Genomic DNA, 57,671 nt, shown 5'->3' on the forward strand with positions numbered 1-57,671 from the left:
CTCGTTGGCGGCGCGGCCGTTGGCGCGGTTGACCTGCATGTACTCCATAGAAATATCCTTTCGGCAAAAGATGTGGCGAAGGCTTTGGCGGCTGCCTTACATCTATTTCAGCTCATCGATATCGATATGTTCGATGCTCTTGAGCGGCTGACCAAAGATAAAGCTGCCCGCCACCGCAAACTCGGCAATATTATCGGCCGTCGTTGCAAAACGATGTTGCGGCTCGGCTGCGTCGCCCGCCAGCTGCTCGCGGCGCGTGAGGATATCGGTCAGCTCGCGCGTGGTCTCCTCGGCGGAACTCACGACGCGCACCCCAGGCCCCAGCGCATGGCGGATAGGTCCCACCAACAGCGGGAAATGCGTACAGCCAAGCACCACGGTATCGATACCGTGGTCGCGCAGCGGCTCAACCGTGGCACCCACCAGCGCACGCACGGCAGGCGTATCGAAGATGTCCTCGTTCTCAAGCCACTGTTCCTGCAGGTGTGCACCCGAGGCGAGCTCGTGTTCGACAACCTCGACAAAGCTCGAGGCAGGACAGCCGTATACATCGACGCCGGCATCTAGATCCTGAATGGCGCGCGTGTAGGCGCCCGAGCGAATAGTGAGGTTGGTGGCGAGCACGCCCACGCGACGCGTACGCGTGCTGTTGATTGCCGCACGGGCACCCGGCGCGATCACACCGATCACGGGAACGTCGAGCACCTGCTGGGCCAAACGCAAGGCCGCAGCGGTCGCCGTGTTGCAGGCGATGACCATAATCTTGACGTCGTGCTTCGAAAGCCAACGACCCGCCTGCAGCGCAAACGAGCGCACTTCATCCTCGGTGCGCGTGCCGTAGGGGCAGCGCTTGGTGTCGCCAAAGTAGTAGACGGACTCGTGCGGCAGCGCCGTCGCGATCGCGCGCGCAACCGTCAGACCGCCCAAACCAGAATCGAACACGCCAATCGGGCGCGTGTCGCCTGCCGGATTCTCGATATCGGACATTACCTCACCAGTCTCTCTCGAAAAGACATGTCCAAGTGCGGCGACGCCGCGCTACGAACGCGCCGCGACCAGCAGCTCTGCCGTCGCCGCCCAACCGTCGACAATTTTGCCTCGCGTAACGAAAGCGTTCTCGCAAGCAGCCAGGAACTCGGGCGCGCCGGCGCTCGTCAGGCCATTCTCGACCAGGCAGAACGTGCCCACGTGATCGGCCATGTAGAAGTCGGACTCGGAGTCGCCGAGCGCGAGCGTCTCCTCGCGCTCGATCCCCAGGTGCTCGCAGAAGCGCGCAATGGCGACGCCCTTGTTGAGACCCGCGGGGTTGATGTTGAATGCGCGACCGTCCTCGACGCGATCGAGCTCGAGCGTCGTCGGCTTGGACAGGTGAGTCAGATGGCCGTTGCAAGCCCAGATCAGACCGCAGCCGGCCTCGTCCAGGATGGCCTGAACCTCATCGTCGGGCACATCGCCGCGCATGCCGACGGTGACCTCACGGTATTTGTAGCCGGTCGACATGTCGTTGTGATACTCGATCTTGTGCGGCCAGCGGGCGAGGATCTTCTCGCACACGCCGGTCTGCTCGATCACCTGGTGCGGCGTGAGGCCGCAAGAGGAGTCGTAGGGCATGTCGCCGGTCAGATACTCCCAATCGTTGGCTTTGAGGTCGTACATGACCAGGCCGCCCATCTCGCCGATGTAGGAGTTGAGACCGAGCACGCGCGCGTCCTCGTGGATCATGGTACGGTTGCGGCCCGAGGTGGGAACCACCTGAATACCAGCGCGAGCGAGCGCCACGACGGCCTCGACGAGTTTGGTCGAGGGGTTGCCGTCGTTGTCGCGCAGCACGCACGAGCCGGGTGCGAGCATCGTGGCATCCAGGTCGGTAAAGACGTACTTGACCTTGGCCAAGCGCTCGCGCATCTCGCCCGAAAGCTCAGCGACGGTCGGCAGGGTATTGTGGGACATGGTTACTCCGTTTACGTAGAAGGGTTTGGACTTGGACGGCATATTTTGATTGAGAGAACACGCTTATGGCGACAGCGCACTCAGGGCACCGCCGCCATCATGGTTCATTAGTCAAACTGGGTAACATCGATCAGGCGATTGGCCAGCGAAAGGTCGCTCTCGATGGGCACGAACTCGTCGCCCACGTGCATGAGCTCCTCGTCACCCTTTGCCAGCAGCAAGACAATGGTGGGAGCATCGGGGTTGACGTACTCCTCGCGCGCCGCCTTGAACGCCGCATGCACGGCAGCTTCGCGATCGAGGATGATCTTGTTCGGCGTATCGTCGGGAACATGTTCGGCAAGCTCGCGACAGACCTTCATCGGGTCCTCGTGAGCCGGGTCCTCATTGGCAAAGATCATCAGGTCGGAATACGGTGCGGCCTCGCGCGGAAGCTGCTCGCGGCGCTCCTGCGCCTTGCCGCCGGCAGCGCCAAACACCGCGATGACCGGGCTGGCGGGAAACGCGCGCTTGACCGACGAGAAAAGCGAACGGAACGAAAGCTGGTTGTGCGCATAGTCAACGACGCAGATCACGCGGCCGTCCTTCGACTCCACGACCTCCATACGGCCCGGCACACGCAGTTTGGAGAGGCCCTTCTTGATGGCATCGATACCGATGCCGATCTCGCGCGCAGCGGCAATAGCGACCAGCGCGTTCTCCACGTTAAAGTCTCCCGCGATACCCAGCAGGATCTTCTCCCCCGCCTCGGACTCGTCGGCACACAGGCCATGCAAGTTGAACTCGATGCTAAAGCCGACCATGCGTACGTCGCTCGCCCACAGGCTTGCCTCGGGATGCTCGACGCCAACGGTCACCAAGCGCTCGGCCGTCGACGCTGCCTCCAGCACACGGTCGGCCTCTTCGGTGCCCAGATTCACCACGGCGGTCTTTGCCTGGTCAAAGATCCTGAGTTTGCTCTCAAAATAATCCTCAAACGTGGGGTGTTCAATCGGCGAGATGTGGTCGCGGCCGATGTTGAGGAAGCACGCCACGTCAAACGGCAGATTCTCGACGCGTTGGTACTTGAGCGCCTGACTCGAGACCTCCATGACCATGGACTGGCGACCGGACGTGCGGCAGTTGGCGATATGGCGCCAAACCTCGGGGGCCTCGGGCGTAGTATTGGTGCTCTCGTAGCACTCGATACCATCGTCGGTACTCACCGAGCCGATCATGCCGCAGGACTCGCCCGCCGCTTTGATAATCGACTGGAGCATAAAAGCGGCCGTGGTCTTTCCCTTGGTGCCGGTGATGCCCACGATCTTGACGTCGTGGTCGGGACGGTCGTAGACCTCCGGCGGCAACAGGGCCATGGCCGTGCGAACACTATCAACAACCAGCATCGCAGCACCGCTCTCCTTCGCCAGCGGCTCCAGAGACTCGACCAGCGACTCCTCGCACACAAATGCGACGGCGCCCGCATCGAGCGCCATGCTCAAAAACGCGGGCTTAAAGGCAGCACCTTTACAGAAGAACACGTCACCTGCCGAGACCGCGCGCGAATCAAACGAGCAACCGGTCACGGCACGCTCGTCAACCTGCTCTGATGCGCGCAGCTCGCCGCACACATCGAGCAGCTTGGCAAGCGTATCGACCGTGGTCACGGTCGCGGAATCCGAATGGTGCATCTTTCACCTTTCTCAGCCATTTGGCAGGGACGGTTTTCATAGTAACTGAAACGTGCTCGCGCAAAAACGGCTCCCGGAGGAGCCGTTACGCGCAGGCATTCGTAGGCCGAGACTAGGCAGCCTGAACAGAAGGCTGGCCCTCGTCGATAAAGAAGCGCTTGTACCACACTAGGAACACGAGCGGCGTATAGATCTTGCGCTGGAAATCGCCCTTGCCCGCAAAGTGCAGATCGAGCAGGTGCATGAGCTCGTCGGTATTGAAGAACTCACTTGCCCACGGCGCGGTGAAGTACTCCTTGACATAGTCGTACCACTTTTGCTCGCGCAGCCAGTAGACAATCGGCACCGGGAAGCCCACCTTGGGACGGGTGGCCCACTCATCGGGCAGCGACTTGTTGGCAGCGTGGCGGAGTACCTGTTTGTTGCCGTTCTCGTTGATGCGGTAGCGGTCGGGAATGTGCTCGGCGAACTCCATGACTTTGCGGTCCAGGAAGGGCACGCGCAGCTCCAGCGAGTGTGCCATGCACATCTTGTCGGCCTTGAGCAGAATGTCGCCCGGGAGCCACATGTTCATGTCCAGGTACTGCTTCTTGACCAGTTCGGGCTGACCCTTCACGCGTGCGTAGATGGGTGCAGCGAGCTCGAAGGCGCCGTCGCCGGTGTTGTACTCGGGCTTGAGCACGCCGTCGACCTCGCGCTCCGGCCATACCAGAGCCTGTCCCAGGAACGACTTCTCGGGGATCTCGGCACCCTTGACCAGGAAGTTATGTCCCTTGAAGTACGGCATATGCAGCGCCAGGTTACCGAGCGCGCGACGGACGGGCAGCGGCACCATCTTTTTGTACTTGCGCACCGGGACCGTATCCTCGTAGTAGGCGTAGCCGCCAAAGAGTTCGTCGGCGCCTTCGCCCGAAAGCACGACGGTAACGTCCTTGCGGGCCATCTCGGCCAAGAACCACAGCGGCACGGAAGACAGGTTGGACTGCGGTTCGTCCATGTGATACTGGATGTCCTCGAGCGCACCGAAGAACTCGTCGGCGGTAATCATCTTGCGAACGTTCTCGACGCCGAGCTTATCGGAAAGCTCCTTGGCGTAGTTGGTCTCGTTAAAGTTCTTGTAGTCAAAGCCCACCGAGAAGGTCTTGTCGGGCATGAGGCAAGCGGCGATGTAGCTAGAGTCGACGCCACCGGAGAGGAACGACGCGACCTTGACGTCGGCGATACGATGGGCCTCGACGCTCTCGTGTACGACCTCGTCCAGCTCATCGACATACTCTTCGAACGGCTTCTCGACGGCAGAGTAATCGCAATCCCAGTAGCGCTCGATGTTCATCTTGCCGGTCGGGATATCGACGGTAAAGTAGTGCGCCGGCGGCAGCTTGTAGACACCCTCGAAGAAGGTCTCCTCGGTTGCCGAATACTGCAGCGTCATGTACGGACGCAGGGCCTTTTTGTTGACCGCCTTGTGGAAGTGCGGGTAGTCCAGGAAGCTCTTGATCTCGGAACCAAAGAGCACGCCCGGAGCGCCGTCGCCCGCATCGGCCATGGGATAGTAGTAGAGCGGCTTGATGCCAAAGATGTCGCGGGCGCCAAAAAGCTTGTTCTTCTTTTTGTCCCAGATGACGAAGGCGTACATACCGCGCAGGCGATCGAGGACGGCCTCGCCCCACTCCTCGTAGCCGTGTAGGAGGCTCTCGGTGTCGGCGCCGCAGTGGAACTTGTAGCCCTTGGCCTCGAGCTCGGAACGGAGTTCTTGGAAGTTGTAGATCTCGCCGTTGAAGACAATGACGACGCTACCGTCCTCGTTGGCCATGGGTTGGGCGCCAGCCTCGGTCAGGTCGAGGATCGACAGGCGGCGGAAGCCCAGGGCAACGCGGCCGTCGATAAACTGACCGCCCATGTCGGGACCGCGATGGACGATGCGGTCCATCATCTTGGTGAGCACCTCGGATTGGTTATCCGTCCCACCGACAAAACCGACAAAACCGCACATATACTATCCCCTCTGCTGTTGCTGGGCGTCAAATCAAATCAGTAGCTTTTGAGTATACCCGAGGGCGTAAAGAGGGGCGGAATGTTCAGGCAATCTCAACTGAATCAGCTCCGCTGTGACACGCGCCAGTTACCTTTAATGGATATGAGGTGAATGGGGCGATTGTTTTGCTATACTCTCTTCTCACGGGCGATTGGCGCAACGGTTAGCGCAGGTGCTTTACACGCACAAGGCTGGGGGTTCGAATCCCTCATCGCCCACCACTGATTTGATAGGCTCCCAGCAATGGGAGCCTTTCTTTTTTGTGCCCGGTGCGTGGGATTCGAACCCGCAAGGGTGCGGAGCTGAGGAAACGCGAAGCGTTTTCCAGCGCAGCACGCGAGGAGCGGAGCGACGAAGCGGGGCGCGGGCGGCGCCAGCCGCACGCGGACATCCCTCATCGCCCACCACTGAATTGTTAGGCCTCCAGCGATGGAGGCCTTTCCTTTTTCAGGCCCATCGCAGAGGGATTCGAACCCGCCAGCACATCTGTCGCAAAGGCCGTGGCCAAAAAATGGCAAAAATGAGTACTGCTACTTTGTTTGCAACATATAAAAAGACAATATTTGCTTAAGTTACGCAACATATGTCCATTATAAGGACTAACAGTTGGATCAAAATCATGCTTTCATCGCCATTTCGACTTGCTATCTGGCCTTATTAGTCCAAAATTGCTGCTACCAAATCGGTAACAGTACTCATATTTGATGTTTTTTGACCAGCAGGTCTCCCTGCCTTAGCAAATCTAAGGCAAAACGGGCTCCAGACCGCTGAATCATGCCGCATAGGGCACGTCCGCAGTCCGGAACCCGGTCCAAATTGAGTTATTGCACCGCGTTAGCCCAAGACACCCGACAGTATCTCGATCAGGCTGTCCACGTCGGCTTCCTCGCAGACAAGTGGCGGCAGGAAACGCAGCGTATGCGCACCCGTAGCGTTGATCACGGCACCGGCGGCCAGCGCGCGGGCAACAACATCATGCGCGTCGCCCGCGGCATCATCCAAATCACAGCCGAGCATCAAGCCGCGGCCACGTACCTCGGTCACGTGCGGCAGCTTGGCGAGCTTTGCCTCCATATAGGCGCCCACCTTGGCAGCATGGTCGGCATAATCGCCGCGCACGAGCGCGGAGAGCGTCGCGGCGCACGCCGCGACGGCCAAGCAGCTACCGCCAAAGGTCGAGCCGTGGTCCCCCGGCTTAAACACGTCGGCAATCTCCTTCTTTGCCACTACGGCACCCATGGGCACGCCATCGGCAATGCCCTTGGCAAGGCTCATAATGTCGGGCTCCACGCCATAGGTTTGGAATGCAAATGGCTTGCCAGAGCGGAAGATGCCGCACTGGACCTCGTCGGCGATAAGCACGGCACCCACCTCGTGCGCCAAGTCGCGCGCCGTAGCCATAAACTCCTCGGTCATGGGGTGCACGCCACTCTCACCCTGGATCGGCTCGAGCATCACGGCACAAATCTCGCTCCCCAGCTGCTTAAAGATCGCACGCAGCTCGTCCACATCGTTGGGCGTGCAGGCCACAAAGCCACCCGGCAGCGGGCGGAAGCTGTCCTGCAGCCAATCCTGCATGGTGGCGGCAATGGTCTCGAGCGTACGGCCGTGGAAGCCGCCGCGCATGCACACGATGGTGTTGCCGCCATTACCGGCACGCTTGGCGTACAGGCGCGCGAGCTTCATCGAGCCCTCGTTGGCCTCGGCGCCAGAGTTGGCAAAGAAGGTCTCCCAAACCTGCTCATCCGCAGCCGGGGCACCAAGAGCAGCTGCCGTGGTCTCATCGCCGGCGACAATGGCATCGGCAAGCACGCGCGCACCATCTACGTCGTCGTTAGCAAGCTTGGACAGCAGCGCCGCGACCTGTCCGCGCTGCTCGATGTAGAAGTAATTGGAGACATGCATGAGCTTTTTGGTCTGTGCCTCGAGCGCCGAGAGCACGGCCGGGTCGCCATGACCTAGGCTGCACACGCCGATGCCGGCAAGAAAGTCGAGGTACTCACGGCCATCGTCGCCGGTGAGCTTCATGCCGTGACCCTCGACAAACTCGACCGGAGAGCGGCCAAAGGTATGCATAACGTAATGGGATTCAAGCGATTGCTGAGCTGCAAGTGACATGGGATGCCTTTCGTTGGGCGCCAGACGGCGCGGGGCTATGGGTGCAGGAATGGGGCGGCTACGGGTCAGCTAGACCGTCTGAAGCCTCTCGATCTCGTCAAGGTTTTCGGTCAGACGCGCAGCAAACGTCGAAAGCGGATGCGGATGCGTATCGAACTCGTAAGCCGTCTCGGTGGAATGGATCACGGTGCCGACGCCGGCATCGGTCAGCAGCTCCAGGAGCAGCGAATGCGGCGTTGTACCGTTAATGATGTGGGCACGAAATACGCCGCCGGCAAGCGCATCGACGGCCGCACGCAGCTTGGGAATCATGCCCTTATCGACCTCGCCGCCGTAGAGCATTTCGTTAACCTCGTCGAGCGTTAGGTTGGAGATAAGCGAGTCCCTGTCGCTAAAGTCCTTGTACAGACCATCGACATCGGTCAAAAAGATCGCCTTATGCGCGTGGAGCGCCGCGGCAACGGCACCGGCGGCGGTGTCGGCGTTGATGTTGAAGAAACCGCCGTCCTCCCCCGCCGCGACGGTAGCGATGACGGGGATGTACTCGCTATCGAGTAAGCGCTCAATATAGTCGGTGTTGACGCGCGTCACTTTGCCCACGCGACCGAGCTCGGGGTCGAGCGGCTCGGCGATGAGCGTGCCGGCATCACTGCCCGACACGCCCACGGCCAGGTTGCCGTGGTGGTTGATGGCAGCAACCAGCTCTTGGTTGACCTTGCCGCCCAGCACCTCGCGCACGATATCCATAGTCGCCGGCGTGGTCACACGCTGGCCGTTCTTAAACTCGACGGGAATATCGTAATGGCTCAGCGCCTCGTTGATAGCCTTGCCGCCGCCGTGCACGATGACGGGGCGCATACCGATGATCTTGAGCAAAACGATGTCGCTCATCACGTCGCGGCGCAGCTGCTCATCAACCATGGCGGCTCCGCCATATTTGATAACAACCGTCTTGCCGGTCAGGTTCTTAATCCACGGCAGCGCTTCGAACAGCAGCTGCGCGGTTGCTTCGTTGGATTCGCTCGAACGACAATCGCGTGCGAATTTCATAATCTGCCTCGTCTTTCGTATCGTTATCGCGCCGTGCTCCGCTGTCCGCAATCGCGGCAAGATGCGCAGCGTGCCTGGAATCTAGGAACGGTAGTCGCCGTTGATGGAGATGTATTCATGCGTGAGGTCGCAGGTCCACACGGTCGTTGCCGCGTCGCCTGCGCCCAGGTCGGCCGAGATCACGATCTCGGGCGCCTCGAAACGTCGTAGAGCCTCGTCCTCGTCAAAGCGAACAGTCAGACCGTCGCGACAGACGGGCATGCCCATCATGTCGATGGAAACGTCTTCCTGATTAAACTTCACGCCGCACTTGCCAAGCGCCATGGCAACGCGGCCCCAGTTGCAGTCGTGGCCGGCGATGCAGGTCTTAACGAGCGGCGAGTTGGCAACGGCACGAGCGGCGATATCAGCTTCCTCGTCGTTGGCGGCTCCGGTAACGTTGACCGTAACAAGCTTGGATGCGCCCTCACCATCGGCGGCGATATTGCGCGCCAGGCTCTCGCACACCTCGTGCACGGCAAATGCCAACTCGTCGAAGGCATCGGAGCCCTCGACGATAGGCTCGGCATCTGCGGCAGCGGCGCCGGAGGCAAGCATGATGCAGGTGTCGTTGGTCGAGGTGTCGGAATCGACCGTTACCTTGTTAAAGGTCTGCTTGACGGTCGAGAGCAGCAGGGCATGAAGTGCCGCAGGCTCGACGGGGGCATCGGTGGTGATAACTGCGATCATGGTGGCCATATTGGGCATGATCATGCCCGAGCCCTTGCACATGCCGCCTACCGTATAGACATTGCCCGCATGACCCGCAGCCTCACTGACGTAGGACACGGCGTACTCCTTGGAGTGCGTGTCGGTCGTCATGATGGCGCGAGCGGCATCGGCGCCACCGTGGGCGGAGAGCGCCTCGTAGGCAGCAGGAATGGCTGTCTCAAACGTGTCGATCGGCAGAATCTGGCCAATCACACCCGTGGAGGCAACCAGGATCTGCTGGGGTTCGCAGCCGATAACCTGCGATGCGATGTTGCAGGTCTCGCGCGCGCAGGCAAGGCCGGTCTCGCCCGTGGCGGCGTTCGCGTTGCCGGAGTTGATTGAAACACCGGCGATGATACCGTAGCCCTTGTCCGCACCGCCCAGGTTGGCACGGCTCACCTGCACGGGCGCCGCGCAAAAGCGGTTGGTCGTAAACATGCCGGCGCCGGGACAGGGTTTATCGGGCATGACGAGCGCATAGTCTAAGCGCTCGGGATTCTTCCGGAATCCCGCATGGATGCCTGCGGCCTTAAAGCCGGCCGCTGCCGTAACGCCACCCTCGACGGCGCGAATCTTGATATCAATCAGGTCGGTATTCATCGTCTTTATGACTCCTTATGTCAAACAAAAAACGGACATCGGTTGGTGCGCCACGCCAGTCGCAATCATGAGACCAGCTTAAAAGTGGCGCCCCACTCGATGCCCGACTACCAAATCGTTAACAATCGAATGTGCTACACCGGGCACGCCACTGTGGGCAAGCCTCGTCGCTCGTCAAAGCCAAAGACGATATTGGCGCACTGGACTGCTTGGCCCGCAGCGCCCTTGCACAAATTGTCGATGGCGCCCGTCGCCACCAGCACGCCCGCGCGCTTGTTGAACGCAAGGCCAATCTGGGCGGCGTTGGTGCCGACGACCGAAGCCGTCTTGGGCTGCTGGCCGGCATCGAGCACGCGCACAAAGGTGCGTCCAGCGTAGAACTGCTTGTAATAGTCGACAACGTCCTCAAGGATAAAGGTATCGATAGCCTGCGGCGCAAGCGGCATCGTTACCGTAGAGAGTAGACCGCGCTTGAGGGGTGCCAGGTGCGGGGTAAAGACGACGCGATCTGTTAGACCAAGGATTTGCTCGATTTCGGGCGTGTGACGATGCTTGCCCACGCCGTAGGCCTCCAAATTCTCGTCGGCGCTGCAAAAATGCGTACGAGCGTTGCAGGACTTGCCGGCACCCGTCACACCGCTGATGGCATCGACAATCACGGGACCGTTCTCGGCCACCCAGCCCGCACGCACGGCAGGAGCGGCAGCAAGGCTCGTTGCGGTGGGATAGCAGCCGGCGCAGGCGACCAACACGGGCCTGCCAGCAGCATGGCTGGAAGCAGCGGTCTCCAAGTCCTGGCAGAACAGCTCGGGCAGGCCGAAGGCACGTGTCTTGAGTAGCTCGGGGCTCGTGTGCTCGGCGGCATACCATGCCTCAAACACGGCCGGATCGCTCAGGCGGTAATCGGCCGAAAGATCAAAGCAGGAAACGTCTGCGGCAAGCAGGGCGGGCACCTGCGCCATGGCGGCGGTGTGCGGCACGGCCAAAAATACCGCGTCGCAGTTCTTGAGCTCGGGGGCATCATGCGTCGTGAAGACAAGATCGCTTACGCCGGTGAAGCTCGGGTACACCGCAGACAACGGCTGGCCGGCATCGGCGTTGGACGTAATGGCGACAAGTTCAAACTCGGGATGACCGAGCACGAGGCGAATGAGCTCGGCTCCGGCATATCCAGCCGCGCCGACGATTCCAACCTTCAAAGACATATCAGACTCCTTGTCTGCGATTTATGCACCGATGCGCATTTCGCAGCGGTCGTTATGAAGTGGGTTGAAACTTTAGCACCAAAAGATGCATGAACACGTAAATGGCTTGCATATTCATGCATTGAAACATTCCCGACACATTCGCTTGAAGGAATTGACAAATGGAGCGGGCCCCGTATTGACCGGCGCTCCTAACGGCGCCGGTCAATACGGGGCCCGCCCATGCGAAAACCAAGTTGTTAGGATGAGCCAGCTGGCTAGAGCTCGACCGGCACCCATTCGTCGTGATTGCAGATAAAAGCCTCGGGATCCTCGACGCTAAAGAAGACGAGCGTGGGGTCGTTAGGCCCCTCATAGTGCTCGCCCAGGTGCTCTAGATGCTTCCACCCGGCTTCGCGCATTTCGTCTAAAGCCCGGTCATCCAAGCCGGCACGCCCGCGCAAGATGAGCCAGCCATGGCCCGGCCACCAACTCGTGGCCTCAAAGCGCTGGTTTTGCAGCAGCTCTTGCCACACATCTTTGGTGCGCGCTGTTACAAACCACAGCTTGCCATCCTGGATCTGCACAAACGAAAACGGACGCACATGAGGCTGTCCGTCAACGCTCGTCGCCAAATACCATGCCGGCACCGACGTCAGATACTCCAACACCGTATTCAATCCGTCCACGTTTCCTCCTGTACTAGTTAGTTTGGGAACCTGGTTTGTGCGAGCTAGAGCTCCAGGCGCTCCTCGCTGCCGTCGATATCACAGAAGCGCGCGGCAATATTGCGGACCGAAAAGAAAGCAAGGCGGCCGTCGTTGGCACTCTCGTGTTCCTCGCCAATGCCCACCATGTGCTTAAAACCCGCTTGACGCACCTTGTCGCTCGCAACTGCGTCGTCCTCAAGTGCGGCTTCGCCGGTCAATACGATCCAACATTCCCCCGGCTTCCAGCCCGATACCTCAAACTTGGGATTCGCACTCAGCTCCGCCCACACGTCCTTGTCGCGCGACGTGCAAAACCACAACTTACCGTCATCGACCATGGCAAACGAAAACGGCCTCACGCGAGGCTGATGCCCGTCACTTGCATCGGTCGTGGCCAGATACCACGCCGGAATGCGCCTGAGATACGAACAGGCGCGCTCAAGCTGAGCCGTGCGGTCGTTGTCGGTCATAGGGACCCCTTTCTTGCGCCCGAATCGCGCCTAAACAAGTTGAAGATTGATGACGATGACGCAGATGAGCAGCAACGCCGTCACCACCGCCGCCAACGTATCGCCGCGGCCAAATGCAAGCGCATGCAGGCGCGTGCGGCCCTGCTCGCCGTGATAGCAGCGTGCATCCATGGCAGCAGACAGCGTCTCGGCATGGCGGAACACACCCGCAAACAGCGGAATCGCCACACTGCCGAGCATACGCACGCCGCCGAGCGGGCCTCCCGTCACGCGTGCACCGCGGCTTGCCTGCGCGTCCGCCGTCTGCTTCATCTCGGTAGCGAACTGCGGCATAAAGCGCAACGCGATACCCATGATCATGCCGAGCTCGTGCGCAGGAAGTCCCACACGCGCAAACGGTGCGAGCAGGCGCTCAAAGCCCGCGGTGAGGTCGAGCGTCGGCGTGGTGAGCGTGATAGCGCTCATACCGGCCATCATCAAGGTCAGGCGGCACGCCATAAAGGCGGCGGAATGCAGCGAGCCCTCGCTTATCTGCAAAAAGCCGAGCTGCCACAGAATGCGCCCGCTCTGGTCGGTAAACAAGTTGAGCACCGCGACCACGACGACGATTGCCAGCAGCGGCGCCATCGATGATAGGACCCGGCGCAACGGCACCCGGGACACGGTATAGATCAGGACAACGAAGATTGCGACCGGGACCAGTCCGCGGAAGCTGCTGACTGTGAGCGTCGTGATCAGAAACACAAAGCCCAAGAGCAACTTAGTTCGCGGGTCCAGGCGGCGGATCGCACTATCGCCGGGATAGTAGCTGCCAAACGAAAACGCCTCCATTAGCAGCCCTCCTCTCGCGCGACCGTCTTGGATTTAGCAATGTCCGCGACGTTAGAAGGACCGCCCGAGCGACCGATTAGCAGGTCCACCAACTCGTCTGCCAGCGACTCAACCGTATAGAGCCCGCCGCGACGCAGCGGCACGCCCGCTTCCGCGAGCGCCAACGCCATGCGCTGAGCAGCAGGTACGCCCAAGCCGATCGACTTGAGCTCATCGGCATGCGCAAACACCTGCACGGGGGTTCCCTCGGCAAACACCGCGCCTTCGTTCATTACGACGATACGGTCGCAGCAATTGGCCAGGTCATCCATACTATGCGAAACCATGACAACGGTCAGGCCATCGCGGTGAAGTCGATCGATAAGCTCAAGGAAATCCCTGCGCGCAGCCGGATCGAGCCCCGCCATGGGCTCATCGAGCACCAGGACTTCGGGCTCCATGGCGAGCACGCCGGCGAATGCCACACGCCGTTGCTGACCGCCCGAAAGCTCAAAGGGACTCTTGTCCCCGACCGTGGAAAGGTCGAGGCCCACGCGTGAGAGCGATGACTCGACACGACGGTCGACTTCATCTTGCGGCAAGCCAAGGTTATGCGGACCAAACGCCACGTCCTGCGCCACGGTTTCGGCAAACAGCTGACGCTCAGGATATTGAAACACCACGCCGACCTTGGCCTTAACCGCGGCGGCGTCTTTCTTGTTTGACAGATCGAGCCCCAGCGCGCGAACGGATCCCTCCTGGGGGCGAATCAAACCGTTGAGATGCTGGACCAGCGTCGACTTACCCGAACCGGTATGACCTGCCAAGCCCAGGAACTCGCCGCGACGCACCGTCAGCGATACATCGCGCAGCGCCCACGGGCTGCTTGGGTCGTTTCCCCAGAGAGCCTGTTTGTTCGATTTGTCCGCAGTGGCCGAGCGCTTGTGCCAGCGGTGGCGCTCGCGCGGACTGAGCGAATAACTGTACGAAACATGGGATAGTTCGATGACGGGCTCCGACGCGTTGTCCTCGTTGTCTACCGGAACAGCGCCGTCAGCGATTTCCAACTGGGATGCGGAAGACTGTCCCGCGGTGTCTGCCCCACTCCGCTCGGCATAAGCCTGCGCAATCTCAGCGACCATATCCACCTCGCGCACCTGCGCATGAACAGGCACGCCCTTCGTACGAAGCGCCATGCCCAGACGACACGACTCCGGCATATCCAGGTTGAGCTGCGCAAGCTCATCCGCCCGCGTCAAAATTTCCTCGGGCGTACCGAGCATGGCAACGTGCCCCGCCCGAAACACCGCGACACGATCGGCCTCGGCGGCCTCTTCCATAAAGTGCGTAATCATCACGATGGTCATGCCGCGAGCGTGCAACGCGCGGCAAGCCTTCATGAGGCCCTTGCGTCCACGCGGATCGAGCATCGAGGAAGCCTCGTCCAATATGAGCACGCGCGGTTCCATGGCGAGCACGCCGGCAAGCGCCACGCGCTGCTTTTGGCCGCCCGAAAGCGCATGGGTCTCGTGGCGCTCAAAGCCCACCAGGCCCACGCCCTTCAGCGCCTCGCGTACGCGCTGCGCAATTTGCGCCGATGGCACGCCAAGGTTTTCGGGACCGAACGCAACGTCATCTTCGACAAGCGTTGCCACCAGCTGGTCGTCGGGATTCTGGAATACCATGCCCACGGTCGAACGAATGTCGTAGACCAGCTCGGGGTCGAATGCATCCATGCCGTTGATGCGTACCGTGCCCGCATCGGATTGCAACAGCGCATTCAGATGCTTGGCAAACGTCGACTTGCCCGACCCATTGCCACCGAGGATGCAGAAAAACTCACCGTCCTCGATGTTCAGATCGACACCGTCGAGTGCCGACACGGCACCGTCATAGCTAAAGGAAACGCCCCGACACTCAATCATGCGCGGCCTTTGACCTGGTCCTTTTTAGGCGTGATGAGGTTGGAGACCGCTTTATACACCGCCAGCGTCAACACCGAGTTAAGCACGGTCTTGATAAGGTTGAACGGCAGTACGGCAGGAATCATGAGCGGGGCGATCACATCTACCGAGCCATACCAGAACCATACGCCAATGGTAAGGTTTGCGACCATAGACAGCGCCGTAGCGGCAATGACGCCGAGCACCAGGCCAATCACGGCGCCCTTATAGGTATGCATCTTCTGGTAGACGATAGCCGCGGGCAGAATGTAGCCCAGCGTGGCAACCAGGTTCATAAGCGCGCCGACCCAGTCACCCGTGGTGAGCGCATGGATAACGATTGCCATAGAGGCAACAGCAGTGCCGGCGCCAGGACCATACGCAAACCCGCACACCATCGCCGGCACCAGCGACGGGTCATACGTCAAAAACGGCGCCGAAGGAAGGATAGGCAGCTGCACGTACATAAACAGGGCGCCCAAGGCACACATCAGCGCCATGGTAACGAGCTGTTTGGTGCTCCACCTATTCGTGTTCTCAAAATGGATATGCTGCGACTGTTCAGACATAAGATCACCTGCCTCTTTCATCCGGACTCTAACCGTTGGTACTGGGATCTCACCAGTTCAGCCGGCATGCGAACCAACACACGCACGGGTCGCGGACTCATCGGCTCGGTCGCAGACGCCTCGCCTGCGCCACGGCACCCCTTTGGCACCGCCCGATTTACCGCCAGTGGGGAATTTCACCCCGCCCTGAAACAGCACTTGCAAGTGTAGCACCAGTAGGCTTTCGCGCAAGTATGCCAAGGGTAATTTGTGGCGGGGATCAGTTGCCGCAACAACCACGTTCCCCACCCATCCCAAAGTAGCGCGCCTTTCGCGCAAAGCGCGAAACAGCGAAGGGACACGTACTCCTATCGACCACGTCCTTCTACGCCCGCCGACCTCAAGGCCGTAAACGCAGGGAATCCGAGGACGTTCCGGAGAGAAGCCCCCGTCACGCCCCCGGATTCCCGGTGGGAGTTCTAGACCTTGTCGGCCTTAGTACATACCGCCGCCCTGCTGACCAGCGGTAGCAGCAGCGATAGCGTCCTCAAGCTGAGTGTTCTTGGGCACATCGGAGACGGTAGCCTCGGTGATGAGGATCAGGCTGGCGACGGAAGCAGCGTTCTGCAGGGTGACGCGGCTGACCTTGACGGGGTCGAGGACGCCCATCTCAATCATGTCGCCCCACTCGCCGTTGGCAGAGTTGAGACCCTGGCCGGCGGGCAGCTCGGCAACCTTGTCGACCACGACAGCGCCCTCAAAGCCAGCGTTCTTGGCGATGGTAGCGACCGGAGCGGTCAGAGCCTTCTTGACGATGTCGACACCGATCTTCTCCTCGGGGTCGTCGAGCTCAACGGCGTCGAGCGCAGGAGCAGCATCCATGAAGGCGACGCCGCCACCGGCGACAATGCCCTCCTCGACAGCAGCGCGGGTTGCCTGCAGGGCGTCCTCGACGCGGTGCTTGATCTCCTTGAGCTCGGACTCGGTAGCAGCGCCGACCTTGATGACGGCAACGCCACCGGAGAGCTTGGCCAGGCGCTCCTGGAGCTTCTCACGGTCGAAGTCAGAGGTGGTGTTCTCCATCTCACCCTTGATCTGAGCGATACGGGCGTCGATGGCCTCCTTGGAGCCAGCGCCGCCGACGACGACGGTGTTGTCCTTGGAGATGGTGACGGACTTAGCGGTACCGAGCATATCGGCGGTGATGTCAGCGACCTTCACGCCCAGCTCGTCCAGGGCAGCCTGGCCACCGGTGAGGACGGCGATGTCCTCGAGGATGCGCTTGCGGCGATCGCCGTAGCCCGGGGCCTTGACGGCGCAGACGTTGAGGGCGCCACGGATCTTGTTGAGGACCAGGGTAGGCAGAGCTTCGCCGTCGATGTCCTCAGCGATGATGAGCAGGCCACGGCCAGCGCGCTGGACAGCCTCGAGAACGGGCATAATGTCCTGAACGCTGGAGATCTTCTGGTCGGTGATGAGGATGTACGGATCCTTCATCACGGCCTCCATGCGGTCGTTGTCCGTGACGAAGTAAGCGGAGACATAGCCCTTGTCGAACTGCATGCCCTCGACGGTGTCGATGGTGATGTCGAACGTCTGGGAATCCTCGACGGTGATGACGCCGTCCTTGCCCACGACCTCCATGGCCTCGGCGATCTTCTCGCCGACCTCGGGGTCACCGGCGGAGATGGTACCGACGGAAGCGATCTGCTCCTTGGTCTCGACCGGCTTGGCCTGCTTCTTCATCTCGGCGACGGCGGCGTTGACGGCCTTGTCGATGCCGCGACGGATGGCCAGCGGGTTGGCGCCAGCGGCGACATTGCGCAGACCGTCGTTGACGATGGCCTGGGCGAGCAGGGTTGCGGTGGTGGTGCCGTCACCCACGGTGTCGTTGGTCTTGGTGGCGACCTCCTTCACCAGCTGAGCGCCCATGTTCTCGATGTTGTCCTCGAGCTCGATCTCCTTGGCGACGGAAACGCCGTCGTTGGTGATGGTCGGAGCACCGAACGTGCGCTGCAGCGCAACGTAGCGGCCCTTGGGGCCCATGGTGACGGTAACGGCGTCGGCCAGAGTGTTGACGCCCTTGGCAAGCTTAGCGCGGGCATCGGTGTTGAACGTAATGTTCTTTGCCATGGTAGGTAATCCTCCAAAAGAAACGTGACTCGCGTCGCCGCTTCCGAGTCCTATGCGGCGGGCGCGTTCAAAGACGAATCAGAGATTCTGACGAGACTAGGCCTCAACGACAGCGTAGATGTCGTCGGCGCGCATCAGCAGATACTTCTCGCCGTCGACCTTGACCTCGTTGCCACCGAACTTACCGTAGATGACAACGTCACCGACCTTGACGTCCATGGGGATGCGCTCACCCTTGTCGTTGACCTTGCCGGCGCCAACGGCAACGATGGTGCCGCGCTGCGGCTTCTCCTGAGCGTTGCTGGCGATATACAGACCAGAAGCGGTCTTCTGCTCGGCCTCGTCGGGCTTGACCAGAACACGATCTGCAAGCGGCTTCAAAGACGACATGCTTGTCTCCTCCTTTTTGGGCCGCGCGGTTATACCACGCGAATTAACCCTTTTTGTTTGCGTACGCGTTGAATGGTACCCACGAATGGCGGGTTATACAACACGGAGTCAAAAAATCTTATTTTTTGGCACTTAGATTTTCTGAATGCCGGGGGATAACTTAGCAGTGGCTCCCGGGGCGGACCGGAGGGCATGAAGTTTGCTGCTCTACAGTCCTGCGCAAGACGGAAAGCACATTAAGTGCTTTCCTTTGCGTGCGGAACTCGCGACAAACTTCATGCCCTCCGGTCCGCCCCGGGAGCTAGGTTAACTAATTCGGGCCCGGCATTCAGAAAAGTCAGTGCAGCAAAATGGCGATGCAGATAGCGACATGGGCATGGTTTTCGTTGCGCGCACGGGTCCCCTGGGGAGCACCGTGCATTTTTGGGAGTTTTCAGCAGGCCGGGACAAATGCATACGCACCGGGCGCATCTAATTAGTCCCACGGTAGCCTTCGGCCGGCGATTTGGGTCGGCAGACAGGCCTCGTCGAGACAAGCAAGCATGCCTCGCGCCACGTCGGACCCCAAAATGACGTCGATCTCCGCAATGCCACCCGACTGCAGCGGCACCGGCAGAGCTCGCGGTGCTGAATACTCCGTTTTTTGCACGGCACGGGCGGGGGTACATCAGGATCAGGAAGGACATCCCAGCCTTTTTATGCAATCTGTAATGGGAAGTATGCAAAACACCAAGAGATAGCATTGCTGGTATTCAAATTGAGCGCGGGGCAGCAGCACCTCCGCCCCGCACCCAAATCCAACAGAGCAGGGACGCTCATGGTGGATCCCCACCAAAACGCAAACGCGGCTCGAGCGCTATCCCAAAAAGGCTGCCCGAGCCGCGCTTAACGGTACGGCATGAATACTTAGCGCTCGTAAATCAAGTTACCTGCCAGGTAGGTGGTCTGAACCTTGGTAGCCTGGAGCTCTTGGGGGTCGATGGTGAGCGGGTTTTGGTCCAGAACCACCAGGTCGGCATACTTGCCGGGCTCCAAGCTGCCGAGGTTTTGCTCGTCGCCCGCTGCATAGGCGCTGCCCAGGGTGTAGTTGCGCAGGGCTGTTGCTGCATCGATGCGCTCGCTCGGTAACCAGCCGCCCTCGGGCCAGTGGCTTTTGGGATCCTGGCGCGTGATAGCCGTGTAGAGCACGTTCATGCTTGTAACAGCTGTGATGGGGCTATCGGTGCCGAAGGCTTGGCGGATGCCGCGCTGCTTATAGGTCGCAAACGGCCACATGATGCGGCTGCGTTCCAGGCCCAGATCGCGCTCGGGGCCGCCCGGGTCGAGTGTAATGTGACAGGGCTGGCTCGAGGCAACGACGTTAAGCTTGCGTAGACGATCGATGTCCTCGGGCAAGAGGTTCTCCAGGTGCTCGAGCGTGTTATGGCCGTGCTGGGGCAGGCCGTACAGGTCGGCGGCCTCCTCGAAGATATCCAGCGCGGCATGAATCGCACCGTCGCCGATGACGTGGATGCGCACGGTATGGCCGCGCTCCGCGGCCGCCAGAACCAGCTTGCGCATGCGCTCGGCAGGAACCGTCAGGCGACCTTGATCGCCCGGGAAGCGCGGGTTGGTATAGGGCTCGGTGAGATAGGCCGTGTGTTCGCTCGACACGCCGTCGAAGAACTGCTTAAAGCCTGGCGCCGAAAGCAGCGCGTTGTTCGCGTAACGTACCTGCAGCTCTTCCAAGCGCGATTGGTCATCCAGCAGCGTGGGAAACAAATGGGCTCGGATGCCCAACTTGCCGGCTGCCTGCAGTTTGTCGTAGACGTCGTCGCGGATAAAATCGCAGCCCGGCATGGGCATGAGCGACATATCGCATATCGAGGTGATGCCCTGCTCGGCCATCCGCCTCATTTGATCGGCGTAAGCGCTTGCGATGCGATCCTCGCCCAGCCACTCAAGGCAGCGCGGTAGCAGCTGCATGGCAGCCGCCTCGTGAGCAATGCCCGTGAGCTCGCCGTTTGCGTCCTTGTCGTAGCTACCGCCCGCTGGTGGCTCGCTGTCGCGCGTGACGCCGAGTGCATCGAGTGCGCGGCTGTTGAGCCACAGCGTGTGCCCGTCGCCCGAATACATAACACAGGGACGATCGGGGAATGCCACATCGAGCGACGCCTTGGTAGGATGCTCGGGCGGGTCCCAACGGTAGTCGCGCCAGCCCTGCGTCACAACCCAAGCGTCGTCGGGCAGGTCCTGGGAAAACTCGAGCGCATGTTGCACCAGCGCCGCCTCGGACGTGCCCATATCCATGAGCATGTACGGCGAGGAACCGACCGAGGTATGGAAGAAGTGCAGATGAGCGTCATGGAAACCGGGGCAGACAAACTGCTCGCCGTAGTCGATAACCGACGTAGCGGCAGGAGCGGCGGCGATCACGTCATCGGGCGCACCGACTGCGACGATACGGTCGCCTGCGATGGCAATCGCCAGCTCGCGGGTGGTATCGATGCCGTCTTGCGCGGTAAAGACGTTCTTGGAGCGGATAATCCGATCGATATGTTGCATGGGCATCCCCATCTCTGGCAGGAAATTCAACACCCCCGAGTGTACTCCCCCGCCCTTGTAACAAAACCCCAAGCGGCAAACGGCAACTTTACCAGCCCTAGCGGCAGGTGGCATACTGGAGAGAGCCTGTACGATTTTGCGATCAACCCAGCAAGGAGCAAATCGACCATGACGAAGACCAAGGCACAGCAGATTATGGCGGCGACCGAGGCTCGCGCGGCTGACGACGTCACCGCGGCCATCCAAGATATCGCTACCGAGTTTGAACCATATATCATCAAGCAGCGCCGGCACTTCCATAAGCACCCGGAGCTGAGCCTCGCCGAGGAGCGCACGACCTCCGACATCGCCAACCAGCTCGACGCCATGAATATCCCCTACGAGCGTCCCCTTAAGACGGGCCTGGTGGCAACGCTTCGCGGCACCGCGCCCGACGCCTATCGCGAGGACGGCACGCCACGCCGCCGCATCCTGCTGCGCGCCGATATCGACGCCCTGCCCGTTACCGAGCAGACTGGCGAGGAGTTCGCCAGCGTCAACGAGGGCTGTATGCACGCCTGCGGCCACGACTGCCATATCGCCATGATGCTCGGCACGCTGCAAATCCTGCGCCATATGACCGACGACATCCACGGCGAGGTCCGCATCGTCTTCCAGCCCAGCGAGGAAAACGGCCAGGGCGCCAAGCTCATGATCGGCACGGGTGTGCTCGACGGCGTCGATGGCGCCTACGCCGCGCACATCTGGAGCGAGGTCGACGCCGGCACCGTGAGCTGCGAGCCCGGACCGCGCATGGCCAATACCGACTGGTTCCGTATCGACGTACGCGGCACCTCGTGCCACGGCGCCATGCCCCAGCGCGGTCACGACGCCGTTATGGTGGCCGCAGAGATCGTCAACGCCCTGCAGACCATCGTCTCGCGCGAGATCAGCCCCTACGAGCCGGCTGTCATCACCGTCGGCGAGCTGCACGGCGGCACCGCACGCAACGTTATCGCCGGCACGGCCTACCTCGCCGGCACGGTGCGCACCTACGGCGATTCGACCCACGAGGAAATGCCGGAGCTCATGCGCCGCATCGTGGAGCATACCGCGGCCGCCTTGGGCGCCGAGGCAGAGCTCACCGACTACACCATCGCCAACTACAAGGTCGAAAACGACGCGGCCTCGAGCGAGCGCTGCCGTCAGGCTGTAATTAAGTGTCTGGGCCCCGCCGGCCAAGGCCATTATCGCGGCACGCTTTCGGGCGAGGATTTTTCGGAGTACCTGCGTCGCGTACCGGGCGTGCTCGCCTTTGTAGGTACGCGCAACCCCAAGATTGGCGCCACGTACGCCCAACATTCCTGCTTCTACAAGATCGACGAGACCGTGCTGGCAAAGGGCTCCATGGTGGCCGCCCAGTATGCTATCGACTTTTTGGCCGAGCCCACGCAAGAGGAGCTCGACGGCCCCGCGATTACCGCGGTCGCCGAAACCAACCCCGATCTGGCCGCCAAGTTGCGCTCTGCCAAGGCGACGACCGCCGAGGCTCGCGACGCCATCCATGATGCCCGAACGGCTCGCCATGCCGCGATCAAGGGCATCCACGACGCACGCGCTGCTGCACGCCGTGAGGAGAAGCACGACGAGTAATCGATTCGCTGGCATCTCGCAGTCATAGCCACATCGCGATGTCAAAGCGGGGGCGGACGTTTCGACACGTCCGCCCCCGCTCATTCTTCAAGCGCTATTTCTACTATTTCTACCCCGTCCCCAAATGGCAGACGGCATGACTACTCGTCCTGAGGTTCCTCGTCGGAGCTTGGCTCGGACGCCGACTCAGGTGCAGGTGCCGGCTCAGGCTCAGGCTCAGGCTCAGGCGCAGGCTCAAGCTCAGATGCCGTCTCAGACTCGGGCGCCGGTTCAGGCTCGGGCGCCGGCTCAGGCTCGGTCGCGGGAGCGGGTGCAGGTGCCGGCTCAGGCTTGGGCTCGGACTCAGGTGCGGGCTCGGCATCCGGAGCGCTGTAACCCGAGGGAGCGGACTTCTTCTCGAAGGGCAATACAAAAGTCAGGACGTCGTCCTTGTCCTCGTCGGCCCACTCGCTTGCATAACGTGCAACCCAATAGCCAACGGCACGGTGCTTGAGCATCTTGCCAAAGACCGTAAGAAATACGGTGACGAAAGCGACCAGCACCAAGAACAGCGCGAGCGTGACGCCACCGCCGGTAACAATTGCCTCAATACCCGTAGGACGATAGTAGTAGCTATACATACCGACAGAGGCAATGGCGCCAAAGACGACCGTCAAGATCCATGTGACAACGTTGGCGACCAGGCCCGTCAAAAACTCGGGAAGGAACGAAGCACAGAACAGCTTGGTCTTGTTGTGCTTAAACGCCGCCCAGACCTTATCGAGCGAAAACGCGCTCTCGACACGCCCGGTCACCGCAAAGTGCATCACGGCGATGTCGGCGAACATCTTAAAGAAGACACCCAGAATCGCCGAGGCAATTAGCGCCAGGACAAGCAGGCCAAGCGAACCGAACAGCGCAGCCTCGAGCGCATAAGAACCGTAATAAGAATACGAGCCCGCAGCGCCAATTACCACGCCCTCCACCAGCGAAAGCACTACACCGATAACGGGAATGGCAGCGATAACCTCGAGCACGACCGAAATAACGCTCGAAAAGACTCCGAGACCAAACGACGTGGAACGCATCAGCGGACGATCCATGCCGTCATCGATCTTAAGCGACAGATCGCGACCCCACTCGATGCCAAAGCCGGAACCGCACACGCTCGCAATGCAAGCTGCCAAAAAGCCGATGGCAGCCGCAATGCCGCCAATAACGGGAATAAACAACACGAGCACTGACACAACGCAAATCAGCGCCGGCAAAAACGCGATTTGGCATACACGCTGAAGCACGCCCGGAGTCTTGGTCATATCTTGGAACGCCTGAGCCACACAGCCCTTTGGCGCATTCGCCACGGGCGGTTGCGGAACAAACTGCTGGGGCTGAGGCTGTCCCTGGGGAGCGGGGCCAGCGGCACCGGCATTAGGAGCACCACACACGCCGCAGAACTTGTCGTTATCGCCCATGGGGGCGCCACACTGCGAGCAGAACATAGAATCATCCCTTCGTATCTTGAACAAATCACTTGGATCGCAAACGATGTCTTTAGCATCATTATTGCCCAATGTGGGGTCAAATACTCAAAGATGACCGATTTGCAAGATACACGGCGCCAGCAGGCGGTTCGTTGAATACGTCTGTGCTAGTTCGTTCCGCGGAAGCCCTTGCCGACAATCTCGGAGCTGTCGACGATCGTGATAAAGGCACCCGGATCGACCTCGCGCGCATAACGGCGCAGCTGCACGGCCTCGCGACGGCTCAGCACGCTCATGATCACCGTCACGCACTTGCCAGAGAAGGCACCGTAGCCGCGACTGATGGTCGCCGTACGGTTGAGATGCTTGACGATAAACTCCTCGACCTTAAGGGGCTCGGAACAAATGACTGTGCAGACCTTACGAAGGTGAATGCTCTCGATGGCCTTGTCGACCACAAGCGTCTTGGCAAACAGGCCGAGCACGCAATACAGACCGACACGCGGGCCATACAAAAAGGCCGCGATGGCCACGATGCCGATATCGACCAACAGCAGTGCGCGACCAATCTCGAGCGTGGTGCGGCGTTTGAGGATCATAGCGAGAATGTCCGTGCCGCCCGTCGAGGCGCCAATATCAAAGACAATGGCGCTGCCGAGCGCCGGCAGGATCACGGCAAAGCACAGGTCAAGCCACATATCGCCCGTCATCGAGACATCAGTCGGGATAAAGAGCTCAAAAAGCGAAACATAGGCGGACAGCGCAAACGAGGCGAAGACGCTCCACAGGATTGCCTTGCGCTCCAAAAAGATAAAGCCCAAAACGACGAGAACCGCGTTGATAATCCACATAAAGACGCCGACGGGCAGGGTCGGGAACAGCGTGGACAGAATGACCGACACGCCCGAGGTGCCGCCAAAAGCAAAGTGATTAGGGGTTTTAAACGCAACGATGGCGAAGGCCGTAAGAATCAGGCCCAGATTGAGCTCGGCAAAAAAGCGCGGGAAGCCCGGCTCCTGGCTGCGCTTTTGACCGACACGCTCGCCGCGCTCGATATCGGTGCGATCAACCACGCGCTCCATCGGCACCACGGGAGGACGATGCATCTCCTCGGCAGCACGCGATGCCGCCTCTGCCGCGGCGGCCTCAATCGCCCATGCCTTGCTTTCTGTTTCGTGCTCGTCGGCCATTACGGCAACCCCTCGTTAACAATTTGGAAACAATGCGCCCATTAGGGTAACGCGGAACGCGACGATTGCAACCCCTAGTTAGACGAGCGGTATGCCTACATCGGGGGGCATACAAATAACGGCCGGCCACGCTTTTACTTGCGCGGTCGGCCGTTTAACGTTTTCGCAGATAAAACCTGCCAAAACAAACCTGTCTCTTTTTGGAAGGTTACTCGTGCTGGCTGGTGCGGTGCTCGTACTCCTCGGGGGTGATGACGTCCTCGATGCGCAGGTTGACGCCCGCCACCTCAAGGCCGGTCATCGCGGCAAGGCGCTCAGTGACACGTGCCTTGACATCGTCGAAGATCGCGGGCGCATAGGCGCCGTACTCGATAATGACGGAGATGTTGACGACCACGCGATTGTCATCGGTGACCTCAACCGTCACGCCCTTGGTCAGATTCTCGGCACCAAACTGCTCCTGCACAAAGTGCATAAGGTTACCCTTCATGCCCAGGACGTGCGGCACCTCGCGGGTGGCCATGGCGACGATCTTCTCGATCACACCGTTGGAATAGGTCAGCGAGTCCTCGGACTCGTCTGTTTCCTCACCATCCTCGTCCGCGTCATCGGCGGACTCGGCCTCGACGAGCGCCTCGTCCTCGAGCGTTACGTCCTCCGCCTCGGCGGCGACGGTCTCGTCTGCCTCGAGCTCGGTATCGGCCACATCGACCTTCGTGTTAAAAGCCATGGTTCCTCCTTATGCCTGCCGCGGATGCGACAGTCGAATTCATATTAGCGGCCGCTAAACAGACGGCCGAAGAAGTTGACGATACCGTTCTCGCCGTCGCGAATCTGGCCGATCACGGCGCCGATCAGCACAAAGAATGCGATGACGAGCGTGTCCCACAGGCCGAGCGTGAGCACCAGCACGGCGAGCACAAAACCAGCGACGGCTCCAAGCGTGGTGTTGGGATGACGGACGGCATAGCTCCAGATGGCTGCCCCCGTACCCTTGATGAGACCCATGGCCTCATCAAAATCCGCGGCCGCCGCGTCTTGTAACTCAGTTGCCTCTGCTTTGGAATCAACAGGTTCGCTCGCCGGCGTGGCGCTCTGGTCAATCGTCAGGCGCGGCGTACGAGCGGTCTTATCTTGATTGGTATCACTCACCGGAAACCTCCACGGTCTGGACGGTAGTCTTGGACGGCAAAAAACGGACGCGCGTGGTCGTACCCGGCGTGCCGAGCATGGTGTCGCAAGCTTCCTCAATGCGCTGCTGCATCGCGGTAGCCAGAGATGCCACGTCCTTATCGTCAAGCGCGATAGCCTCGACCTTAAAACGGACGTGCGAATCGTCGGAACCTTGGACGCGGGCCTCGACATGCTCGATCATCACGCGATCGTCGCGCTCTGCAGCAGCCCTGGCGCACGAAGAAAGCGCCGCGAGCGTGACCTCGATATTGCGCTCCCCCGCCGGATGCACGCAGGACGGCTCGCGACGAGCAAACATCAGGCGGAAGAAGCTTACCAGCACGCCAATCGCCACAACTCCGCCGCATGCCGTCACGACAATGCGCGGCATGGGGTCGCGCATCAGCAGCATAAAGCGATACGTATACGGCCCCCAAAACTGGCAGACAAGCGTACCCAGCGCCACGATGGCGGCGGCAAGATACACGATCGCTAGGGCTCGTTTGAGTACGCGCACGTGGCGCTCCCTTCAAATCTCGGCTCTCGAAATGCAAAACGGTTCGCATCATTATAAAAGAGCCGGGTCCGGTGCTCTACGCACGCGGATCCGGCTCATCTATTCCACGAGGCTTGCATGCTCGCTTCATTATGCCCAGATATGCACGGCTTAACCCGTGCGGGCGCTACTCCTCCTCGAGGGCAGCGATGACCTCGTCGGTCATGTCCATGGTGCTGTAAACATCCTGGACGTCGTCGAGCTCCTCAAGACGGTCGATGAGGCGCTGAACCTTCTTGGCATCGGCGCCGGAGACCTCGGTCGGGGTGGTCGGGACCATGGTGGTCTCGGAGCCCTTGACCTGGACGCCCTGCTCCTCGAGCGCCTTGGAGACAGCCATAACGTCGTTGGCAGCAGTCCAGACGATCCACTCCTCGCCGGCGTCCTCGTAGTCCTCGCCACCGGCCTCGGCGATGGCCATCATGAACTCATCCTCGTCACCGGCAGCACCGTTGGCGATCATGGTCTCCTTCTTGGCGTTCTCGTCCAGGATCTCCTTGGCGACGACGATCTGGCCCTTGCGCTCAAACTGGAAGGCGACGGAGCCGGAGGTGCCCAGGTTGCCACCAGCGTGGGAGAAGGCGGAACGGACATCAGCGGCGGTACGGTTGCGGTTGTCGGTCAGGCAGTCGACGTAGACGGCGACACCGGCGGGACCGTAGCCCTCGTACACGATGTTCTCGTAGACGGCGGCGTCAGCACCCGAGCCAAAAGCCTTGTCGATAGCGGACTTGATCTTGTCCTTAGGCATGGACTGAGCCTTGGCCTTGGCAACGGCAGCGGCGAGGCTGGCGTTGTTCTCGGGCAGCGGGTCACCGCCGAGACGGGCAGCAACGGTGATGTTGCGGCTGAGCTTGGAGAAGAGGGCGGAACGCTTGGCGTCCTGCGCGCCCTTACGATGCTTGGTTGTGGCCCACTTAGAGTGTCCGGACATACGTGTCTCCTATCGGTTTCGACCTAAAGCCCAGCGCAGATGCTCGGGCAATATAAACAAACGTCGTTATGATATACCTACTGGCCTGCGAGATAAACCCCAAAATGAAGGCGTCGTGATGATGGCCCCTTTGGCGCAAAGAAACCTGACCCCAATGCACCAAGTTAGAACCAGAGGAAGTCGCTGCGGGTGACGGTGGCGCCGATGGCAAAGGGCATGCAGGCGATAACCGGATACAGGTAGCGCATGTAGGTTGAGCCGTTGCACGGGCCAATCAGGCACACGGCGAGTACGCCCAACAGCGGCACCCAGATCGCCAGCGCACGCCATGAATGACGACGCAGCAGGTAGACCACCACGGCGATCATGATCCACACATAGGTGGCCGAGCTCATGGTGAGCGAGATAAAGGGAACACGCTGCACCGCCACACGGTATAGGTTGATCAGATGGTCACACCAGCGCACCACGTTGCTGTCAACCGGATGGAAGTCGAAGTACTTGAGGTTGTCGGGACGCGCCATGATCTCGGCACTACGCGCCGTGCTGTAGACCCAGGCATCGCGCGCGCTCGGATAAAAATAACCATAGTAGTTATTGATAAGCGCCGAGATATAACACTCGGGATCCTTCTTAAACATCTGAGCCCATACCTCAAAATAGGCATCGATGTCCTCCTGCGAGGCGTACTCGTTAAAGCAGTTCTTGACGGCATCGGACTTGTCGGGGTTGTAGCGGCGGCCCAGGTTCTCGTACTTGAGCACCCGATCGATCGCAGCGCGCTCCTCATCGGTTACCAAACCGTCGCAGGGCGCCTCCACGATGGTGCCGTCCTCCTTAACCGTAGGGTTGACGCCCGAGTTGAGGCCGTCGTGCTTTTGGACGAAACGAGCCGTCTGCTGGAACGGAATCGAGAGGATTTCGCGCTTGGAACCAGGCGTGATGTCGTGCGCCGGCATAAAGACCTTGGTGAAGTACATATTAGAGGCAAGGCAGAGCGCGAGCACCGCGAGAACGCCAACCCAACGGAAACGCGGGATGGCGCCCGAAGGCGCAGCACCAGTCTGCTTGGCTGCATGACGAGCCACATGCACGTCCCATACGCAAAACGCCGCCGCGATTACGCATGCCGCCAGGGGAAACACCAGGCCGCCGTTGCGCAGAAACGTGGAACCCATGGCGCCCAGAGCGAGCAGCAGCCAGTCGTGGCGCGCAAAGAGCACGGACCTCTGTTCGCCCGCTCGCTCGACATTGGCATCACGACGGGGCAAGCCACATGCCACGAGCTTGACGGTCTGTACCAGCAGCACCAAGAACGCGTCGGCAAAGAGCACGTCTTTGGTGAGCAACGCCGCGTAGTTAGAGAACATCGGCATAAGCGCAAAGAACAGCAGGATCGCACCGCGAACCGGCAGGCTCACGCCCAGTTTGCGCAGCGACGAAATGGAATAGGCCATGCAGGCGGCCGTGATGACGAACTGAGCACAGGTGTAGATGGCAAGACCTGCGTTGGCGCTGTTGAACAGCGAAAGCCCCAGCTGGACGCACGAACCGATGATAGCCGTGTGCACCACGGGGTGATGCCCGTTGAGCAGCACGTTGGGGTTGAGTAGGCGCAGGTAGTCGCTCGTGCCGTTGGGATAGTTGAACCACTGGCGAATCTGCGCACCCGTATCTCCCATAAAAAGGCCAGGCAGCGAAGCGATGAGCATGGGCGCCCAGGCGATCATAAGCACCAGGAAGGGCCCGGCAAAGGGATGGACCGAGAGCACGGCGTGAGTCACACGCCATACGCGGCCAAAGTGCGCTTCGGAAAACGGAATGCGCCGAGAGCTCAGCCAATCTAGACACTCAAAGGCAAGGTAGAAGGCAACGACCGCCAAGAGCATCCAGCCCGCGCCGCCAATCCAGGCGCAGATGATGCGGGCTTTGTCGCCAAGGACAATCTCGGCCGAGTCGGTGAGATCGTAGCTGCGGCCGAACACCATGCAGATGGCGAAGAACAGCGACGGCAGAATGATCGATGGGCGCCAGGTGTCGCCACGGCCAAAGAACACGTAGCGAAACGGTAGCGTGAGCAGGCAGGCAAGTGCAAGCAGCATGACCGCGTCGGTATGGCCGGCAAACGAGAGGAGCACCTCGTAGCACACGTACAGCATGCCCGAGGCTTTGGGGTCAATCGCCAAGACTGCGTTGCTCGACACCGGGGCGGGATCGATGGAAAACGCCGTGGTCGCCAACAGCGCGAGCAAAAATGCGATGAGCGTCTGCTTGGCGGGATAGCGCTTAAACCAGACGATGCGGGCAGCGTCGCGCGCAGCCGTTGTGGAGAGATCGGAATCCTTCACAGTCCAAAGAGCCTTTCTAGAAACCTGCCAAAAAGGGACAGGTTTATTTTGGCAGGTTTTATCTGGGGAAACGTTACGGTTCTGTCATCGTTGCCCAGCGAATCACCACAAAGGTGCCTGTCCCCTTTGCGGTGGTTAGGCGTCGAGGTAGATGCGCTGGGGTTGGTTGCGACGACGAGCAAAGATGATGAGCACCAGGCCCGCGATTACGAGCGGCAGGCTCAGCAGCTGACCCATGGTGATGACGCCTCCCAGCAGATAACCCAGCTGGGCATCGGGCACGCGCACAAACTCAATGAGGAAGCGGACGATGCCGTAACCCATCACAAACACGCCCATAAACGTACCTTGGGGCAGTAGCGGCTTTTTGCGGCTGAGCACCTGCAGAATGCAAAAGAGCACGATGCCCTCAAGAAATGCCTCGTAGAGCTGGGAGGGGTGACGCGGCATATCGCCCGCGGTGCCACCGAAGACCACGCCCCAGGGCAGATCGGTCGGCTTGCCCCACAGCTCGCCGTTGACAAAGTTGGCGCAGCGTCCCAGACATAAGGCCAGCGGAGCACCGATAACGGCAAGGTCGGCGATGGTCCAGGCGTCGAGCTTGTACATGCGGCACACGAGCGCGCCGCCGATAATGCCGCCCACCAAACCGCCATGGAAGCTCATGCCGCCCTCGTTGGTGGCAAAGATCTCGAGCGGGTGCGCCCAGTAGTAGCCATCACCGTAAAAGACGACGTAGAACAGGCGCGCACCGATAATGAGGCCAAAGACCACGCCGACCACGACACTCGTCAGGTCGTCAATCGTGATGTTAAGGCCCCAGCGACGCTGCGTGCGGTACATGACGACCGCCGTGAGCAGGGCGCCGACCACGTAGGCCAGGCCGTACCAGTAGATGGTGATGGGGCCCGCCGAGATCGCGACAGGATCAAGCATATGGTAGAAGTCGTTGAGCATGTCGACCCTCCTACTCCCTACATACAAATGCGGCCGCGGGCCTTGCGCTCGCAGCCGCATATTTGGGCGTAACGTCTATGCGGAGTATGCCGTCCGCAGCTTTCGCAGCTTAGAACGGCGCGTACTCGTCGTACAGATCGTCGGTCTCGCCGGAGGCATTGACCTGCTCAACTCGGGTAACGCCGGGCACATGCTCCTTCAGGATGCGCTCAATACCCATGGACAGGGTCAGCGAGCTCATGGGGCAGCCGGCGCAAGCGCCCTGCAGCTCCAGTTTGACGACGCCCTCGTCGTCAACGCCCACATACTCCATATCGCCGCCATCGGCCTGCAGGTTGGGGCGAATCTCTTCAAGAACCTTCTTAAGCAGCTCTTCGTTAACAGCCACAGGGGCTCCTTTCTCACAATTACGCGGGCGCGCCCGCGGACAGAAGCTATGTTACTACAGCCGTGTACCCGCTCACGAGCCGTCCATGCGCGCAGACGCGACTTTCACGAGTAGTCAATTTGGGACGGGGCTCTTTTGGCTGCCTTTTGTTGCCAGCTGGCGTTGCCACGCGCTACTGCTGAGCCCGCCCCTCGGTGCCGATGTGAACATCGACGATAACCTGGCGGTAGCTGATGCCACAAGAGTCGAGGATGCGGCGGCTGATGCGTCCATCATCGGTGTCGGCGTACTTGTTGTCCAGGTAGACAACCTCGCCCACGCCCACCTGAGCCAAAATCTTGGCGCAGTCATGGCACGGGAACAGCGTGACGTAGACCGTGGAACCCTCGAGGTCCTTGAGCGAGCCGCGATAGTTGAGCACGGCGTTGGCCTCGGCATGGACTACGTAGTTATGCTTGTCCTGCAGCGGGTCATCGCTCGTGCCCCACGGGAAAAAGTCGTCGTTGAGCGCCGAGGGCGTACCGTTGTAGCCCACCGAAAGGATGCGGTGGTTGGTGTTGGCGATGCACGCACCCACCTGCGTGTTGGGGTCCTTGCTGCGGCGCTGCGCGGCGATGGCCACGCTCATAAAGAACTCGTCCCAGCTAATGACGTCCAGGCGCTTGCCTGACGAAGTTTGATGAAGATCGTCCGACATGGCAGACACCTCCGTAATCGCAATAGTTTGACCTATTGTAGCAGGTAAAAGGTGGGGGCGTTTGTCCCACCGGCGCCCTCACCTTTACACGCGGCGGGGCTTTTGGTTGATGCGGTAGAGCTCGGCGAGACCCCGCAACGTCAGCGCATCGTCGACCGTCAGACTGTGACCGACCAGCGACGCGAGTGCCTCGGCATCGTCGCCGGTAATGACGATGGGCACGCTGTCCTCCCCCGCGGCCTTGGTCGCGCGCATCTCGGCGAGCACCATGTCGAGCATGCCGTCGATGCGGGCCACCTCGCCCAGAACCACGCCCGAGCGCATGGCCTCACGCGTGTTGCGACCAATCACATGCGTTGGCGCCGAAGGCTCAACCTGCGGCAGGCGCGCCGCAGCGGCCGAAAGCGACCGGGCACCGAGCGCCAGACCCGGCGCGATGACGCCGCCCACAAAGGTTCCGCGCGCATCGATGACCTCAATATTGGTCGTAGTGCCCAGGTCGATCACGATGCACGGAGAGCCGTAGACGGCACGGGCCGCCACGGCATCGGCGATGCGGTCGGGGCCGATCTCGGCCGGGTCGTCGTAGTGGACGGGCATGCCAGTCTTGAGGCCCGGCCCCACGGTGAGCACGCGCCCCGTGCAGGTGCGGGAAAGCGCCACTTTCCACGGGCGCTCGAGCGCCGGCACCACGCAACTCAGCACTGCGCCCGCGGGAACGAGCACACCCGGCACGCCCGCATCGGCTGACAGCGCGCCCATGACCTGCGCGAGCCTCATGCGAGCCTCATCGGCCGTGATGCTCGACGGCGTCGTGATCTCGCACGTCGCAAGCGGACATTCCTGCGCCGCAGCCGAATCCTCGGCAAACAGACCAAAGCGAATGAACGTGTTACCCACGTCGACCGTCAATATATATGCGCACCCATTAAGCATCGTCGGCGCTCCTTTCGTCTGCCCAGCAGTATATCGCCTACCTAAACCAGTCATCCCAAAATGACTAGCTTGCGGCTATACTGGTGCGCGGTCGCGCGCGAGCTCACGCGGCGGCCCTTGGTAACCCGACTTCCCGCGCCGTATCCGTAGCGGCGCTCCCGGGGGAAGCGGATATACGCAAAGGAGTTCTATATGAGCAATCCCTCGAACCGCGCCTCGATGCGCGGGCAACTCACGCTGCGCGGTGTCGTCATCGGCGTCCTTGGCTGCGTGATCATCACGGCAAGCTCGGCCTACACCGCCCTCAAGATGGGCGCACTCCCCTGGCCGATCGTCTTCGCTGCCGTCATCTCGCTGTTCTTCCTTAAGCTCATGGGTAACGCCAGTCTCAACGAGGCAAACGTCACCCACACCATCATGTCCGCAGGCGCCATGGTCGCCGGCGGCCTGGCGTTTACCATCCCGGGCGCCTGGATGCTGGGCTATGCAGACCAGATCAGCTGGCTCGACATGTTTATCGTGGCACTCGCCGGCACCATCCTGGGTCTGCTGGCCACCGCGCTCATCCACCGTCACTTTATCGTGGACGCCGCGCTTGAGTTCCCCACCGGCAACGCCGCAGCTCAGACCCTGCGCGCGACCGAGGCCGGCGGCAAGACCGGCAAGCAGCTCTTTGGCTCCATGGCCATCGCAGGCATCTACAGCGTGCTGCGCGACGCCCTGGGCGTGGTGCCCAGCATGCTATGCACGCTCAACATCCCCGGCGTGACCTTTGGCATCTACAACTCGCCCATGCTGCTCTCCGTCGGCTTCCTCGTGGGCTTCGCCCCCGTCGCCTTCTGGTTTGCCGGCGCGCTGCTGGGCAACTTTGGCATCATCGTGGGCGGCACCGCTGCCGGTCTGTTCGACGTTGTGACTGCACAGGGCATCGTCAAGTCCCTGGGCATGGGCCTCATGATGGGCTTTGGCGTCGCCGTCGTCCTCAAGGACATCCTGCCGCAGGTCGCCGGTATCGTCCGCGGTCTTGCCGCCGACAGCTCCACCGACACCGACGAGCAGTCGCTCATCTCGGGCTCCCTTAAGCTCGACGCCGGCATCATCGGCCTGGGCGCTGCCGCCATCGCCGTGATCGTCGCCATCGCGCTCGACCTTGGTCCCGTCCCGGCCGTCATCGTGACGCTGTTCACCTTTGTCACCACCATCATGAGCGCACAGAGCTGCGGCCAGACGGGCATCGACCCCATGGAGATCTTTGGCCTCATCGTTATGCTCATCGTGGCTGCCTTTGCACAGATCGCTCAGGTCAAGCTGTTCTTTATCGCCGGCATCGTAGCCGTGGCGTGCGGCCTTGCGGGCGACGTCATGAACGACTTTAAGGCCGGCGCCGTGCTGGGCACCAACCCGCGTGCGCAGTGGATCGGCCAAGCCATCGGCGGCATCGTGGGCGCCCTGGTCGCCGCAGCCGTCATGGTCGCGCTCGTCACCGCCTATGGCCCGGACGCCTTCGGCCCCGACAAGAGCTTTGTTGCCGCGCAGGCAAGCGTCGTCGCCACCATGGTCTCGGGCATCCCGAGCGTGCCGTGGTTCGTTGGCGGCTTTATCGCCGGTATCGTCATGTACTGGCTCGGCATTCCGGCCATGATGATCGGCCTGGGCGTGTACCTGCCGTTCTACATGTCGCTCACGGCATTCCTGGGCTCCTGCGTCAAACTCGCCTACGACAAGTGGTCCGCCCACCGCGACGCCACCGCTGGTCTTTCTGACGAGGAGAGGGCTGCCAAGGACGCCGCCTTCCAGGAACAGGGCCTAGTTGTCGCCAGCGGCCTGCTCGGCGGCGAGTCCATCGTCGGCGTTATCCTGGCGTTTGTCTCCGTGGGCTTAAGCCTGCTGGGCTAAGCTGAGCAGCTGCTCGACAGCAACCATATTGCCTACGGCTTGCCCGGTCGGTAGCTTTTGCGACTGCCGACCGGGCTTTTTGATATCGAAACAAAGAAAGGCCGGCGCGCTGCGTTTAACAGCGCGCCGGCCTTATCGTTTGGCTAACGAGACGGTCCCGTTATGAATTGAAGTTCGTTGCAGAAACTACGCTCGAAACGCTACATCTGCTTGCGACGACGATCGCTCAGCGTCACACCAGCGGCCACGAGGGTGATACCGCCGATGACGAACACCTCGCCCGCAAGAGCGGAATTGTCGCCAGTCTGGGCGAGCGCGGCCGACGTTGCCTTCTTCTTGGCGACAGGAGCCTTTGCAGCAGCCTGCGCAACCTGAGCCTTGGCCTGCGGCTCAGCCTTGGGATGATACTTGTCGTACTCGGCCTGCGCGGCAGCCAGGGCATCCTTGGCATCGCCAAGCTCGGCAAGCGCGGCGGCATAGGCGTCGTTGGCATCGGACAGCTTGGCATCGGTATCGCTCAGAGCAGCCTTGAGGCCAGCTGCGGCATCGACGGCGGCCTTATAGCGAGCGTAGGCAGCGTTCAGCTTGACCAGCTTCTCGTTGCCCGTCGTGCCCGCGGCAAGGGATGCCTTGTGGTCGACGGCCTCAAGATCGGCCTTGAGTGCCTCGTCGTTGGCAAGCTCAGCCTTGGCCTTGACGATATCGAGGTTCGCATCGACGACGGCTTCGTTGGCGGCCTCGAGCTGCTTCTGGGCATCGGCGACACTGGCCACGGCAGCGTCATAGGCGGTCTTGGCGTCGTCGACCGCCTTCTGAGCGCCGGCGAAGCGCTCGAAGGCCTTGTTTGCACCGGCCAGCTCGCCCTCGGCAGCCTTGACCTTCGCCTGTGCGTCGGACAGGGCCTGCGTCTTGGCGGCAACTGCCTGCTTGGCGTCCGAAAGAGCGGTCGCGGCCTGGACATCTGCAGCCTGGGCCTTGTCTACACCAGCCTGGGCGGCATCGTCGGCCTTCTTGGCATCGCCAAGCGAGCCCTGCTTATTCGCAAGGTCCGCCTGGGCGGCATCGCGCTTGGCGGCAAGGTCCTTGACCGAAGCGGTAGCGTTGCCATACGCCTCGTTGGCCTGTTCGGACTTTGCCTTGGCGGCATCGCGGGCGCTGCGAGCCTTCGCCTTGTGAGCAGCGGCCTCGGCTGCCTTCGTCTTGCTGTCAGCAAGCGTGGCGTTTGCCTTATCGAGAGCTGCCTGGGCAGTGGCAGCCTCGCCCTTGGCGGTATCGAGGTTCTGCTTGAGGGACTCGATGTCGATTCCGCCGAGCGCGTCCTTCGCGGCGTTGTATGCCGTCTTCGCGGCGGCGGTGCCGGACTTAGCCTTCTCGTACTCGCCCTTGGCGGTGTTCACGTTCGTGTCGGCTGCGGTATAGGCGTCATGTGCCGCATCCTGCTTATTTACAGCTGCGAAGTAAGCTTCCTTGGTAGTACCGAAGTTCTTTTGCGCCTCTGCCAGCTTATTCTGAAGCTGCTTCAGCTGCTCCTTCTGCTCCTGCGTGCCGCCTGCGTTGTAAGCGGAATCGATATAGTCGTTGAGGAGCTTCTTGAACTCTGAGACAGTGAAATCGGCTTGGGTATCATCAGCGCTGTAATCGAAGATGGTTACTTCGGAATCGGTGTTCTTACCGCTACCGGTCGCGATGCCGATAGCCCTCGTACCGGCATCGATGATGTTGAGATAATGCCCACACTCTTGATAGATGCTGTTGTAGTTCTGGGAGATATAATAGGCCTCATATCGGTATTTGCCGAGTTTGTCGCCATACTGCGCGACATACTTATCGAATGCCTCTTTCTCCTGAGTGTAGAGACCGGTATAGGGCCAACCGAGGGTGTCCTCAGTCTCTCCGCCGGTATATGCACCGCCGCCGCCGGCAAGATTTTCACCGTTATCATAGTAGCAGCCAGAGTGTCCCCAGATGTTCGATGAATACGATGTATTAAGGGCAGCTGCCACAGTCATGCGGAGGCTAACGCTGAGCGCCGACTGACCGTTCGCCTTGCGGAGGTTGTTCTGGGTGTCGAGATATGTCAGGGCGTTACGCATCTGCTCCAATGAAAGCGGGTTGGTGTCGCGCGACATGTCCTGGTCGACGTACTTGTCATACCATTCGGCCTTGTCATCGACGCCGGTCAGCATCGATACGGCGTCCCGGGCGTTCTGTTTCTGCGTGGCTGTGAACTGGCTGCCGCCGATGATGTAATTCATAAAACCGAGCATGCCTTGGCTGATGACATTTTGATCCACGGTCATGTTCGACTTGAGGTCGGCAATCTGCTGGTTAAGCTTCTCGACCTCGGCGTTCGCGGCATCGTAAGCGTTTTCGGCGGTAGTGGATTCAGCACATGCCGTCTCCCACTCGCTACGCTTCTGCTGGCAAACCTCGACGAGTCGGTCGTACTCCGCCTTCTTGTCGGTCTCGGTCTGCTGGGCCTGCTCGTATGCCGTCTTCGCGGCGTCACGCTTACTGGCCGCGTCCTTGTACTCCTTGTTTGCCGCATCGTATGCAGACTGGGCAGATGCCACAGCAGCGTTGGCGGCGTTGACCTTCTCCTGCGCGGCAGCGACGGCAGCCTGGGCGGCCTGCAGATTTGTCTGTGCGGTGGCGTCGGCATCCGTCGCGGCATTGAGCTCCGCCTGCGCGGTCTTGAGCTCACCAGCAGCAGCGTTCTTGGCGGCCTCAAGCGCACTCAGGTCGACACCCGTACCCGAGACGGCAGCATCGAGCGCGGCCTGCGCCTGGTTGAACTTCTGCTGGGCGTTATCGCGCGCGGTGGTTGCGGCTGCGAGAGCAGCGGCAGTCTCCTGCTTCTTGGCCTGGGCAGTCGTCAAAGCTGCCTCGGCATTCTGCTTTTCCTGCTGGGCGTTGGCCTCGGCAGCCTTGGCCTGGTCCAGATTGGCCTGTGCAGTAGGAACGGCCTTATTGGCGTCATCGAGCTTTGCCTGCGCGTCCTCGACGGCCTTCTTGGCGGCCTCGTACTCGTCCATACCCATGGCCTCGAGCTTGGCCTGGGCATCATCGAGGGCCTTCTTGGCCTCATCCTGCTTTGCCTTGGCGTCCTTGAGCGCCTGGGTCTTATCCTCGACACTCTTGTTGGCCTGTTCGAGCTGATCGTTCAGGTCGCCCAGCTTCTTCTGCTGCAGCTCGGTCTTTTCGACGGCGGCTTTGAGCTCGTCAATCTTCTCCTGGAGCGCGGCGACTTCTGCTGCGTTCTGCTCGATTTCGTTGTCGCTCACAGCCTGCGAGGCCTGATTCTTTTGCTGCTGTGCCTGCTTTTGAGACTGGCCCGCCGCGTCGGCCTTCTTCTGGGCGGCATCGTAGGCGGCCTGAGCGTCCTTGAGCTGCTTTGCCGACTCCTCGGCCAGCTGGGCAGCCGTCTTTACGACCGCTTGGTTACCGGCGGCAACGGTATTCTCTACAGAACTACCCCCCCTGAACAGAATCGCCGTTATCGGTTGACGGTGCGGCGATTGCCGCCAGCGGCGACATGAGCGGCTGAGCGATGAGGCCCGCCGTCAAAACGGTTGCGACGGCGCGGTTGGCAACGCCCTTGACGTTGACGGCCTTGGCCCGAGGCTCAAAGTGTTGTGGACTGTAGTTTGCCATGGCTTTCTCCCTTTGACACGGATGTATCCATACGTATCAAACGGTAGCTGTCGATTTTTGAATTCTGTTGCGCAACATTGGCGACCAGCGTATTTTTTGAAATTCGTGCTCCTATGCTTCACAATTTCGTCACATTTGAAGGAGCTGGTGCATCATATTTTCGCGGGATGGAATTGAGCCTGTGATTTGCATTTGCTCCCGCGTCATCCGCCCTATCGGATTCCGCATCCAACAGACACCCCGCCCGCCACGGTGTAGAGTTAAGACAACGGGCGCGTTGCGCGGACCGCGCTGGAACGAGGTGGACATGGAACTCGACAAACAACAGATCAAGCGACTACGCGAACGCCATCACCGGCGCCACGGCATCCGCCCCGCCCATAGCGAAGCCATGGAAAACATCACCCGCTTCCTCAAGCGCGCATTCAACATTCGCGAAGGTCGCGCGCCCTATCACGTAATCCGCAAGCGCTTTGTAAACGGGGCGCGCCTGACCGGCTCTCACCTGTGCATCCTCATCATCGCCATGCTCATCGCGAGCATCGGCCTCGATATCGACTCGGACATCGCCATCGTGGGCGCCATGCTCATCTGCCCGCTTATGGGATTGGTCCTTGCCATGGCATATGGCATCGCCACGCTCGACCGTGAGATTACCGTCGAAGCCGTCGCGGGCTTGGCTCTACAGATGGTCTTTTGCCTGGTCACGTCCACGTTGTACTTTAAGCTCTCGCCCCTTGGCACCACCACGGCGGCCATCATCGACAACTCGACACCCACCGTCTGGGACCTTACCGTCGCACTCGCAGGCGGCTTTGCAGGCGGGCTGGGCAACTCACGCGACCAGGAACCCGCCACGCTCATCGCCGGCGTGGCCGTGGCGACCGCGCTTATGCCGCCCCTGTGCGCGGCGGGCTACGGCATCGCCATCGCAAGCGGGTCACTGTTTCTCTCGGCGCTCTACGAGTTTGGCATCAACGTGGTCTTTATCGCGCTGGCTGCCGAAGCCGTACTGCTTCTTTTGCGTGTGCCGCTCAAGCGCGACCTCAACGGCGACGGCATTGTGACCGCTGAGGAAGACACCGAGGTCGACGAGCTGTCACGCAAAGTGCGCCGCCGCATCATCGTGGGAACGGCCATCTTTGCCATCCCCTGCATCGTTATGACCGCAGGTTCCATTGGCTCGGCGCAGGCCGGTGTGCAGGACGGCTACGGCGTCACCGAAACCACGCGCGAGCTTGCCGCGGTGCTGCCGGGCTTTAAGGACTACACCGTCGCCGTCGAGACCTCGGCCACCGAAGGTGAGGAGGAGGGTATTGTCGAGCGCCAAACTGTCGCCCATGTGACAACGAGCGAGGCGCTCGGGACGCACGACCGCCACGTCGCCCGCAAGCTCATCAACCTCAATGTGCCCGAGCTCGATCGCGTGGAGTTTGACGTGAAGTAATGCGGAACGTGAGGTAAACCCGGCGCGAGTGCGCGCAGCCGCGGGGCACAGGCACAGCCAAGCCCTATAGCTCGTACTTGTACACGCGGTAGATGTACTTCTCGGCTTCCATCTTGTAGGTGGCGATGGGCAGTCCATAGCGGTCATACTCAGTGAAGGTCTTGGCCTGGCCCGATGCCACGAGCATACTATTTGAATCACCGACACGTTGCGCGCTGCTTACGTAGCCCGAGAACGGCACCGCAATCTGGTCCACAAGCTCGTAGGTGCGCGCCGTCTCGTCCACTGTAAAGATGCGCCCAAACGAATGCGTGCCCTTGTTGTAGTCGGTCACCACCGCGGAGCCCAGCTGGCCCCAGTCGAACTTGGGATAGCTTTCGGCCGCACCAAAGTTGTTGTCGTACAGCAGCACCTGGTAGCGACTGGTCGTTGCCGTATCGGAACTCGGCAGATACGTCACGCTGTGCTGGCCCGCGTTGAGCGAAAAATCGCCTTGGGCCTGCAGTAACTTGTCCTCAAAGCCCGAGCCGGCCCATTGTCACTCCTTTCTATTTCTGGGTCCATCTTCTCACTGCTGGCGGCCGAAAATGTTCCGTTTTCCTCCGTCCCCGAGGGATCATTTTTTAGTACTTGAAGAAGCCCTCGCCCGAACTTTCGCCCAGCTTGCCTTCGTCGAGCATTTTCTTGAGGACGGAGGCCATGGCCTTAAAGTTGTAGGGCATCATCATCTTCTTGAGCAGCGGGCTCACCAGGCCCGGCACCTTCTGATACTGCATAACGATGTTGTAGGCCGTCTGGATGCCCACCGTGTCGAACACGCGGAACGGGCCCTTAGGCGCGCCGGTGCCGCGCGTCCATGCGAGGTCGATGCTCTTGGGGTCGCTGATGCCCGAGACATACAGGTCGAGGCCCGAAAGCAGCCACGGCACCAACATGGAGTTGAGCAGGTAGCCGTTCTTTTCCTTGTTGACGGGAAGCGCCAGCATGCGAATGTCGTTGGCAAAGTCGACGAGCTCGTCAAAATAGCGCTTGTCGGTTTGGCTCTGGGCCATGACCTCGGTCATGTTGTTCTTCCAGATGGAGTTGGCAAAGTGCAGCGACAGGTACTTCTCGGGGCGACCAGTGTACTTGGCAAAGGTGCTCGGCAGCAGCGTAGAGGAGTTCGTCACGACAACGGTCTTTTGCGGGAGGACCGGGGCGAGCTTCTTGTAGAATTCGATTTTTGCCCGGGTGTCCTCGGCCATAGACTCGATGACCAGGTCGGCGTCGGCCACGGCCTTGGCAAGATCTAACTCCAGCTTGAGCGTAGAGTAGGCACGCTCGACGGCGGCGAGCGCCGTCTCCCTGTCGAAGGTCTGGTCGCTATCGGCGATGCCGGCACACCACCCGCCCGTACCATCCGCCATACCCTCGATTGCCGCGATGTACTCCTCGCGCACATGATCGATCTTGGGCTGGGTGCGGCCGATGCTGCCCTCGCTGCGCAGCCAAATCGTTACATCGAAGCCGCAGTAGGCAGCCTGAAAGGCAATCTGGCTTCCCAACACGCCGCCACCGGCAACACAAACGGTCTTGTAGCTCATAGGAACAGTCCTCTCTTACGTAATTCCATAGATGTGTATTTATTCAACCGTAAGGGGACTGCACGCTGGGGGTGGGTTCTATAAACGGACGGTAATTTGCAGCGAACGGCTACACCTGTTCATTAACTCTCGATTTTGAGGGCATTTTTTGACGCTGCTGAACCGCTGTTTTGGAAGTGCGGGGAAAAATCGGGGTTCGCCGACCAGACCGGCTTTTTTTACAACAAAACCGCAGGTCGTGAGAGTCTAAAAAGGCGGTGTGCTCAGGAGGTTCGCGTTTTTTCCCGCACTTCCGAAATTCGAGTGCACAGAAGGCTGCGACAAAAACGATTTACGCAACATATGTCCAGCAAAAACGGGCGGTAGCCGGTACGGCTACCGCCCGTTTGTCTCATATCTAGCCCAAAGCAGGCCAGTTACTTCTTAATGCCGCGTCCCAGGCGCTCAGCGACCGACGCCACGGCACTCTCGTCGACCGAGCCGCAGCTCACGCAGCCATCGTGGGCACGCATCTGGCCGGTGACCTCGTCCATCGCGAGCGGCGCCACCTTCTCGAGCTTAAAGCCCTTGCCGGCGCGCATGTTTTCCTTGGCCACGCTGATCATGAGCTTAATGCGGTTGAGCTGGTTGACCTCGGACGCGCCGGGGTCGTAGTCCACCGCGACAATGTTGCTCTCGGGATGCTGGCGGCGCAGCTCCTTGATCACGGCCTTACCCACTACGTGGTTGGGCAGGCACGCGAAGGGCTGCGTGCAGATGATGTTGGGCGCACCGTGGTCGATCAGGTCGAGCATCTCGGCCGTGAGCAGCCAGCCTTCGCCCATGTTGTTGCACACCGAAAGCACCGTACGAGCCTTGTCCGCCATGGTGCCAATACGCTCGGGCGCCTCGAAACGGCGGGACTTTTCGAGCATCTCCTCCACCGGCGTGCGCATCCAGTCCACCAGCTTAATGAGTGCCTGCATGCTAGCGCGCGCCGTGGCAGAGCTTCCCAGCTCGTCTTTTTGAAGCTCGGCGTTGCTCATGGAGTACAGGAAGAAGTCGAGCAGGCCCGGTACCACGGCCTCGCAGCCCTCGCGCTCAATGACATCGACCACGTGGTTGTTGGCCGTGGGATGGAACTTGACCAGGATCTCGCCAACCACGCCCACGCGCGGCTTGGTACCCTCGCCCACAAGCGGCATGGTGTCGAACGCGCGGATGGCCTCGCGGCACAACTTGGTGTAGTTGTGCCTGTTGAACTTAGGCGCCAGCTTGCGGGCGCGCGCCATGTACTCCTCGTAGAGTGCGTTGGCGGCACCGGGCGTGGCCTCGTACGGGCGGCAACGATAGAGCATCTGCATCATGACGTCACCAAAGAGCACTGCGTAGACTGCCTGCTTAAGCAGTGCCGGCGTAATCTTAAAGCCGGGGTTGTCCTCACCGAGCGCCACGGCCGAAAGCGAGATCACCGGGATCTCGGGGTGGCCGCTCTCGCGCAGGGCCTTGCGGATGAGTGCGATGTAGTTGGTGGCACGGCAGCCGCCGCCGGTCTGGCTGATAACCACGGCCGTCTTGGACAGGTCGTACCGACCGCTCTCGATGGCCTCCATAATCTGGCCCGTCACCAGGATCGACGGATAGCAAATGTCATTGTTCACGTAGCGCAGGCCAGCCTCGACGGCATCGTGGTCGGTCGAGGGCAGCAGCTCCAAGTTGTAGCCGGCACCGCGGAACACCTCTTTGACCAGGTCAAAGTGAATCGGCGCCATCTGCGGGCACAGGATGGTGTAGCCCTCCTCGCGCATCTGCTCGGTAAAGGGCACCTTGGGCCACGCGGTCGAAGCACTCTCACGCTGCGCCTCAAACGTGTACTTGCGGCTCGCGAACGCGGGGGCATCCGTGGAGGGCGCCACCGGCGCGGCATCGCCTTGCTCGTAGGCCTCGCCCGCGGCCGTGGCCTCGGCCAGGCGCTCGGCCTCCTGGTCCTTGAGCGCTGCCATGAGCGAGCGGATGCGGATGCGCGCGGCACCCAGGTTAGACACCTCGTCGATCTTAAGCACGGTGTAGATCTTGCCGCTGGCTTCCAGAATCTCCTGCACCTGATCGGTGGTCAGAGCGTCCAGGCCGCAGCCGAAGGAATTGAGCTGGATCAGGTCCAGGTCGTTGCGCATCGTCACAAAACGGGCGACGGCGTACAGGCGGCTGTGGTACATCCACTGGTCGACGACGCGAATCGGACGCTCGGGCTTTACCAGATGCGCAAGCGAATCCTCGGTAAAGACCGCAAAGCCAAAGCTCGAGATAAGTTCGGGCAGGGCGTGGTTGATCTCGGGGTCGTTATGGTAGGGACGACCGGCGAGCACGATGCCGTGACCGCCGTGGTCCTCGACCCACTTAAGAGCCTCCTCGCCCATGGTCTGGATGTCCTCGTGGAAACGCGCATCGGCCTCAAAAGCAGCGTTGACGGCGGCATCGACCTCGGAGCGCGTGATCTTGGGACCGCGCACGCGACCGCGACCGGCTTGCGCATCGGCCACACGGTCGACGGCGAGCACCTGGTACAGACGGCGCTTAAGCTCGGTCTTATCGTGATACGGCACAAACGGATACAGGAACTCGATGTTCTGTTCGCGAATCTCGTCGATGTTGAGCGCCAGCGCTGTGGGGTAGCTCATGACGATGGGGCAGTTGTAACAGTTGCCAGCCGTCGGATCCTCCTTGCGCTCCCAGCGCACGCACGGCATCCAGATGAAGTCGACATCGCGGTCGATGAGGTTCATCACATGGCCGTGGCTCATCTTTGCCGGGTAGCACACGCTCTCGGACGGCATGGACTCGATGCCCGCCTGGTAGGTCTTTTTGCTCGACTGGTCGGACAGCTGCACGCTAAAGCCCAGGCGCGTAAAGAACGCGTGCCAGAAGGGGTAGTTCTCGTACATGTTGAGTGCGCGCGGGATACCCACGGTGCCGCGCGGGGCCTCGTCGGGACTCAGAATCTCGCGGTTAAAGAGCAGCTCGTTTTTCTTTTTGAAAAGGTTGGGGGCCTCAGTCTTCTGCTTTTTGTGGCCGGCGCCCTTCTCGCAGCGGTTGCCGGTAATGAAGCGCCTACCGCCGCCAAAGTCGTTGACGGTAAGCTGGCAGTTGTTGGAGCAGCGACCGCAGCGGACATGCTTTTGCGTCACGGTGAGGTGCGCGATGTCCTCGGCAGAAAGAATGGTCGAGGTGCCGTCGGCGCCGGCGCGATCGCGGGCGAGCAGGGCCGCACCGTAGGCGCCCATGCAGCCGGCGATGTCGGGACGCACGGCATGAACGCCGGTGAGCTGCTCAAATGCGCGCAGCGTGGCATCGGACATAAAGGTGCCGCCCTGGACGATCACCTGGCTGCCGATCTCCTTGGGGTCGCGCAGCTTAATGACCTTGAACAGGGCGTTCTTGATGACGGAATAGGACAGGCCGGCCGCGATGTCGCCCACCGTGGCGCCTTCCTTTTGCGCCTGCTTGACGCGCGAGTTCATAAAGACCGTGCAGCGGCTGCCCAGGTCGACGGGAGCCTTAGCATGGATGGCGGCATCGGCGAACGCGCGCACGTCCATGTTCATAGACACGGCGAAACTCTCGATAAAGCTGCCGCAGCCCGACGAGCAGGCCTCGTTGAGCATGATGTGTTCGATGACGCCGTCCTTGACGCGCAGGCACTTCATGTCCTGGCCGCCGATGTCCAGAATAAACTCGACGCCGGGCAGGAACGCCTTGGCGCCGCGCAGGTGCGCGACGGTCTCGATCTCGCCGGAATCGGCCTTGAGGGCCTCGATGAGCAGCGCCTCGCCGTAGCCCGTGGTGGTCACATGGCCGATGGTGCAGCCGGCGGGAATGTGGTTGTAGAAATCGGCCATGATGACCTTGGCCGTGCCCAGGATGTCGCCGTTGTTGTTGCCGTACCAGGTGTGCAGCAGCTGACCGTCCTCGCCCACGAGCGCGGCCTTCATGGTGGTGGAGCCGGCGTCGATGCCGATGAACACGCGGCCGGTGTAGCCTTCGAGCTTGCCCTTGGGAACGACTTCCTGGTCGTGGCGGGTCTTGAACTCGGCAAAGTCCTCGTCGGTGGCAAAGAGCGGATCCAGACGCTCGACCTCGGCACCCTGCGTGTCACCCAGGCTGTCGATAGCCTCGATGAGCTGCGGGAACGTGCTGAGCTTGTTGGACTCGTGCGCCATGGCGGCGCCGCTCGCCACAAACAGGTGGGCATTTTGGGGCACGATACGGTGCTCCTCATCCAGGTTGAGCGTGAGGTAGAAGCGGTGGCGCAGCTCGGAGAGATACTGCAGCGGGCCGCCCAGGAAGGCGACGTTGCCGCGGATGGGACGGCCACATGCCAGGCCCGAGATGGTCTGGGTCACGACGGCCTGGAAGATGGAGGCAGCCACGTCCTCGGGGCGGGCGCCCTCGTTGAGCAGCGGCTGCACGTCGGTCTTGGCAAAGACGCCGCAGCGGCTAGCAATGGGATAGATGGTGGTGGCGTTGGCAGCGAGCTCGTTGAGGCCGCTGGCGTCGGTGTGCAGCAGGGTTGCCATCTGATCGATGAACGCGCCCGTACCGCCGGCGCAGGTACCGTTCATGCGCTGCTCGATGCCGTTGTCGAAATAGATGATCTTGGCGTCCTCGCCGCCCAGCTCGATGGCGACATCGGTGGCTGGGATGAGGGTCTCGACGGCGCGCTTGCTGGCGATGACCTCCTGGACAAACTCCAGATCGAGCCACTGGGACAGCAGTAGGCCGCCCGAGCCGGTAATGGCGCAGGTCATCTGGGCCGTCGGCAGCACGGTCGCAGCGCCCTCGAACAGGTCGCGGGCGCAGGCACGGACGTCGGTGTGGTGGCGCTGGTACTTGGCGTAAACGATCTGGTTGTCGTCGTTGAGCACGGCGAGCTTAACGGTGGTGGAGCCCACGTCAATGCCCAGGTGCAAGTTGCCACGAGCGTTCTCGGGGTTGAAGATCGCGCCTTCGGGGGCCCGGCCGGCGGCTACGGGCTCGGTGGCGGTGGCGGACTCGCTAGCGACGGACGTCTTTCCTGCCGCGTTCTTGGCATCGGCAACTGCCTCAGCAACTTTCTCGGCAGCCGCGGTCGCGGCCTTCTGCGCGGCGTCCACCACGGTGGGCGCGGCCTCGCGTGCGGCAGCGACCATGCGGTCCTTGATGCCCTCGACGAGTTTGCTCATTGTCTCTCCTCTTAGTTGTTGGACTCGACGGTTGCGGCGGTGTCGGCCGCGTCCTCGAGCTGCAGGTTCAATAGCTTCATGCCGTATTCCGGCACGTTGATATCGATGGGTTGGCCATACAGGTCACCAGGGCGCACAAAAGCGAGCACCGTCATAATGCGCGCCATGGCCTCGGGCGATTCGGTGAGCCCACGCTCAAACCAGCGCTGAATCATGCCGACCTCGGCGCTCACGACGTAGGTGACGTAGTAGTCAAAGAACGTGCCCAGCGCCAGGCCCAAAATGCCCGTCTGCGCACGCGGCACCACGGCCTCACGAGCGGTGTCGATGATCCTTTTAATGAAGGCCTGGTCGCCGCCCGGACCCAGCAGCGCACCGATTAAGTCGCGGTTGGCCGCAAGATAACGCAGCAGCTCAACCGAACCGGGCGCCGGCTCGAGCTCATCGATGTTGTGATAGAGGTCGGGCAGCTGAGCTGCGGTGATGAGCTCAATGCGCTCACGGATCTCGGCCAGCAAGCCATCCTCGATTTGATTGATAAAGTCGGGAATATCGCGGTAGTGCGAATAGAACGTGCGGCGCGTAAGGCCGGCGCGCTCGGTGAGCGACGCGACATTAATGCGCGAAAGGTCGCCGCTTTCGGCAAGCTCGCTGGCAAGTGCCTGGCGAAGGGCACGCTGCGAGCGAAGGGACCGGCGATCGCATTTCTCGAGCTGGGACAAGCGTCCTCCTTGTTACTCAACCTGTGCGCTATTGCACAGTGCGAGTATTATTGCACACCGTGTGCATCAACACGTAAAGGCAATATTTTGGATGTGACAGGGGGAGTGTCCCTTTGTCACATCCCGCCTGGCTTTTGGAGCGGCATTACCGATTGCCCGAAATGGCATTCGTGGGTAGAATAGTGTCGACGGCAGCCCAAATTGTAGCTGGCTGGGCAACGCCGTTGTTTGCATTAGGGGGTCAACGCCTTAGCGGCGGCGACCCCTTCTGTTGCGCTTCGAACGCTGCTTGAGTGCCTCGGAAAGGCCGACAAGCGCCGTGAAGAACGAGACCAAAGCGGTCAGAAGTCTCACGAAATCAATCAAATCGGTCATGGGCATCACCTCCCATCAGATGGAGGGCGCTGCCCGGCACATGGAACTGCCGTCAACGATACCGATTCTATCAAAGCGCAGTTAGATATGCGAATGTTTGTTCGTATATCAGAAGATCGGAGCTCGGGTATGGCGAAGGAACGGTTCCTTTGCCATACCCGAGCTTGTCGCCGAACTGCTACCTACATTTTTCAAGTTATTCGGCCACGCTGCTGGTTCTGCATAAATGCACCGCCGGGATTATCTGAGAGTTTTTGTCCTTATTTGAGCGCATGCATGCCCATTTGCTCACTTACGTCACCGAATCAAACACCATTAGAGGTATGAATGTTCCTGAAAGGGCATCTTTAGCCATTTAACGACCTCCGACAGGCCGAATAACTCGAAATTTGTTGGTGGCGAAAGCGTAACAGTCCTATACGCCAAAAGCCGGCATCTCCCATGTGACAGAGGGGCTGTCCCTTTGTCACATTATTCGATAATGGTGCGGGAGTTTTGCTTGCGCATGGTGACGAGCATGTGTTTGGGGACGGCATGGACCATGCAGCTGCCGATGGTCGCGGTCGCGGCGGCCTTAGCTGCATCGCTTGCGTTTTTGGTCGCGTAGCTGTGACGGAAACGCTTGAGCATGGCGATATCGTTGCCGCCGTCGCCGTAGACCGCAACCTCGTCCTCGGCAATGCCGTAGTAGCCCGCCAGCCAGGCCACGCTCTCGCCCTTGTTGCACGCCACGTCCGTGATTTCGAACATCACCGGATCGAACGGTGCGTTGACCACGCGGTCCGAGCGCTCGGCCAGATACGCCTTAAGGTCGCGCTCCAGCTCGGGCGAGGTCACGCGGCAGTTGATCTTGCACACATCGTGGCGCAGGATGTCGCCGATTGACTGATCGAAATACTGCTCCTCGTGATACCCGCCACGCGCGCGCATGCCGCGCATCACGATGCGCTTGATAGGGCTGTCCTTCTTAAAGCCCGCCTGGTGCATCTCGAACGAACCGCTCGAGAACATGCCGTCGGGCGTGGAGCAGTCGAAGCAAATGTTCGGAAACGCCTTGAGCAGCTCCTCGGTAACCTGCGGGTCGATGGTCCAGGTCTTGAGCACCTCGCCGTGGCTGTTGCGCACGATGGATCCGTTGGAGCAGCAGGCGTCGAGTGCCAGACCTGTAAAGCCATGCTCGCCGATTGGCAACGTCGAGCGTCCGGTCGCGGGAACCACATGCAGGCCAGCCTCGGTCAGCTCGCGAATGGCACGGCGGATGGTCCCATCCGCCTCGTGCAGGGCGTTCAGCAGCGTTCCGTCTAAGTCACTCGCAAACATCTTGATCATGGGCGTGCCTCTCCTTCGTCTGCACGATATTGTAGACGAGAACGGGCGCGCCCCAAGAGGGGCACGCCCGTCAGGCGAAAGATTGTCCTACACCGCGGCGGGGCCGCGTTCGCCGGTACGGATGCGGATGACTTCTTCGACCGGCTCGACCCAAATCTTGCCGTCGCCGACGGCACCGGTGCGAGCGGCGTTGCAGATGATGTCGACAATTCCGTCGACGTGCTCGTCGGCGCAGATAAGGGTGAACTGCACCTTAGGGATCGTGTTGACAAGCAACTCGTTGCCGCGCACGTATTCCTTCCAGCCATGCTGCGCGCCGCAGCCCTGCACTTGGTTAATAGTCATGCCACGAACATCGGCAGCAAACAGCGCGTCTTTAAGAACCTCAAGCTTCTCGGCACGAACGATCGCCGTAATTTTCTTCATAGTGAATTCCTCTCTTTAATAAAGAAATGAATTGCTCATTCATGTGGCACGGGTTTTCCAAATGCCGCAAACCAACCTCAGAGATCAAAAAGTTCAACTGACTGGTCTTAGCAGGTTTCCCAAGTGCCGCAGATTGCCGTGAAAGAGGAGCGAAGCGTACTTAAGTACGTGAGCGACGATTGAACGGCAAGGTGCGGTGCTTGGGGAAGCTGCTAGTCGAGTCCGGAGAACGAGGGGTATGCGCTCTCGCCGTGCTGACTCGCATCCAAGCCCAGCGCCTCGTCGGCCTCGTCCACACGCAGGCTGCCGTGGAACAGCACCTTGACCACCGCGGCGATCACCAAATCGAGCACCAGCACAATAGCGACCGTCACCACAATGCCCAAGATCTGCGAGATGAGCAGCGACGCGTCGCCCGTGTAGAACAGGCCGCCCTTACCGGTCCACGAGAGCTCCGGCACGCAGAACAGGCCCGTGAGCACGCCGCCCAAGATGCCGCCAATGCCGTGGCAACCGAACGCGTCGAGCGCATCGTCGTAGCCGAACTTGGTCTTAAGATGGCTGATGGCCAAGTAGCAGACGGGCGAGACGATCAGGCCCATGACCAGCGCTGCCCACGGCTCGACAAAGCCTGCCCCGGGCGTGACCACCACAAGACCCGCAACCAGACCGGTGCTGGCACCCACCAGCGTGGGGCGGCCGGTATGCACGCGCTCGACGGCAAGCCACGAAACCATGCCCGCCGCGCTGGCCGTCACGGTGTTGAGGATGGCAAGTGCCGCCACGGCGTCGGCCTTAAACTCGCTGCCGCCGTTAAAGCCGAACCAGCCAAACCAAAGCAGGCCGGCGCCCAGCGCCACAAACGGTACGTTATGTGGACGGTAGCTCACCATGCCAAAGCCACGACGACGGCCAAGCTTTAAGCAGAGGATCAGGCCGGTAAGACCAGACGAGATGTGTACCACGTCGCCGCCGGCAAAGTCGAGCGCGCCGATAATGTCACCGATAAAGGAGCCATCGCCGCCCCAGACCATGTGGGCGAGCGGCGCATAGGCCACAAGCAGCCAAATGCCCAGGAAGGCCGTCATGGCACCAAACTTAACGCGGCCGGCCAGGCTGCCCGTGACGATAGCGGCAGTGATCATGGCAAACGCCATTTGGAAGGCGATGTTGATAATCTGAGGGTAGACGGCACCGTCCGCAGCATTGTCCTCGGCCGCCTGCAGCACCTGGTTGAGCACCGGCAGGCACAGCAGCTGGTCAAAGCCTCCAATAAACGGGCTCGAGCCGTCGCCGCCGTAGGCCAGCGACCAGCCGGCAGCAATCCACAGCACACCAACCAGGCCAATGGCGCCAAAGCACATGAGCATGGTGTTGATGACATTTTTACGCCTGGACAGGCCGCCATAGAAAAACGCCAGACCCGGTGTCATTAAAAACACGAGCATGGTGCAGACGAGCATAAACGTTGTCGATCCCGTATCGTACATTCGCTCTCCCTTGGTCGCATGAACGTTGTCGGCGCCCATAATGCGGCCGAGGGGCAACTGGTGTAGACCAGATACGGCGTTGTTAAACGCGGCGTTGTCGAATGGAAATGCTGCCGCAATCTTGGAAACGGCGCGGCAACGGGCGCGAAACCAACGGGAAACGCAAGGACGACAGGAGCCGGCCCCACCCCGCCCCGGCTAGCGCCGGAACAGCTCGCGGGCTCGGTCGCGGAGGTCGGTAGCTCGGATGACACCTTCGTAGCGATTGATGCGCAGACGCGGGAAGGCATTGAAAAAGCGCAGGTCACGACGACTGAGTGACACACTCGGTACCGGACGGCTCATGCGCTTGCCGGCAAGGCGACGACTGAGTGACGGACGCGGCATGCTCGGCGCGGTATCGGCCGCGCGGCGGGCGGCAAGCGCCAGGCCGCGAGCACCATCCGAGATAAACGTCGGCATCGAAGCCTTCTCACGAAGGGCATCGAGCGTCGCGTCGCCCAGCTCGGCCAGCCACGCGTTAACGGCACGACTGCGGATATGCGTCTGTGCCACCGAGTCGATCGCCGAATCGGGAATACGTTCGAGCATGGAGTCGGACGCATCGGCAAGCGACTCGTTGATGCGGTCCGCAAGGTCGGCGCGCACGCGCTCCAGCTGATCGGACAGACGCCGCCAGCTCGCCAACGAGCACACCGCGTCGACCATCATCGCGACCGCGACGATAAAGGCGGACAGCCGCACAATCAGCACCGGCAGATGGCCAAGCAGCCCCAGCAATGCCGGCTCCACTAAACGGCAAATGCACAACGCACCCAGGCCAAACGCGCAGGCCCAGTACAGGCAGATGCGCCCGTGCAGGTTAAACGGCAGGTGCGAATAGTCCCAAAAGCGAGCGCCCGTTGTTTTTTCCAACAGCACGCCTACGCTGTACTCAATCACGCTGCATACGAGCGCTGCAGCGACAAACTGGCTCGAGGCATCCGGAATCCCGTGCAGCAAAAGCCAGCAGGCAATGCCGCCCACACCATAGATAGGGCAACACGGTCCCAGCAAAAATCCACTGTTGGCAAATCGTCCGTGATTGAGCATGGCGCAGACCGTCGACTCCCACGCCCAGCCGCAAAAACCGTAGAAGGCAAACGAGAGCACCAGTGCCGAGAGCGGGCAGGCGGCAAGCGTCGCGCCGTCAAACGCCATTTCAATCGCGGTTCCCACCGTCTACCCTCTCCTCTTTTCACTCGATTCGCTGTTCACGCCATCGTCAGCCTCGTCCTTGCGCCGCAGACGGCCGGCGACCGTCTCGCGCAGCGCGCACCATTTATCTGCCAGGCATACAATCCATGCCTCACGACACGTCGGCGGCACCGGCACCAGCGGAAACATATGGCGCACGATGATATTCCGCTCGCGCGGCGTCAGCTCAAAATCTTCCTCGGCACGCGCCAGGGCAAAAAACGGGTGGCGAAAGCCATGCAGCCGATGGCTTGGGTCGGGATCGTGCCAGTCATAGAGAAAGTAATCGTGCAGCAGGGCCCCGCGCAGCAGCGAGGCACGGTCGATCGAAATGCCAGCACGGCCCAAGTGCTCGGCAAAGGACAGACTCGCCCGCGCCACCGAGGTCACATGCGTATACACCGTCACATCGCCATGCTGGATAAACTCGCGCGTCAGGTCCAAGCGACCCGCTTGAGCCAGCTGGCGGGCGGCATAGTCGACCTCGTGCGCGATCTTCTCGGCACGAACGGCATCGGACATGCTGCCTCCTTCCAGCAGCCCACGACGGCAAGTCACGGCCTGCACGCAATGAATAAAATCATCATCGAATCTACCAGTATGGCATCGGACAAAACGTTTTGCCCCACCAGTTGGCGAATTACCGCGCCGCCGTCACATATCAAACGCCAAAATGTGCGAGACTGTCTTGTGCAATTGTGCCGGCCGAGGGAGCGCCGGCGCTCGATTCGCATGGAGTAACCCACAACGATGCTGCTTACGCAAACGACAACGCCCGAGGACGTCAAGGCTCTTAATCGCGCCGAGCTCCCGCAGCTCTGCGGCGAGATCCGCCAGGCAATCCTCGAAAGCTCCGCCGCTGTCGGCGGGCACGTTGCCCCCAACCTGGGCGTCGTTGAGCTTACGGTTGCACTTCATCGCGTGTTTAACTCCCCCATCGACAAGATTGTCTTTGACGTTTCGCACCAAACCTACGCCCACAAGGCGCTGACCGGGCGCGCGTATACCTATATCGATCCGGAGCGTTATGGTGAGGCTTCTGGCTTTGCCAATCCCGACGAGTCCGAGCACGACCTGTTCGCCATGGGCCACACCTCCACGTCGGTGAGCCTGGGCTGCGGCCTGGCGCACGCTCGTGACCTGGCGGGCGATGCGTACAACGTCATCACCATCATTGGCGACGGCTCGCTTTCGGGCGGTCTGGCGTTTGAGGGCTTCAACAATGCCGCCGAGCTCGATAGCAACCTGATCATCATCGTCAACGATAACGACCAGTCCATTGCCGAGAACCATGGCGGCCTGTATCGCAATCTGGCCGAGCTGCGCGCCAGCAACGGTACCTGTGAGCGCAACGTTTTCCGCGCGATGGGGCTCGACTACCGTTATTTGGACGCCGGCAACGACGTGTTGGCCCTCGTCGACGCGTTGCAGGAACTGCGCAATATCGATCATCCCATCGTGCTGCACGTCTCCACCGCCAAGGGTAAGGGCTTTGAGCCAGCCCAGAGCGACCCCGAACGCTGGCATCACGTGGGTCCGTTTGACATGGCAACTGGGCGCAAGCTCTGCCCGGGCCATCCGAGCGAGCCTGCGCCGCGCACCTATGCCGACATTACGGGCGAGGCGCTCAGCGCCGCCATTGAACGCGATCCACAGGTCGTTGGCATCACGGCCGCCACACCCTACATCATGGGCTTTACACCCGAGCTTCGCGCTGCCGCCGGCAAACAGTTCGTCGATGTGGGCATTGCCGAGGAGCACGCCGTAACTTTTGCCACCGCGCTTGCGCGCTCGGGCGCCAAGCCAGTCTTTGGTGTGTACGGCACGTTTTTGCAGCGCGCCTACGACGAGCTGTGGCACGACCTGTGCCTCAACGACGCCCCGGCAACCATTTTGGTGTTTGGTGCGTCAATCTTTGGCACCACGTCCGAGACACACCTCTCGTTCTTTGATATTTCCATGCTGGGCGGTCTTCCCAACATGCACTACTTGGCGCCGGCCTGCATGGAGGAATATCTGTCCATGCTGAGCTGGTCGCTCGACCACCGCGAGCATCCCGTGGCGATCCGCGTACCGGGCATTGGCCTGGTTAGCCGCCCCGATTTGGCGCCCGCCGAGGTCACCGACTACAGCGCCGTTCGCTACAACGTGGTGCGTCAGGGCCGCGACGTAGCCGTGCTCGCGCTCGGCGATTTCTTTGAGCTGGGCGAGCGCGTGGCAAACCGCTTGGCTGCCGAGTACGGCATCGAGGCCACGCTCGTCAACCCGCGCTTTGCAACCGAGCTTGACCGCGAGTTCCTCGACAGTCTTGCCGCCGAGCATCGCGTTGTTGTCACCCTCGAGGACGGCGTCTTGGACGGTGGCTGGGGCGAGCGCGTGGCATGTTATCTGGCCTGCACACCTGTGCGCACGCGCACCTTTGGCATCGCCAAGGGCTTCCCCGACCGCTACGACCCCAACGAGCTGCTCGCTCAGAACGGCATGACGGTCGAGAACATGGCCGCCGAAGCCGCAAGACTACTCAACGAGTAAGAAAACCTCCGCAAGGAAAGCACCCCCTGCGGAGGTTTTTGTTTTCGCGACGCGATTATCTCGATCTGTAACATCTAGGGCCCGAATTCCCGTCTAACTGTTACAGATCGAGACAAGACGTCGTAGTCCCAGACCTTTGTCTCAATCTGTAACAGATAGGGACCTTTTGACCGTCCAGATGTTACAGATCGAGACATTCGAATTCCCCTGAAGTGAAAATCTCGATCTGTAACAGGTAGAACCCATTTCCTCGTCTAACTGTTACAGATTGAGACAAAGCAGCAAGGCATGCCGCCGCACCGACCATGCCGTCTGCAAAGCGCTATCTCAGCTGCAATAAGCGACGTTTACCCAGATAAAACCTGCCAAAATAAACCTGTCCCTTTTTGATAGGTAGAATTACCCATAAGGTAAGTATGTTTCTGAGTTATTTCGTGTTGACCCATTTGAGCGCGATAGGGTATAACTCTACTCAACCGCTAGGGATTTTATTGAGAAAGGTGTTCTACCATGAGCAAGAACCTCTCCCAGCAGGTCGTTCTCGACCGCCGCGGCTTCGTTGCCGCCACCTTCGCAACCGTCGCCGGCCTTGGTCTTGCCGGCTGCTCTGACACCAGCGCCGAGGCCGACAAGGGTTCCGCCGCCGGCTCCTCCAAGGGCTCTGAGGATACCGAGGTTTCCGCCACGCTCGATGCCAAGGCGTTCGACAAGCTCGTTAACGACGGCCCCAAGGCCGATGACGACGCCGTCGCCGCCAGCACCTGGGCGACGGCCGTCAAGGACGCCGGCGTCTTTAAGATCGGTGGCGTTCAGACCTCCACGCTCTTCTCCCTCCTCAACGAGAAAGACGGTCAGACCCGCGGCTTCGACGCCGGTATCGCACAGCTCCTGTCCAACTACATTCTGGGCGAGAACAAGGTCGAGATCTCCCAGGTGACCTCGGACACGCGCGAGTCCGTCCTGCAGAACGGCCAGGTCGACGCTGTCTTTGCCACCTACACCATCACTGACGAGCGCAAGAAGCTCGTATCCTTTGCCGGTCCCTATTACTACACGCAGCAGGCCATCCTGGTGCTTGCCGATAACGACGACATCAAGAGCGTCGAAGACCTGGCCGACAAGAACGTCGCCGTTCAGTCCGGCTCCAACGGCCCCGCCATCCTGGAGGAGTTCGCTCCCAAGGCCAGCCAGCAGGAGTTCAAGACCGACGAGGAGGCCCGCCAGGCACTCCAGCAGGGCCGCGTTGACGCCTACGTCATCGATAACAACATGCAGCAGAGCGCCTTGGTCCGCGAGCCCGGTAAGTACAAGATCGCCGGCAAGCCCTTCGGCAGCAAGGAGCCCTACGGCATCGGTCTGCCGCTCGATTCCGACGGCGTCGCCTTTGTCAACGACTTCCTTAAGAAGATCGAGGACGACGGCACCTGGACTGAGCTGTGGCAGATCTGCATCGGCGACCGTACGGGCGACACCAATGTTCCCGAGCTGCCCGAGATCGGGGCCTAGGCAGCGAGCCTGGTAACGGCCGCAACGAAACCATATGGAAACGCACGATGCGCTTTATTGCGATAAACTGTTTCCTCACTGAGTTGTCGGGGCTTCCGTACACGCGGGAGCCCCTTTCCTTATCGGCGGGAGGTCCGCATGAGTCTCTCCGAGCTCTGGTCGCTCTATGGCCAGAACTATATCGACGCGCTTCTAGCGACCTGGGGCATGACGCTTGAGTCGTTTGCCATCGCCATGGTGCTGGCCGTCGCCGTCACCGTGATGCGCGTGTCGCCACTCAAGCCACTGCGCGTCTTTGGCGACCTGTATGTCCAGGTCTTTCGTAACATCCCCGGCATCGCGCTGCTCATTATCGTCGTCTACGCGCTGCCACCGCTCAAGGTCGTCCTGCCCTACCGCACCTGCGTTATCGTCGCTACGGTGCTCTTGGGTTCTGCCTTTGGTTCCGAGAACTTTATGAGCGGCATCAACACCGTCGGCGTCGGCCAGGTGGAAGCAGCACGTTCTCTCGGCATGAGCTTTAACCGTATCCTCGCCAAAATCGTGATTCCGCAGGCGCTGCGCTCGAGCGTGCTGCCCATGACCAACCTCTTTATCGCCGTCATGCTCACCACTGCGCTCGGCAGCCAGGTGCCGCTTAAGCCGCAGGAGCTCACCGGCGTGGTGAGCTATATCAACACGCGCTCACTTGGCGGCGTCGCCGCGTTCTTTATCTCGGCGCTCGGCTACCTGGGCACGGCCTTTGTGGTGAGCCACATTGGCAACTACATCGATAAGAAGGTGAGGATCCTCCGATGAGCAAGCACTCCTCCCCTGCGCTTACCATGCGCGATGCGCTCTACGAGGCTCCCGGCCCCAAGATGCGCGCCAAGATTCGCATCGGCACCGCCATCTCGCTTGTTGCCGTCGCCGCACTCGTCGTCCTGGTACTGCAGCGCTTTTATGTGACCGGCCAGCTTTCGGTCCACTATTGGTATTTCTTTACGCACCTCACCACCTGGAAGTTCCTGCTTGCCGGCTTTGAGGGCACCGTTAAAGTCGCACTCACCGCTGGCGCCATCGCGCTGGTGCTGGGCTTAGCCCTTATGCTCGGCCGTACCA

46 protein-coding genes, 1 tRNA gene, 1 pseudogene and 1 riboswitch (2 of these 49 cut by a window edge) are annotated in these 57,671 nt (G+C 60.8%); of the genes and pseudogenes, 8 read left to right on the forward strand and 40 right to left on the reverse strand.

Going from position 1 to position 57,671, the window contains the following annotated elements:
- From rph to asnB, 5 genes are all read right to left on the reverse strand, one after another.
- Nucleotides 1–48: the beginning of a ribonuclease PH gene (gene rph / locus RX395_RS01420; protein WP_316364917.1), read on the reverse strand. 678 nt of this gene lie to the left of the window's left edge; 48 of the gene's 726 nt are visible here — the first part of the coding sequence; the start codon lies at nt 46–48; its stop codon lies beyond the left edge, outside the window.
- Between the two features lie 54 nt (nt 49–102).
- Nucleotides 103–987 carry a glutamate racemase gene (gene murI / locus RX395_RS01425; RefSeq protein WP_035137557.1) on the reverse strand — a complete coding sequence of 295 codons (885 nt, stop codon included), beginning with the start codon at nt 985–987 and terminating at the stop codon, nt 103–105.
- Nucleotides 988–1,038: 51 nt separating this feature from the next.
- Nucleotides 1,039–1,950, reverse strand: a complete 912-nt coding sequence (locus RX395_RS01430; RefSeq protein WP_055309432.1) for an HAD family hydrolase — start codon at nt 1,948–1,950, stop codon at nt 1,039–1,041.
- 107 nt (nt 1,951–2,057) lie between these two features.
- Nucleotides 2,058–3,620 (reverse strand): Mur ligase family protein, encoded by a 1,563-nt coding sequence (locus tag RX395_RS01435; protein WP_316364922.1) that lies wholly within the window; start codon nt 3,618–3,620, stop codon nt 2,058–2,060.
- Nucleotides 3,621–3,732: 112 nt separating this feature from the next.
- Nucleotides 3,733–5,613 (reverse strand): asparagine synthase (glutamine-hydrolyzing), encoded by a 1,881-nt coding sequence (asnB, locus tag RX395_RS01440; protein ID WP_195920120.1) that lies wholly within the window; start codon nt 5,611–5,613, stop codon nt 3,733–3,735.
- A 187-nt stretch (nt 5,614–5,800) separates the two neighbouring features.
- On the opposite strand from asnB, the gene RX395_RS01445 reads away from it, so the two are divergent.
- A tRNA-Val gene (locus RX395_RS01445) sits at nt 5,801–5,876 on the forward strand.
- Nucleotides 5,877–6,489: 613 nt separating this feature from the next.
- Here the strand turns inward: RX395_RS01445 and RX395_RS01450 are convergent.
- The 12 genes from RX395_RS01450 to RX395_RS01505 all read right to left on the reverse strand — a co-directional run bounded on the left by RX395_RS01450 (nt 6,490) and on the right by RX395_RS01505 (nt 20,905).
- The gene (locus RX395_RS01450) at nt 6,490–7,773 is read right to left on the reverse strand and encodes an aminotransferase class III-fold pyridoxal phosphate-dependent enzyme (RefSeq protein WP_316364926.1); all 1,284 of its coding nucleotides are present in this window, start codon (nt 7,771–7,773) and stop codon (nt 6,490–6,492) included.
- A gap of 69 nt (nt 7,774–7,842) precedes the next feature.
- On the reverse strand, nt 7,843–8,823 hold the full coding sequence (gene argB, locus RX395_RS01455) for an acetylglutamate kinase (protein ID WP_316364928.1): 981 nt from the start codon (nt 8,821–8,823) through the stop codon (nt 7,843–7,845).
- An 81-nt stretch (nt 8,824–8,904) separates the two neighbouring features.
- Entirely contained in the window at nt 8,905–10,173 is a 1,269-nt protein-coding gene (gene argJ, locus RX395_RS01460) for a bifunctional glutamate N-acetyltransferase/amino-acid acetyltransferase ArgJ (protein WP_316364931.1), read from the reverse strand.
- Nucleotides 10,174–10,307: 134 nt separating this feature from the next.
- Entirely contained in the window at nt 10,308–11,378 is a 1,071-nt protein-coding gene (gene argC, locus RX395_RS01465; RefSeq protein WP_316364934.1) for an N-acetyl-gamma-glutamyl-phosphate reductase, read from the reverse strand.
- Nucleotides 11,379–11,635: 257 nt separating this feature from the next.
- Nucleotides 11,636–12,046 (reverse strand): pyridoxamine 5'-phosphate oxidase family protein, encoded by a 411-nt coding sequence (locus RX395_RS01470; protein WP_316364935.1) that lies wholly within the window; start codon nt 12,044–12,046, stop codon nt 11,636–11,638.
- Nucleotides 12,047–12,090: 44 nt separating this feature from the next.
- Nucleotides 12,091–12,537 (reverse strand): pyridoxamine 5'-phosphate oxidase family protein, encoded by a 447-nt coding sequence (locus tag RX395_RS01475; RefSeq protein WP_055309439.1) that lies wholly within the window; start codon nt 12,535–12,537, stop codon nt 12,091–12,093.
- Nucleotides 12,538–12,567: 30 nt separating this feature from the next.
- Nucleotides 12,568–13,368 (reverse strand): energy-coupling factor transporter transmembrane component T family protein, encoded by an 801-nt coding sequence (locus RX395_RS01480; protein WP_316364937.1) that lies wholly within the window; start codon nt 13,366–13,368, stop codon nt 12,568–12,570.
- Nucleotides 13,368–15,272 (reverse strand): energy-coupling factor transporter ATPase, encoded by a 1,905-nt coding sequence (locus tag RX395_RS01485; protein WP_316364939.1) that lies wholly within the window; start codon nt 15,270–15,272, stop codon nt 13,368–13,370. Before RX395_RS01485 ends, RX395_RS01480 begins: the two co-directional genes overlap by 1 nt.
- Nucleotides 15,269–15,859: an ECF transporter S component gene (locus RX395_RS01490; protein ID WP_316364941.1), complete on the reverse strand. Its 591-nt coding sequence runs from the start codon at nt 15,857–15,859 to the stop codon at nt 15,269–15,271. The genes RX395_RS01485 and RX395_RS01490 overlap by 4 nt, the downstream gene beginning before the upstream one ends.
- 5 nt (nt 15,860–15,864) lie before the next feature.
- Nucleotides 15,865–16,057, reverse strand: a riboswitch (FMN riboswitch).
- Nucleotides 16,058–16,333: 276 nt separating this feature from the next.
- Complete coding sequence (groL, locus tag RX395_RS01495) at nt 16,334–17,971, reverse strand: chaperonin GroEL (RefSeq protein ID WP_022094352.1); 1,638 nt, start codon at nt 17,969–17,971, stop codon at nt 16,334–16,336.
- Nucleotides 17,972–18,067: 96 nt separating this feature from the next.
- The gene (gene groES / locus RX395_RS01500) at nt 18,068–18,361 is read right to left on the reverse strand and encodes a co-chaperone GroES (protein ID WP_022094351.1); all 294 of its coding nucleotides are present in this window, start codon (nt 18,359–18,361) and stop codon (nt 18,068–18,070) included.
- A gap of 906 nt (nt 18,362–19,267) precedes the next feature.
- Nucleotides 19,268–20,905 (reverse strand): amidohydrolase, encoded by a 1,638-nt coding sequence (locus RX395_RS01505; protein WP_316364945.1) that lies wholly within the window; start codon nt 20,903–20,905, stop codon nt 19,268–19,270.
- Between the two features lie 168 nt (nt 20,906–21,073).
- Here RX395_RS01505 and RX395_RS01510 point away from each other — a divergent pair, with 168 nt between their 5' ends.
- Nucleotides 21,074–22,537 carry a M20 family metallopeptidase gene (locus tag RX395_RS01510; RefSeq protein WP_055286783.1) on the forward strand — a complete coding sequence of 488 codons (1,464 nt, stop codon included), beginning with the start codon at nt 21,074–21,076 and terminating at the stop codon, nt 22,535–22,537.
- 140 nt (nt 22,538–22,677) lie between these two features.
- Here the strand turns inward: RX395_RS01510 and RX395_RS01515 are convergent, their stop codons facing one another.
- The 11 genes from RX395_RS01515 to RX395_RS01565 form a co-directional block, all read right to left on the reverse strand.
- Nucleotides 22,678–24,015 carry a zinc-ribbon domain-containing protein gene (locus RX395_RS01515; RefSeq protein ID WP_316364949.1) on the reverse strand — a complete coding sequence of 446 codons (1,338 nt, stop codon included), beginning with the start codon at nt 24,013–24,015 and terminating at the stop codon, nt 22,678–22,680.
- 149 nt (nt 24,016–24,164) lie between these two features.
- A complete protein-coding gene (locus RX395_RS01520; RefSeq protein WP_316364950.1) occupies nt 24,165–25,187 on the reverse strand; it encodes a YitT family protein in 1,023 nt (340 codons plus the stop codon).
- Between the two features lie 208 nt (nt 25,188–25,395).
- Nucleotides 25,396–25,917, reverse strand: coding sequence for an Asp23/Gls24 family envelope stress response protein (locus RX395_RS01525; RefSeq protein WP_316364951.1), 522 nt, complete (start codon nt 25,915–25,917; stop codon nt 25,396–25,398).
- 44 nt (nt 25,918–25,961) lie between these two features.
- The gene (locus tag RX395_RS01530) at nt 25,962–26,339 is read right to left on the reverse strand and encodes a DUF2273 domain-containing protein (RefSeq protein WP_233504040.1); all 378 of its coding nucleotides are present in this window, start codon (nt 26,337–26,339) and stop codon (nt 25,962–25,964) included.
- A complete protein-coding gene (locus tag RX395_RS01535) occupies nt 26,332–26,877 on the reverse strand; it encodes an Asp23/Gls24 family envelope stress response protein (RefSeq protein ID WP_040358981.1) in 546 nt (181 codons plus the stop codon). Before RX395_RS01535 ends, RX395_RS01530 begins: the two co-directional genes overlap by 8 nt.
- Before the next feature lie 166 nt (nt 26,878–27,043).
- Entirely contained in the window at nt 27,044–27,850 is an 807-nt protein-coding gene (locus tag RX395_RS01540; RefSeq protein WP_117734266.1) for a YebC/PmpR family DNA-binding transcriptional regulator, read from the reverse strand.
- A gap of 164 nt (nt 27,851–28,014) precedes the next feature.
- Entirely contained in the window at nt 28,015–30,198 is a 2,184-nt protein-coding gene (locus tag RX395_RS01545) for a DUF6020 family protein (protein ID WP_316364954.1), read from the reverse strand.
- Nucleotides 30,199–30,333: 135 nt separating this feature from the next.
- Entirely contained in the window at nt 30,334–31,155 is an 822-nt protein-coding gene (gene lgt, locus RX395_RS01550) for a prolipoprotein diacylglyceryl transferase (protein WP_316364956.1), read from the reverse strand.
- A 109-nt stretch (nt 31,156–31,264) separates the two neighbouring features.
- On the reverse strand, nt 31,265–31,543 hold the full coding sequence (locus RX395_RS01555) for a NifU family protein (RefSeq protein WP_099432127.1): 279 nt from the start codon (nt 31,541–31,543) through the stop codon (nt 31,265–31,267).
- 172 nt (nt 31,544–31,715) lie between these two features.
- A complete protein-coding gene (locus RX395_RS01560; RefSeq protein ID WP_161115098.1) occupies nt 31,716–32,240 on the reverse strand; it encodes a deoxycytidylate deaminase in 525 nt (174 codons plus the stop codon).
- 84 nt (nt 32,241–32,324) lie between these two features.
- Entirely contained in the window at nt 32,325–33,176 is an 852-nt protein-coding gene (locus RX395_RS01565) for a type III pantothenate kinase (protein WP_316364959.1), read from the reverse strand.
- A gap of 192 nt (nt 33,177–33,368) precedes the next feature.
- On the opposite strand from RX395_RS01565, the gene RX395_RS01570 reads away from it, so the two are divergent.
- Nucleotides 33,369–35,072, forward strand: coding sequence for an OPT/YSL family transporter (locus RX395_RS01570; protein WP_271747550.1), 1,704 nt, complete (start codon nt 33,369–33,371; stop codon nt 35,070–35,072).
- 200 nt (nt 35,073–35,272) lie between these two features.
- Here RX395_RS01570 and RX395_RS01575 read toward each other — a convergent pair whose 3' ends face one another.
- A complete protein-coding gene (locus tag RX395_RS01575; RefSeq protein ID WP_316364961.1) occupies nt 35,273–38,356 on the reverse strand; it encodes a CAP domain-containing protein in 3,084 nt (1,027 codons plus the stop codon).
- Between the two features lie 187 nt (nt 38,357–38,543).
- Nucleotides 38,544–38,726, reverse strand: a complete 183-nt coding sequence (locus RX395_RS01580; RefSeq protein WP_316364962.1) for a hypothetical protein — start codon at nt 38,724–38,726, stop codon at nt 38,544–38,546.
- 307 nt (nt 38,727–39,033) lie between these two features.
- On the opposite strand from RX395_RS01580, the gene RX395_RS01585 reads away from it, so the two are divergent.
- Nucleotides 39,034–40,173 carry a DUF389 domain-containing protein gene (locus RX395_RS01585; RefSeq protein ID WP_316364964.1) on the forward strand — a complete coding sequence of 380 codons (1,140 nt, stop codon included), beginning with the start codon at nt 39,034–39,036 and terminating at the stop codon, nt 40,171–40,173.
- Between the two features lie 64 nt (nt 40,174–40,237).
- On the opposite strand, the pseudogene RX395_RS01590 reads toward RX395_RS01585, so the two are convergent.
- The 10 genes and pseudogenes from RX395_RS01590 to RX395_RS01635 all read right to left on the reverse strand — a co-directional run.
- Nucleotides 40,238–40,696, reverse strand: a pseudogene (locus RX395_RS01590) (aryl-sulfate sulfotransferase); the annotation flags it as partial.
- Between the two features lie 100 nt (nt 40,697–40,796).
- Nucleotides 40,797–41,756 carry a 3-hydroxyacyl-CoA dehydrogenase gene (locus RX395_RS01595; RefSeq protein ID WP_316364965.1) on the reverse strand — a complete coding sequence of 320 codons (960 nt, stop codon included), beginning with the start codon at nt 41,754–41,756 and terminating at the stop codon, nt 40,797–40,799.
- A 416-nt stretch (nt 41,757–42,172) separates the two neighbouring features.
- Nucleotides 42,173–46,954: an acyl-CoA dehydratase activase-related protein gene (locus RX395_RS01600; protein ID WP_316364968.1), complete on the reverse strand. Its 4,782-nt coding sequence runs from the start codon at nt 46,952–46,954 to the stop codon at nt 42,173–42,175.
- 11 nt (nt 46,955–46,965) lie between these two features.
- Entirely contained in the window at nt 46,966–47,676 is a 711-nt protein-coding gene (locus RX395_RS01605; protein WP_040358972.1) for a TetR/AcrR family transcriptional regulator, read from the reverse strand.
- A gap of 249 nt (nt 47,677–47,925) precedes the next feature.
- Nucleotides 47,926–48,051 carry a hypothetical protein gene (locus RX395_RS01610; RefSeq protein WP_022094649.1) on the reverse strand — a complete coding sequence of 42 codons (126 nt, stop codon included), beginning with the start codon at nt 48,049–48,051 and terminating at the stop codon, nt 47,926–47,928.
- A 471-nt stretch (nt 48,052–48,522) separates the two neighbouring features.
- Nucleotides 48,523–49,380: an HAD family hydrolase gene (locus RX395_RS01615; RefSeq protein ID WP_316364971.1), complete on the reverse strand. Its 858-nt coding sequence runs from the start codon at nt 49,378–49,380 to the stop codon at nt 48,523–48,525.
- An 87-nt stretch (nt 49,381–49,467) separates the two neighbouring features.
- Nucleotides 49,468–49,806, reverse strand: a complete 339-nt coding sequence (locus RX395_RS01620) for a P-II family nitrogen regulator (RefSeq protein ID WP_316364972.1) — start codon at nt 49,804–49,806, stop codon at nt 49,468–49,470.
- Nucleotides 49,807–50,018: 212 nt separating this feature from the next.
- The gene (locus RX395_RS01625) at nt 50,019–51,296 is read right to left on the reverse strand and encodes an ammonium transporter (protein ID WP_316364974.1); all 1,278 of its coding nucleotides are present in this window, start codon (nt 51,294–51,296) and stop codon (nt 50,019–50,021) included.
- A 198-nt stretch (nt 51,297–51,494) separates the two neighbouring features.
- Nucleotides 51,495–52,514: a putative ABC transporter permease gene (locus RX395_RS01630; RefSeq protein ID WP_316364976.1), complete on the reverse strand. Its 1,020-nt coding sequence runs from the start codon at nt 52,512–52,514 to the stop codon at nt 51,495–51,497.
- 3 nt (nt 52,515–52,517) lie between these two features.
- The gene (locus RX395_RS01635; protein ID WP_316364979.1) at nt 52,518–53,054 is read right to left on the reverse strand and encodes an HD domain-containing protein; all 537 of its coding nucleotides are present in this window, start codon (nt 53,052–53,054) and stop codon (nt 52,518–52,520) included.
- Nucleotides 53,055–53,282: 228 nt separating this feature from the next.
- Between RX395_RS01635 and RX395_RS01640 the strand changes: the two genes are divergently transcribed.
- From RX395_RS01640 to RX395_RS01655, 4 genes are all read left to right on the forward strand, one after another.
- Nucleotides 53,283–55,064 (forward strand): 1-deoxy-D-xylulose-5-phosphate synthase, encoded by a 1,782-nt coding sequence (locus tag RX395_RS01640; protein WP_316364981.1) that lies wholly within the window; start codon nt 53,283–53,285, stop codon nt 55,062–55,064.
- Nucleotides 55,065–55,574: 510 nt separating this feature from the next.
- Nucleotides 55,575–56,570: a glutamate ABC transporter substrate-binding protein gene (locus RX395_RS01645; RefSeq protein ID WP_316364982.1), complete on the forward strand. Its 996-nt coding sequence runs from the start codon at nt 55,575–55,577 to the stop codon at nt 56,568–56,570.
- Between the two features lie 138 nt (nt 56,571–56,708).
- Nucleotides 56,709–57,368: an amino acid ABC transporter permease gene (locus tag RX395_RS01650; protein WP_006234894.1), complete on the forward strand. Its 660-nt coding sequence runs from the start codon at nt 56,709–56,711 to the stop codon at nt 57,366–57,368.
- A protein-coding gene (locus RX395_RS01655; protein WP_117840241.1) for an amino acid ABC transporter permease crosses the window boundary here: on the forward strand, nt 57,365–57,671 show its start. It continues 527 nt past the right edge of the window; 307 of the gene's 834 nt are visible here — the first part of the coding sequence; the start codon lies at nt 57,365–57,367; its stop codon lies beyond the right edge, outside the window. The genes RX395_RS01650 and RX395_RS01655 overlap by 4 nt, the downstream gene beginning before the upstream one ends.

Origin of the sequence: Collinsella aerofaciens (assembly GCF_032584215.1) — a bacterium.
Taxonomy (GTDB): domain Bacteria; phylum Actinomycetota; class Coriobacteriia; order Coriobacteriales; family Coriobacteriaceae; genus Collinsella.

Bases quoted from the DNA above. Each gene is read 5' to 3' on its own strand.
- murI (WP_035137557.1), bottom strand. From the start codon at position 987: ATGTCCGATATCGAGAATCCGGCAGGCGACACGCGCCCGATTGGCGTG.
- RX395_RS01430 (WP_055309432.1), bottom strand. From the start codon at position 1,950: ATGTCCCACAATACCCTGCCGACCGTCGCTGAGCTTTCGGGCGAGATG.
- RX395_RS01435 (WP_316364922.1), bottom strand. From the start codon at position 3,620: ATGCACCATTCGGATTCCGCGACCGTGACCACGGTCGATACGCTTGCC.
- asnB (WP_195920120.1), bottom strand. From the start codon at position 5,613: ATGTGCGGTTTTGTCGGTTTTGTCGGTGGGACGGATAACCAATCCGAG.
- RX395_RS01450 (WP_316364926.1), bottom strand. From the start codon at position 7,773: ATGTCACTTGCAGCTCAGCAATCGCTTGAATCCCATTACGTTATGCAT.
- argB (WP_316364928.1), bottom strand. From the start codon at position 8,823: ATGAAATTCGCACGCGATTGTCGTTCGAGCGAATCCAACGAAGCAACC.
- argJ (WP_316364931.1), bottom strand. From the start codon at position 10,173: ATGAATACCGACCTGATTGATATCAAGATTCGCGCCGTCGAGGGTGGC.
- argC (WP_316364934.1), bottom strand. From the start codon at position 11,378: ATGTCTTTGAAGGTTGGAATCGTCGGCGCGGCTGGATATGCCGGAGCC.
- RX395_RS01475 (WP_055309439.1), bottom strand. From the start codon at position 12,537: ATGACCGACAACGACCGCACGGCTCAGCTTGAGCGCGCCTGTTCGTAT.
- RX395_RS01480 (WP_316364937.1), bottom strand. From the start codon at position 13,368: ATGGAGGCGTTTTCGTTTGGCAGCTACTATCCCGGCGATAGTGCGATC.
- RX395_RS01485 (WP_316364939.1), bottom strand. From the start codon at position 15,272: ATGATTGAGTGTCGGGGCGTTTCCTTTAGCTATGACGGTGCCGTGTCG.
- RX395_RS01490 (WP_316364941.1), bottom strand. From the start codon at position 15,859: ATGTCTGAACAGTCGCAGCATATCCATTTTGAGAACACGAATAGGTGG.
- groL (WP_022094352.1), bottom strand. From the start codon at position 17,971: ATGGCAAAGAACATTACGTTCAACACCGATGCCCGCGCTAAGCTTGCC.
- groES (WP_022094351.1), bottom strand. From the start codon at position 18,361: ATGTCGTCTTTGAAGCCGCTTGCAGATCGTGTTCTGGTCAAGCCCGAC.
- RX395_RS01505 (WP_316364945.1), bottom strand. From the start codon at position 20,905: ATGCAACATATCGATCGGATTATCCGCTCCAAGAACGTCTTTACCGCG.
- RX395_RS01510 (WP_055286783.1), top strand. From the start codon at position 21,074: ATGACGAAGACCAAGGCACAGCAGATTATGGCGGCGACCGAGGCTCGC.
- RX395_RS01515 (WP_316364949.1), bottom strand. From the start codon at position 24,015: ATGTTCTGCTCGCAGTGTGGCGCCCCCATGGGCGATAACGACAAGTTC.
- RX395_RS01520 (WP_316364950.1), bottom strand. From the start codon at position 25,187: ATGGCCGACGAGCACGAAACAGAAAGCAAGGCATGGGCGATTGAGGCC.
- RX395_RS01525 (WP_316364951.1), bottom strand. From the start codon at position 25,917: ATGGCTTTTAACACGAAGGTCGATGTGGCCGATACCGAGCTCGAGGCA.
- RX395_RS01540 (WP_117734266.1), bottom strand. From the start codon at position 27,850: ATGTCCGGACACTCTAAGTGGGCCACAACCAAGCATCGTAAGGGCGCG.
- lgt (WP_316364956.1), bottom strand. From the start codon at position 31,155: ATGCTCAACGACTTCTACCATATGCTTGATCCTGTCGCGATCTCGGCG.
- RX395_RS01560 (WP_161115098.1), bottom strand. From the start codon at position 32,240: ATGTCGGACGATCTTCATCAAACTTCGTCAGGCAAGCGCCTGGACGTC.
- RX395_RS01565 (WP_316364959.1), bottom strand. From the start codon at position 33,176: ATGCTTAATGGGTGCGCATATATATTGACGGTCGACGTGGGTAACACG.
- RX395_RS01570 (WP_271747550.1), top strand. From the start codon at position 33,369: ATGAGCAATCCCTCGAACCGCGCCTCGATGCGCGGGCAACTCACGCTG.
- RX395_RS01580 (WP_316364962.1), bottom strand. From the start codon at position 38,726: ATGGCAAACTACAGTCCACAACACTTTGAGCCTCGGGCCAAGGCCGTC.
- RX395_RS01585 (WP_316364964.1), top strand. From the start codon at position 39,034: ATGGAACTCGACAAACAACAGATCAAGCGACTACGCGAACGCCATCAC.
- RX395_RS01595 (WP_316364965.1), bottom strand. From the start codon at position 41,756: ATGAGCTACAAGACCGTTTGTGTTGCCGGTGGCGGCGTGTTGGGAAGC.
- RX395_RS01600 (WP_316364968.1), bottom strand. From the start codon at position 46,954: ATGAGCAAACTCGTCGAGGGCATCAAGGACCGCATGGTCGCTGCCGCA.
- RX395_RS01610 (WP_022094649.1), bottom strand. From the start codon at position 48,051: ATGACCGATTTGATTGATTTCGTGAGACTTCTGACCGCTTTGGTCTCG.
- RX395_RS01615 (WP_316364971.1), bottom strand. From the start codon at position 49,380: ATGATCAAGATGTTTGCGAGTGACTTAGACGGAACGCTGCTGAACGCC.
- RX395_RS01620 (WP_316364972.1), bottom strand. From the start codon at position 49,806: ATGAAGAAAATTACGGCGATCGTTCGTGCCGAGAAGCTTGAGGTTCTT.
- RX395_RS01625 (WP_316364974.1), bottom strand. From the start codon at position 51,296: ATGTACGATACGGGATCGACAACGTTTATGCTCGTCTGCACCATGCTC.
- RX395_RS01635 (WP_316364979.1), bottom strand. From the start codon at position 53,054: ATGTCCGATGCCGTTCGTGCCGAGAAGATCGCGCACGAGGTCGACTAT.
- RX395_RS01640 (WP_316364981.1), top strand. From the start codon at position 53,283: ATGCTGCTTACGCAAACGACAACGCCCGAGGACGTCAAGGCTCTTAAT.
- RX395_RS01645 (WP_316364982.1), top strand. From the start codon at position 55,575: ATGAGCAAGAACCTCTCCCAGCAGGTCGTTCTCGACCGCCGCGGCTTC.
- RX395_RS01650 (WP_006234894.1), top strand. From the start codon at position 56,709: ATGAGTCTCTCCGAGCTCTGGTCGCTCTATGGCCAGAACTATATCGAC.